The organism is Variovorax sp. GW460-12-1-14-LB1 (assembly GCF_059423605.1).
Genome location: NZ_JBWKYF010000002.1, coordinates 55,002 through 110,423 on the forward strand (window position 1 = coordinate 55,002; position 55,422 = coordinate 110,423).

Sequence of the window (55,422 nt, forward strand, 5' to 3'; positions counted from 1 at the left end):
TTGCCACCACGATCCTCGTGCCGGTGCTGCTGTTCGAGGAATGGGGCTGGGCCCCGCTCGCGGCGCTGGTCGCGCGGCTGGCGCGCCTGCCCTTCTGGGCGCGGCTCGAGAACCTGCTGCGCGCACTGCCGCCCTGGGGCGCGCTGCTGGCGTTCTTCGTGCCGATGCTGCTGCTCTTTCCGGTGAAGCTGCTGGCGCTGTTCCTGTTCGGCCGTGGCCACGCGTTCAGCGGCATGGCTGTGCTGCTGCTGGCCAAGCTCGCCGGCACGGCCGTGGTCGCGCGGATCTTCCAGTTGGTCGAGGGCTCGCTGATGCGCCTGGCCTGGTTCGCCCGCTGGTACCCGCGCTGGAAAGCATGGAAAGACAGCGTGCTGACGCGGGTGCGCGAAAGCCGCCCCTGGCGGATCGTGCGGGCGGTGCACCGGCGGGTGCTGCGCGGCTGGCACCGGCTGCGCGCCGAGTGAATCTATTTTTACCCGGGTGTATTGTGTTTTATATTTTGCCCGGGTAATATTTGGAGATGAATCCATCTCCTTCCACCCGACGTACCCTCGTCAAGCAATACAAGGACAGCGTGCGCCCCGCCGGCGTCTTCGTCATCCGCAACCTGATGGACAGCCGCGTCTACGTGGCCGGCAGCCTCGATGTCGAAGGCGCCATGAACCGCGCCCGCTTCGAGCTGAACCTGCGCTCGCACCGCAACAAGGCCTTGCAGCGCGACTGGGTGGCGCAGGGCGCGACGCACTTCGGCTTCGAGGTGATCGACCGGGTGAAGGAGCGCGACGACCCCGCCTTCGACCGCGCGGCGGAGCTGGAAAAGCTGCTGGAGCTCTGGCGCGAGGAACTCCAGTGCACCACTGACAAGGGCTACAACACGCCATGAGCACCGACGCACTGGGCTTTTGCCTCGACCTCGGCCGCGCCCACGCAAGCCTGAGCCTGAAACTCAACGAGGACCTGGGCGCCTTTCACGGGCTGGACTACGACGACTTCACCCTGCTCCACCTGTTGCTGCGGGCCGGCAACGACCGCATGCCGATGGCCGAACTGGCGCACACGCTGGGGTTGCCAATGTCGGCGCTGATCCGCAAGATGGTGCTGCTCGAAAAGACCGGCCTGGCCGAGCGCACGACGGGACCCGATGACGACCCCCGGCGCCATGCGATTATTCGCAGCGGCGGAAGGAAGTTGATGCAAGCCGCCATCACCACCGTCGAAGCGATCTGCGTCGATGCCGTGAAATCGCTGGACCCGCAACGCCTGCCAGACCTCCATGCCGCGCTGCGGGTGCTGTGCGATCACGACACGCCGCACGCCTGAACCGTCCTGCGGGTAGATTACGAACCTCGTTTCGTTCCGCCCGGATCGACAACCCAAAAAGAATTTGCATGTCACCCGACGAACTACCGACCACATTCACTGCGTTTGCCGGCTTCCAGCGCGTCGCCGCCGGCACCAAGGCCCAGGTGCTCACGCAACTGCGCGAGCGCGGCGACGCCGCCACCTGCCTCGTGTTCGACGACCAGACCGGCGAGCAGCTCGATGTCGATCTGCGCGACCCGAAGGCCATCGAGACCTCCGCGCTCGAAGCCGAGAAACACGAAGACGCACCGCGCGGCGTCGGCCGTCCGCGCCTGGGCGTGGTGGCGCGCGAAGTCACGCTGCTGCCGCGTCACTGGGACTGGCTCGGCCGCCAGCCGGGCGGCGCCTCGGTGGCGCTGCGCAAGCTGGTGGACGACGCACGCCACGTGCACGCCGACCGCGACACGGTGCGCGCCGCGCGCGAAGCCACCTACCGCTTCATGACCGCCATCGCGGGCAACCTGCCCGGCTTCGAGGAAGCCACGCGCGCGCTGTTCGCGGGCGAGCATCAGCGCTTCAGCGACCTCGTGGAACCCTGGCCCACCGACCTGCGCGTGCACCTGCACAAGCTGTCGGCCGGTGGCTGGGGTGCTGCATGAGCGCGGCGCCCGACAGCAGCACCACCTCCACCAGCCCCGGCAACCCGAGCGGACTGCGCGGCGTGCCCGTGGCGCCGGTGGGTGCGCCGCGTCCGCTGTGGAAGGTGTTCCTGTTCTTCCTGGCGCCGATGTTGCTCAGCAACATCCTGCAGTCGCTCTCCGGCACCATCAACAACGTCTACGTCGGGCAGATGCTCGGCGTGAGCGCGCTGGCGGCGGTGTCGAGCTTCTTCCCGGTGATGTTCTTCTTCATCGCCTTCATCATCGGGCTGGGCGCGGGCGCCTCGGTGCTCATCGGCCAGGCCTGGGGCGCACGCGACGCAGCCAAGGCCAAGGCGGTGGCGGGCACCACGCTCACGGTGGGCCTGCTGCTGGGCCTGGCGATCGCGGTGTTCGGGGGCCTGTTCACCACGCCGATGCTGGCCATGCTGGGCACGCCGCCTGACGTGCTGGCCGACTCCACGCGCTACGCCCGCATCATGCTGATCGCGATGCCCGGCGTGTTCCTGTTCCTGCTGGCCACCGCCATGCTGCGCGGCGTGGGCGACACCATCACGCCGCTGCTGACGCTCTTGATTTCCACGGCGATCGGCCTGGTCGTCACGCCCGCGCTCATCCGCGGCTGGGGCGGGTTGCCGCAACTGGGCGTGGCGGCGGGCGCGTGGGCCTCGGTGCTGTCGTTCGCGGTCGCGACCACATGGCTGGGCTTCCGGCTGCGCCAGAAGAAGAGCCCGCTCGCACCCGACGCGGAGTTCGTGCGCTGCCTGCGCATCCAGCCGCACCTGCTCAAGGCGGTGCTGAAGATCGGCGTGCCCACGGGCGTGCAGATGATCGTGGTGGCGCTGGCCGAAGTGGTGCTGCTGTCGATGGTCAACAGCTACGGCTCCAACGCCACGGCCGCCTACGGCGCGGTGAACCAAGTGGTGGCCTACGTGCAGTTCCCGGCCATCTCGATCGCCATCACCACGTCGATCCTCGGCGCGCAGGCCATCGGCGCGGGCCGCGCCAACCGCCTGGGTGCCATCGTGCAGACCGCGCTGGGCATGAACCTCGTGCTCACGGGCGGGCTGGTGCTGCTGGGCTATTTGTTCTCGCGTCCGCTGATGGGCTTCTTCATCACCAGCGCGCCGGTGATCGAGATCGCGCAGAACCTGCTGCACATCATGCTGTGGAGCCTGGTGCTGTTCGGCATGGCCTCGGCGATCTCGGGGATCATGCGCGCCAGCGGCTCGGTGCTGGTGCCGACACTGATCTCGATCGTCTGCATCCTGGGCGTCGAAGTGCCGGTGGCCTGGCTCATGAGCCGCCATTTCGGCATGGGCCTAGACGGGATCTGGGTCGCCTACCCGGTGACCTTCGGCGCGATGCTGCTGCTGCAGACCGCGTACTACCGGCTGGTGTGGCGCAAGAAGCCGATCGGCCGGCTGGTCTGATCGGCGCCTCGGCGGGGGTCACTCCCCGTCGAAGGCCTTCTTCACCGTGGCGATGTCGAGCTTGATCATCTTCATCATGGCCGCCATCGCGCGGGCCGCCTTGGCCGCGTCCTTGTCCTGGAACATGCGGATGAGCGGCATCGGCGTGACCTGCCACGACACGCCGAAGCGGTCGGTGAGCCAGCCGCACTGCACGGGCTGGCCGCCGCCCTCGAGCAGCTTGTCCCAGTAGTAGTCGACCTCCTCCTGCGTCTCGCAGGTCACGATGAGCGAGATGGCCGGCGTGATCTTGTACTCAGGCCCGCCGTTGAGCACCATGAACGACTGCCCGTCGAGCTCGAAGGTCGCGGTGAGCAGCTTGCCCTTCTTGGCGGGATTCACATCGCCCCAGAGCAGCGTGTCGGTGAGGCGCGACTTCGGAAAGATGGCGGTGTAGAAGTTGACCGCATCCTCTCCGTTGCCGTCGAACCAGAGGCAGGGAATGATCTTCTGCATGGAATCTCCTTGGGTTGAATGATGAACTGAAGGGTTCAGTATCAAAGCCGAAGCGGCGCCCTGTCAACCCGCGCCGAGGCTGTCAGTGAGAAGTTCGCAGGCTGGGCCGCGGGCCACAATGGGCCGGTCCTTCGCTTCGGAACTGCCATGTTCGCCCCTTCCAGAACCCGCCTTGGCGCCCCGGCTTTGCTGACCGCCGCGCTCGCCGCCTTCGCGGTGCCGGCCGGCGCGGCCGATGCCACCTACCCCGACGCTGCCGCCAGCGACCCCGCCCGGCTCGGCTGGATGACCGGCTCGCCGCCGCCGCCCGAGCGCACGCTGCGCTTCGAGGACGGCAGCTATTTCCAGTTTCCGGCGATGCGCTGGAGCGTGTCGAATTTCCGCCAGCTGATGCCGACCGTGAACGTGTCGCGCGGGCTCGGTGCGCCCACCGCCCTGCCCCAGGCCTTGCGCAAGGACATCGACACGCTCAGCTTCACGCCGCTCGACGCGAAGACGCACATGACCTGGGACGCCTCGCTGGCCGCCACCTACACCGACGGCATCCTCGTGCTGCACCGCGGGCGCGTGGTCTATGAGCGCTACTTCGGCGTGCTGAAAGACGACGGCCAGCACGGCGCCATGTCGGTCACCAAGTCGGTGGTCGGCACGCTGGGCGCGATGCTGGTGGCCGAAGGCACGCTCGATGCCAACAAGCCGGTGGCTCACTACGTGCCCGAACTGGCGACCTCGGCCTTCGGCAACGCCACCGTGCGCCAGGTGCTCGACATGACCACGGGCCTGAAGTTCAGCGAGGACTACGCCGACCCGAAGGCCGAGGTCTGGGCCCATGCGCAGGCCGGCAACCCGCTGCCCAAGCCGAAGGACTACACCGGCCCGCGCAGCTACTACGAGTTCCTGCAGACCGTGCAGCCCGAGGGAGGGCACGGCGAAGGCTTCGGCTACAAGACCGTCAACTCCGACGTGCTGGGCTGGGTGATCGCGCGCGCCACCGGCCGCACCGTGGCGCAGCTGCTGTCGGAGCGCATCTGGCGCCACCTGGGCGCCGAGCAGGACGCCTACTTCACCGTCGATTCCATCGGCACGCCCTTCGCGGGCGGCGGCCTGAACACCGGCCTGCGCGACCTCGCGCGCTTCGGCGAGATGCTGCGCAACGACGGCCGCGTGAAAGGCCGGCAGGTCGTGCCCAAGGCCGCCGTCGAAGACATCCGCCGCGGCGGCGACAAGGCCGCCTTCGTCAAGGGCGGCTACCCGCTGCTGCAGGGCTGGAGCTACCGCAACATGTGGTGGGTGACGCACAACGACCACGGCGCCTACATGGCGCGCGGCGTGCACGGCCAGCGCATCTACATCGACCCGAAGGCCGGGATGGTGATCGTGCGCTACGCCTCGCACCCGATCGCGGGCAACGCCGCGAACGACCCGGTCACGCTGCCGGCCTTCGAGGCGCTGGGGCGGCATTTGCTGCGCGCACCGCGCTGAAAGCAGCTACCAACGGTAGGTCGCCGTGGCCGTCGCCGTGCGCGGGTAGCCGTAGTAGCAGTTGCGGTAACCGCAGTTCGCGAAGTACGTCTTGTTGGTCAGGTTGCGCAGGTTCAGCGCCAGGCTCCAGCGGTCGATGTCGTAGCCGAGCATGGCATCGAGCACCGTCGAGGCCGGCACCTTGCTCGGCCACGCGGCCTCGCCGTCGCCGTAGTTCGAGCCCGTGTAGCGCGCGCCCAGGCCCACCTTCACGCCGCCGGCGAAGCGGTAGTCCGCCCACACTGACAGCCGGTGGCGCGGCACGGCCGTGGCCTGCTTGCCGATCTCGCTCGTGTTGCTGCTGGCCGTGACGATGGCCCGCGGCGTGTAGCTGTACGACGCCGTGAGGTTCAGGCGCGAGGCGATCTCGGCGGTGGCCTCGAGCTCAAGCCCGCGCACCGAAATCTCGCCCGTCTGCTTGGGCATGAACTCGCCGTCGTAGCTGATGTAGTTCTTGCGCCGCAGGTCGAAGATGGCGGCGCTGTACATCGCCTTGCTGCCCGTGGGCTGGTAGCGCACGCCGGCCTCGTATTGCTTGCCGCTTTCGGGCTTGAACGGGTCGCCCGACCCCGGGTCGATGGTGGCCGTGGGCGCGAACGACTCCGAGTAGCTCAGGTACGGTGCCCAGCCGCTCGGGTGCAGGTAGACCAGGCCGGCCCGGCTGGTGAACTTGTGGTCGCGCATGCGCTGGCGCGAGCCGTCGAGGCGGCTGTCCACGGTGCTGTCGGCGGTGTCGTAGCGCCCGCCCAGCGTCAGCGTCCAGCGCTCGCCCCACTTGATCTGGTCCTGCAGGTAGACGCCGGTCTGCGCAAGCCGCGTGATGCCGTCGAAATACGGCGCGGGCCGCTCGATCGGCCCGCCGTACACCGGCGCATAGATGTTCAGCGGCGAGGCGCTGCCGCCGCTGAAGGTGACTTGGTCGATGCGGGTGCGCTGGTAGTCCAGCCCGACCAGCACCTTGTGCTGCGTCTCGCCCAGGCGGAAATCGGCCTGAAGCTGGTTGTCGAGTGCCAGGGCGCCGATGTTCTCGCGGCTGCCGAACACGCTGCGCGACATCTGCTGGAAGTTGAGCGGGTCGTTCGGCACGTCGGGGTTCAGCGCCATGAAGCCCTTCAGCTGCGTGCCCGTGTAGTCGAGCTTCTGGTGCGCGTAGCGCGCGTTCTGCCGCACCGTGAAGGTGTCGTTGATGCGGTGCTCGAACTGGTAGCCGACCATCTGCTGGTCCTGGTCGAAGCGGTCGAAGCCGGGCTCGCCGACGAACAGCTTCGAGGGAATGGTGGTGCCGATGGCGGTCGGATCGAGCGAGCCGACCTGCGGCCGTGCGCGCGTGTAGACCCCGCCGCGCGTGCGCGAGAACTGCGACAGCAAGGTGAGCGTGGTGTCGCCCGACGGCTTCCAGGTGAGCGCGGGCGCGATGTACATGCGGTCGTCGGCCTCCTTGCCCGCCGGCAGTTGCGCGTCGCGCACGAGGCCGGTGATGCGGTACAGCAGCTTGCCGTCGGCGTCGAGCGCGCCCGAGAAATCGCCCGCCACCTGCTTGCGGGCATGGTCGCCCACCTGCAGCTGCAGCTCGCGCACGGGCTCCGCCGTCGGGCGCTTGCTGACCACATTCACCACCCCGCCGGGGCCGCTCATGCCGTACAGCACCGACGACGGGCCGCGCAGCAGCTCGATGCGCTCGGCGCCGTAGTTCTCGGTGCGCCACACACCCCAGGTGCTGTTGTTGCGCAGCGGCAGGCCGTCGAGATAGAAGCCCGGCGAATAGGCGTCGAAGCCGCGCAGCGAGATCCAGTCGTAGCGCGAATCGGCACCGTAGGTGGTGGTCGACACGCCCGGCGTGTAGCCCAGCGCGTCCTTGAGGTTGGTGGCACCGATCGCCTCGATGCGGTCGGCCGTGATCACCGAGATCGACTGCGGCGTCTCGATGATCGGCGTGTCGGTCTTGGTGGCGGTGGCGCTGCGTTTGGCGACATAGCCCTGCACGCGGCCCGTGGCGCTTTCCTCGCCGTCGGCCACGACGGTCACAGCCGGCAGCGTGGAGGTGTTGCCCGTGGCGGGCGCGGTCTTGATGACCGCCGCATTGCCTTCCATCGTGGCCGCCAGGCCGCTGCCGGCCAGCAGCCGGTCGAGCGCCTGCCGGGCCGTGAGGCTGCCCGAGATGGCGGGCGCGGTCTTGCCCGCGACCAGGCTCTGCTGCACGACCAGCTGGATGCGGGTCTGCCGCGCCCAGTCGTTCAGCGCCTCGGCCAGCGGCTGGGCCGCGATGTGGATCGGCTGGGGCGCGCCCTGCGCCCGGGCCATCAGGGGCGCGTTCGCCAGTACGGCCAATGCAACGGCCAGGGCCAGCGGCGCGGGTGTCATCTTTGTTCTCAAGCGCTTCGTCATCGAACGTCTTCCAGGTAGTGAATGCAAATGGTTCCTATCTGGGCTGACGCACGAGCCGGCGGAATCCCCGTAGTGCCGGCGAGAAATTCTTGATTCTTTTGTTTCAGGGGGCCGGCAGGATTTCCGCGACCGGGCCGGTTTCCTTCAGCCGCACCGGCAAGGCGCTGGCCAGGGCGCGCCGCAGCGTGCGCGCGTCCCGCGGGTCGAAGGTGCCGCTCAGTCGCAGGGCCGCCACGGCCGGGTCGTTCACCACCAGGCCGGTGCTGCCGTAACGCTCCAGCTCGGCCAGCGCGCGGGCCAGCGGCGTGTCGACGAAGCTCAGGCGGTGCTCGCGCCAGGGCGCGATGCCGTCGCGCGGCACGGCCGAAACGGCGGAGAACCGGCCCTGCGCATCGCTTTCCACCTGGCGCCCAGCGGTCAGGAAGACTTCGCTCGTCGCATCCGGCGCCCGGCGCAGCACGCGCACCTTGCCCTCTTCCACCGACACCCGCGTGCCGTCGGCGCCCGGCATGCCGGGGGTGTGGCGCACGGCAAAGCGCGTGCCGACCACCCGCACGCGCAGCGGCCCGGCCAGCACGTCGAACGGGCGTTTCGCATCGGACTGCACGGCGAACACCGCCTGCCCGTCGATCAGCGTCACCTCGCGGCGGTCGCGGAACAGGCGCACTTCGAGGCGGGTGGCGGTGTCCAGCCGCAGCCGGGAGCCATCGGGCAGCGGCGCCTCGAGCTGCTGCCCGCGTCGGGTGGCGAAGGCCTGTTCGAACACGGGCTGGGCTTGCAGGTGGCGCCAGCCGAGGTAGCCGGCGCCGACCGCCATGCCGGAAACGCCCAGCACGACCGCCGGTTTCAGGAAGCCGCGGCGCGTGGGTGCGGCGGGCGCGCGGCCTTCGAAGCCGCTGCGCCAGCCCGCGACCGTCTCGGGCGCGATCGCGTCGAAGGCGCGCCAGCGCGACTCCCATTCGCGAAACGCCTCGCCATGGCGCGCATCGGCACCGAGCCAGGCCTGGAACGCGCGCTCGTCGGACGCGCTCCAGTGCGTGCGCTGGCGGCGGACGAACCAGTCCAGCACGTCCTGTCGCAGGCGCAGGGCTTCTTCGGACGGAGGCGACGTGAGGGTCATGACGTGGGGATCGTTCTTAGGGGGGTAGACGCACAAGCGTGGTCAAACCCTGTAATGGGGCGTCTCATCTCACTCTGAACCACGGGTCCGCTCCAGGCACGCCCAGCACGCCTCCATCGCAATGCGCAACTGCATCTCGACCGTCCGCACCGAGATGCCCATGCGCGCAGCCACCTCGGCGTACGAGAGCCCATCGAACTTGTAGAGCACGAAGGCTTCGCGGCAGCGCGGAGGCAGCCGGTCGATGGTCTCGACCATGGCCGCCATGCCCTGGCTGGACGACAGGATGGCGTCGGGCTCGAAGGTGGGCGGGCCGATGCAGTCGTCGGCGTCGGGCGGTGCGTCATCGGGCGCCGCCGTGTCGCCGCCCGCGCGCACGCTGGTGCGGCGGTGGTGGTCGGTGACGAGGTTGCGGGCCGTGCGATACAGCAGCGCGCGCGGGTCGCGCACCACGCTGCCCGTGCGCTGCGCCTCGTACACCCGCACGTAGCTCTCCTGCGCCAGGTCGGCCGCGGTGGCGCGGTCGGGTACCTTGCGGGACAGAAAGCTCAGCAGCTCGCGGTAATAGCGTTCGAACACGGGCGCACCACAGCCGGGAAGGGTTGGTCGAAGTCCAGGGGCAGGTTGGCTTCGACACGGCGTGGCTACCTGAGAGATTCAGAACAAAAGAAAACGCGAGATTATGTGCGGGTTCAACCCGCCGATCGCCGAAGGGTAGGCATTTCGCCTGCCGCACACGGCATGCGCGCGGGCTACCCTCCCCTTCGGCGCTCTCCAGATTCGTCCGGCCTCAGTTGCCGCACGCAGGGTGCTTCTGCCCTTCGGTGGTGTTCGGCAGCCCCAGAAAGTCCAGGATGTGCGGCGTCGTGCCGTCCACCTGCGTCAATGCGGTACCCCCGAGGTTGCCCACGCAGTAGCTGGGCTTGAGCGGGTTCTGGTGGTTGTTGTTCAGGATCAGCAGCGTGCTGCGTTCCCCTGCCGTCTGCCCGCCGTGGCCACTGCCCGTGCCGCCGTGGTCGGAGGTGACGACGATCAGCCATTCCTCGTTGGCGTAGTTCGGCCGCGACGTGAGCGCCGTGAGCACCTGCTGGATCTGCTGATCTTCGCCGGCGATCTTGCCCTGGTAGTAGGCATTGAGCGGGTCGTAGCTCGGCGCGTGGACGTCGACGTTGTGCAGGTAGTAGAAGATCGCCGTCGGCGGGTGCTTCCAGTTCAGCCAGCCTTTCACGGCATCGGTGGCCTGCTGCGAATTCTTGGCTGCGTTGGCAACCACGAAGTCGGCCAGCGCCGGGCGCAGGTTGTGGGTGATGTTGAACCAGTCGCCCACCACCGCCGTCGTGGCCGTCGGCCAGGCCGCCTTGATCTGGTCGAACACGTGCGTCTTCTTCAGCGGCAAGGTGGTGGTGTTCGAGGTCACGCCGTGCTTGTCGGCCCAGAAGCCGGTGAACACCGACGACCAGCCGGGTCCGCTCACGGTCGCCTGCTTGGTGCCGCCCGCCAGCACGTTGCCGTGGAAGGCGCCGCCGGCAATCAGCGCCGACATCGCGGGCGTCTGCACGCAGCCCGCGCACTGGATGGCGTCGCCGCGCAGGCCGTCGATGCCGATCAGCAGGATGTGCTTGTTGCCGGGCACGGGGTTGGGAACGCCCTCGCCCGCGATCAGCGAGTAATGGTCGTAGGGGTTGCCGACGTAGTCGGTCTTCAGGCCGCCGATGTCGCTGGCGCGCTTGTCGCTCAGGTCGCAGCGCTGGTTGGTCTTGTGGTAGTCGAAGGACTTGCACCACGACGAGCGGCTCGCGTCGGTGCAGGCGTTGGCGCAGTCGGCGGGCGTCACGGCCTGCAGGGCCTCGGTGTTGTAGCCGCTGATGGCCGCATTGGGCGTGTGCGCGAAAGGCTTCAGCGAATCGGGCTTGAGGCTGTAGTGGTCATAGGGGTTGCCGGGGTAGTCGGTCTTCAGCCCGCCCACGTCGGCGGCGCGCTTGTCGCTCAGGTCGCAGCTCTGGCCGGCCTTGTTGTAGTCGAACGAGACGCACCAGGCGCCGCGTGGCGCGCCCAGGCAGGCCGACGCGCACATCTCGGGCGTCGACTGCGTCAGGTTCTCGATGTTGTTGCCGGAGATGGCGGCGTTCGGCGTGGCCGCGAAAGCGTCCAGCGAGGCAGCGCTTGCATGTCCTGCCAGCGCTGCGAACAGCAGGCCCGCCAGGGATGCACGGATCGATGACTTCATGAGGTCTCCTCATCACAGGGTCGTGGGGTGATTCCCGGGCACCGCCTCGCCGTTTTTTCAGTGCGAGTGCAACGCCGGGCGGAGTAAATCACCGCCGCCTGCCATCGATCCAATTCAAAAATCTTCGATGTTGTATTGAGCAGAGCTATACATCGCCGCGTCACGCAACGCGGTCAAGCCACGCGATTCGAGAACGCCATCACCCCGTCGTCCACGCGCCCGAGGCGCAGCAGGAGGATGTCGCGCAGGTAGTTCTGGTGCAGCTTCCACGGCGTGTGCGTGCCCTGCTTGGGAAACTTGTCGAGCGAGCGCTGCACGTAGCCCGAGCTGAAATCGATCCACGGTTCGGGCGACAGGTCGGGGCCCGCGTTGTGCGGCGTGCATTGCCGCCAGCCGTGCTTGTGCATGTGGTTCAGCAGCCGGCAGACGTAGGCGCAGGTCAGGTCGCACTTGAGCGTCCACGAGGCGTTGGTGTAGCCGAAGGACGAGGCCAGGTTGGGCACGTCGCTGTACATCATGCCCTTGTAGTTGAAGGTCGCTGCGGGGTCGACGCGGCGGCCGTCCACGCTCAGTTCGATGTCGCCGAGCACCTGCAGCTCGAGGCCGGTGGCGGTGACGACGATGTCGGCGTCCAGCACGCGGCCCGACTTCAGCCGCAGGCCCTCGGGCGTGAAGGTGTCGACGTGGTCCGTGACCATCGACGCGCGCCCGGCGTTGAGCGCCGCGAACAGGTCCCCGTCGGGCACGAGGCACAGGCGCTGGTCCCACGGGTTGTAGCGCGGCGTGAAGTGCGTGGCGATGTCGTAGCCGGGTCCGAGTGCGTGGCGCACGCCGCCCAGCAGCATGCGTTTCACGCGCGCCGGCTTGCGCCGCGCGAGCCGGAAGAACAGCATGCCGAGCGTCACGTTCTTCCAGCGCGTGAGGCGGTACGCGGCCATCGCCGGCAGCAGGCGCCGCAGGCGGTTGGCAATCGGGTCTTCGGCCGGGCGCGCCACCACATAGGTCGGCGAGCGCTGCAGCAGCGTGACGTGCGCGGCGGTCTTCGCCATCGCGGGCACCAGCGTCATCGCGGTGGCGCCGCTGCCGATCACGACCACGCGCCGGCCGCTGTGGTCCAGGTCGGCGGGCCAATGCTGCGGATGGACGATGCGCCCCTTGAAGTCGGCCATGCCGGCGAAGTCGGGCGTGTAGCCGGCCTCGTAGCGGTAGTAGCCGCTGCACAGGAACAGGAAGTTGCAGCGCCACTGCACGGGCCGCTTGTCGGGGCCCTGCGCCACGTCGACCGTCCAGCAGGCGTCGGCGCTCGACCAGGCGGCGCGCACCACGCGGTGCTGGTAGTGGATCTTGTCGTCGATGCCGTGCTGGCGCGCGGTGTCGCGCACGTACTGCAGGATCGACGGGCCGTCGGCGATCGCCTTGGCCTGTGTCCACGGGCGGAACACGTAGCCCAGCGTGTACATGTCGGAGTCGGAGCGTACGCCCGGGTAGCGGAACAGGTCCCAGGTGCCGCCGCTGCGTTCGCGCCCTTCGAGGAGCGCGTAGCTGCGGCCCGGGCACTGCGCCTGCAGGTGGCAGGCGGCGCCGATGCCGGACAGGCCGGCACCGACGATCAGGACATCGACATGCGGCGGCGCGACGGCCGGTTGTGCTGCTTCCATCGGTTCTTTGTCTCCTGTCTCATGGCTTGTTGTTGTCTGGCTTTTCCACGGGCGTGCGCCGGATCATCAGCCAGGCACTCACCGCACTCAGCACGGCCAGGCCGGCGCTCAGCAGCATCACCCAGCGAAAGCCTGCGACGAAGGATTCGGCCACCGCGCGCTTCACGGCGGCAACGGTGGCCGCGTCGGCCCCCGGCGGCGCGCCGGCCGCGGCCAGCCGGTCACGCTCGGCCGCAAGAAAAGCCCGCACCTCGTCCGACGCGCCCATCGCCTGCAGCCGCTCGGCCAGCGCCGCGTCGAAGGCCCAGGCCATGATGGCGCCGAACACCGCGATCGCCAGCACCGCCGCCGCGCGCGACACCGCGTTGTTCACGCCCGAGGCCACGCCCGCGAGGTCGGGCCCCACGGCGTTCATGACCGTGGTGGTGAGCGGCGCGACCGTCACCGTCATGCCGAAACCCAGCACCACCACGGCCGGCAGGAAGCCGCTCCAGTAGCTCGCACCCACGCCCGGCAGCGCGAACAGCGCAAAGCCCACGGCCGCGATGGCCGGCCCGATGACCAGCGGCACGCGCGGTCCGAAACGGTCGACCAGCTGCCCGGCCCAGCCCGAGAGCGCGAACATCAGGAAGATGAACGGCAGCAGCGCCGCGCCCGCCACCGTGGCCGAGTAGCCCTGCACCTGGATCAGGTTGAGCGGAAAGAAATACAGCCCGCCGCCCAGCGCCGCATACAGCAGCAGCGTCAGCAGGTTGGCGCCGCTGAAGTTGCCGATGCGCAGCAGCGACAGCGGCAGCATCGGTGTGCGCGCCCGGCGTTCGGCGACGACGAAGCCGATGCTGCCCGCAATACCGATCGTGAGCGCCGCGAGCACGGCCGGCGAACGCCAGCCCTGCGTCGGCGCTTCGATGAAGGCGTAGACGATGCCACCCAGCCCGGCAGTCGCCAGCAGCGCGCCCCACAAGTCGAGCCCGCCGCGCGCCGCGGCGCCTTTGCTCTCGGGCACGTGGCGGCGCACGATCCACAGCACCAGCAGCGCCATCGGTACGTTGATGAGGAAGGCCCAGATCCACGAGAAGTGATCGACCAGGAAGCCGCCGAGCACCGGCCCCACCGCCGCCGTGATGCCGCTGAAGCCCGACCAGGTGCCGATGGCCTTGCCGCGTTCCTTCTCGGGAAACGACGCGCTGATGAGCGCCAGGCTGCCCGGCACCAGCAGCGCGCCGCCGATCCCTTGAATCGCGCGCGCCGCGATGAGCTGTTGCACAGTGGCTGCCAGCGCGCAGCCCACCGACGACACGGCGAATACAACGACACCGATAGCAAAGATGCGCCGCCGTCCGTAGCGGTCGCCGAGCGCGCCGCCCACCAGCAGCAGCGCCGCGAGCAGCAAGGCGTACGACTCGACCACCCATTGCGCCTGGAAGGCCGTGGCGTGCAGATCGGCCTGGATGGCAGGCAAGGCAACGTTGACCACGGTGCCGTCGATGAAGGCCATGCTCGAGCCGACGATGGCCGCGGCGAGCACCCAGGGCTTGGAGGCTTCAGGGCAGGCGCCCTCTTCCGTGGGAGATGGAGACCCATGCAGGATCAGCGTGTCGTCGCAGGGCGCCTTGCCGATCTGTGCCATGGGGCCTCCGTTCTAGCGGATGGTGGCGTGGTGCCTTCCCCCATGGGGGAAAGGTGAAAACCTCAGGTCGCGCACGCCGTCGCACCCGGGTTCGTCCGCGCCGCGTTCACGCTGCGCGCCATGGCCGCCGCCGCCGCGGCCGTCACGCGCTGCGCGCCTTGCGCCAGCGCGTCCATGCCGCCGCCGGTGGCTTCGCCCGCGTCGAGCCGGCACACCAGCGTGCGCGCCTCGTCGGAGCGGCGCAGGGTCCAGGTGAAGCCGGCGTCCACGCGCCCGCCGTCCACCATCTCGAACTGGCGCACCTGCACCGCCACGCGCCACACGGGCTGCGAGGTCTGGCGGCCGCCCTGCGTGACGTCGAGCGCGCCGAGCCGGCTGGCAATGCCGCTGCCGAGTGCGTCGCGCAATTCGTTCTCGAAGGACGAGGCCCAGCGGTGCTGCTCGAGCACGTCGACCTGCACGCCGCCGGTCGGGCGGCGCACCACCATCTGCGGGCGCGCCAGCCGCTCGGGCACGGCCACGGGCGCGAGCTCGATGTACAGCGGCGCGGCGGCATCAGGAGTGCGCGGCGCGGCGTCGGTGAGCGCGGGCGGGCTGGCCAGCGTGTAGTAGCTGTCGGGCTTGCTCGCGCAGCCTGCCAGCACCAGCAACGCGGCGGCGCCCGCGAGCGCGAAGGTCGTCGTCGTCTTCATTTCTTGTCGTCCGGTTTGCCGCGCAGCAGCGATTCGGGATGGCGTTCGAGGTAGTCGGTCAGCACGCGCACCGAACCGGCGGCCCGCGTCAGTTCGCGCAGGGTCTGGCGCATGTCCTGCTGCAGCGGCGAGTCGTCGGCCAGCGTGCGTTCGGCCGAGTTGACGGTCTTGCGCACGTCCTTCATGGCGGCGGCCAGCTCGGGCGTCACATCGGTGTTGATGCGGCTGACGGTCTGCTCGGTGCTGGTGAGCGTCTTGTTGAGCGTGGCCAGCGTGGTGCGCAGGTCGGTGGCGATCTGCTCGTAGGGCACCTTGTTGAGCTTGGTGGCGATTTCCTGCACCTGCGACTGGATCTCGTCCAGGCCGTTGGCGATGGTCGGCAGCTCGATCGGGCTCTTCGACAGGTCGATCTTCGCGGGCGGCGCCTTCGGGAAGAAGTCGAGCGCCACGTAGACCTGGCCGGTCAGCAGGTTGCCGTTGCGCAGCTGGGCGCGCAGGCCCTTCTCGGCCAGGAAGCGCAGCCGTTCCTGCTGCGTCGCGCGCGACTCCGTGGCCTGCGCACCGGCACCACTTTCGCGGCGGCGCAGGCGGTCGGGGTAGATCTGCACCAGCACCGGCATGCGGAACTCGCGCTCGGCGCGGTCGAACTCGACGCCGATGGATTTCACCTCGCCCAGCACCACGCCGCGGAAATCGACCGGCGCGCCCGGCGTGAGGCCGCGCAGCGACTGGTTGAAGTACATCAGCAGCGTCTGCGAGGGGCCGTCGGGCTCCTTCATGGCGGCGCTTTCGTCCTGCGCCAGCACGAAGGCCGTGTTCTCCTTGGCCAGCGGGCCCATGGCGTCGTCGGGCGCCTGGAAGGCGATGCCGCCGAGCAGGATGGTGGCCAGCGATTGCGTGCGCAGCGTGAAGCCGCTGGCGCTGAGCTGCGCGTCGATGCCGCTGGCCTGCCAGAAGCGCGTGTTCATGCCGACGAACTTGTCGTACGGCGCGTTCACGAACACCCGCAGCGTGACGCCGCGGCCGTCGCCGTCGAGCTCGTAGGCCGCGACCTGCCCGACCTTGATGCGCCGGAAGTACACGGGCGAACCGACGTCGAGCGAGCCCACGTCGCGTGCGCGCAGCAAAAACTGCTGGCCCGAGTCGCCACGCGTGACGATGGGCGGCGCTTCGAGGCCGGTGAATTCGCCCGCGGTTTCCTTCTCGACACCCGCGTCGGCGCCGATGTAGGCGCCCGACAGCAGCGTGCCCAGGCCCGAGATGCCCGAGGTGTCCAGCCGCGGCCGCACCACCCAGAAGCGCGAGTCGGCCGAGGTGAAGCCCTCGGCGTCCTTGTTGAGCTGCACCAGCACGCGCACGTGCGAGCGGTCGCGCGCCAGCCGCAGGCTCTGCACCAGGCCGATCTGCACGTCCTTGTATTTCACGGCGGTCTTGCCGGCTTCGAGGCCCTCGGCCGTCTTGAAGGTGAGCACGATCTCGGGGCCGCGCTCCATGAGGATGCGGGCCACCAGCGTCACGCCGACCAGCGCGGCGACGATGGGAATCAGCCAGATCAGCGAGGGCAGCCATTCGCGGCGGCGCGCCACTTTCGGCTTCGGCAGCGCGGGCGGGGCCGACGCTGCCGGACGGTCTTGCGGTTGCGTGTCTTCTTCACTCATGCGATTTTTTCTTCCCTGCTTTCAATGTGTCGTTCGTCCGTGTCTGCTTGCGGCACCGGGCCGTCCCACGTCAGGCGCGGGTCGAAGCTCAGCGAGGCCAGCATGGTCAGCACCACCACCGCGCCGAAGGCCGCGATACCCACGCCGGCGGTGATGACCGCGAAGCCCTGGATCTGCACCAGCCCGGTCAGGAGCGACACCACGAACACGTCAAGCATCGACCAGCGCCCGATGATCTCGATGATGTGATACAGCTTGGCCCGCTCGCGCCGGCGCCAGTTGCTGCGCCGCTGCGCCAGCACCACAAGCAAGAGCAGTACCGCCAGCTTGAACAGCGGCACCAGGAAGCTCGCGATGAACACGATGGCCGCCAGCCCCCACGCGCCTGACACCCAGAAGTAGATGACGCCGCTGAGGATGGTGTCGTACTGCGCGCCGAACAGCGTGCGCGTGATCATCACCGGCAGCAGGTTGGCCGGGATGTACATGATGCAGGCCGCGATCAGGAAGGCCCAGGTGCGGTTCAGGCTCTGCGGCTTGCGTGTGTGCAGGTGCGTGCCGCAGCGGGCGCAGGCGTCGCCATCTTCGGCATCGCGCCAGACGGCGGTGCAGTGCGTGCAGACGTGCAGGCCGAGCCCGGCGGCCGTCGGCACCGGGTTCTCGTGGTCGTGCTCGTCGTCGGCCTGCGCCTCCCAAGGGCGTGCCGAGGCCAGGCGGGCGGGCAGCCCGCGCATGTTCATGCGCGCACCTCCGGCGGGTCTGCCTCTGCGTTGGCATCTTCTTCATCGGCCTGGCGGAAGGTCATCTCCCAGAACGCGCCGGGGTTGAACGACAGCACGGCCGTGAGCGTCACGGTGAGCGCCACGAAGGCCCACAGCGCGGGCCCCGGCACCACCGTCGCCATGCTCGACAGCTTGACGATCGCCACCAGCACGCCGAGCAGGAAGACCTCGATCATTCCCCAGGGCCGCAGCGACTGCATCATGCGCACCAGCACCGCGAAGCCCCAGGGCCGGTGCGCGCGAGCGAGCGGCACCAGCAGGTAGGCCAGGATGCACAGCTGCAGCAGCGGAAACAGGATGGTCGTGGCCAGCACCAGCAGCGCCACCGGCGACATGCCCTCGGCGCTCAGCACCACCACCGCGCCGGCCAGCGTGGTCTGGCTGCGCAGGCCCTGCAGTTCGATCTCGACGATGGGAAACAGGTTGGCGATGGCGAACATGATCAGGCTCGCGACCGTCAACGGCAGGATGCGCCGCTGCTGCGCGCCCGGGTGCCGGTCGAGCTCGGTGCCGCAGCGCGGGCACTCGGCCACGTCGCGCGGCGCCAGCGGCGTGCGGGCGTAGACCGCGTCGCAGCCCGGGCAGACCACGGTGTCAGGTACTTCCTTCATGAGGCCGTACCCTACCTTATTCAGGCATGCGGACTTGTCGTCTTCAGCCGCAGACTGCTGAAAACCGCCGCCACCGCCGCGCAACCCGCCGCCAGCACCAGCGCCACCACGGGGCCGTGCCCGCCATGCGGGCTCCAGACACTGAACACCGCCGCCAGCACCACGGCCCCGAGCGTCTGCCCGGTGAGCCGCGCCGTGCCCAGCATGCCGCTGGCCGCACCACTTCGGTGCGCGGGTGGCGAGCTCACGATGGTGTGGTTGTTGGGCGACTGGAACAGGCCGAAGCCCAGGCCGCACAGCGCCATGCGCCAGGCGATGTCGGCATTGCCCGGATGCGCCGGCAGCGCCGCCAGCAGCGCCAGGCCCGTCGCCAGCAGGCCCAGGCCGATGCCGCCCAGCAGCCCGTCGGGGTAGCGTCCGATGAGCCGCCCGGCGATGGGCGCCATCACCACGATGGCCAGCGGCCAGGCCGTGATCAGGAGGCCGGCCTCGATGTGGCTGCGACCGTATACGTCGAGCAGCAGGAACGGCAGCGCGATGTAGGCCAGCATCTGCGCGCAGAACGCCGCCACCGAGGTGCCCATCGACAGCGCGAACACGGGGATGCGCAGCAGGTCGATGGGAAAGAGCGGCACCGCCTGCGTGCGCTGTCGCCGCAGGTAGACGAAGCCCACCGCCAGCCCGGCCGCCAGCGTGGCCCAGGCCGACCACGGCGTGCCCGTGGCCTGCACCCCGCCCTCGCGCACGCCCAGCTGGTCCACGCCGAGGAAGACCAGCGAGAACATCAGCACGTTGAGCGTCACGTCGACCGGCGAGAAGCGCGCGCCCGCGGCCGGCGCCGCGCGGTTGAACGGCAGCGCCCGCAGGCCCAGCGCGAAGGTGACGATGCCCAGCGGCACGTTGATGGCAAAGAGCCAAGGCCACGACGCCACCGACAAGATCGCCGCCGCCACCGAAGGCCCGGCCACCGACGAGGTGGCGACCACCAGCGAATTGATGGCCATGCCCCGCCCCAGCTGCGCCGAGGGGAACGTGAGCCGCACCAGCGCCGCGTTGACGCTCATGATCCCCGCCGCGCCCAGCCCTTGCAGGGCGCGCGACGCGATCAGCGTGGCCAGCGAATTGGCGAAGGTCGCGGCCAGCGACGACACGGTGAACACCGCCATGCCCACGAGGTACACGCGCCGGTAGCCCACAAGGTCGCCCAACGAGGCCAGCGGCAGCAGCATCACCAGCGTGGCGATCTGGTAGGCGTTGACCACCCAGATGGCCTGCGCCGGCGTGGCCTGCAGCTCGCGCGCGATGCCGGGCAGCGCGAGGTTGACGATGGTGCCGTCGAGCACCGACACCGTGAGCCCGAGGATGATGACCAGCATCGCCCAGCCGCGCGCGGGCGCGGCCAGGCCGTCGAGCTGGGCCTGCGGGCCGTTGCCTGTCATGGCCACCGTCATGTCAGGCCTCCTGCGCCCTGCCCCCGGTTGGCTCCGAGCGCACACCGCCGAGCGTGAGCCAGGTCAGCACCAGTGCGATGAGCGCGCCGGCGGCCATGCCCGCCACCATCGGCAGCGGACGGCCGTTGGAGAACAGCCCCACCACCGCCATCGCCAGCGCGCCGGTCAGCATCTGCAGCGTGCCCAGCAGCGCCGAGGCCGTGCCGGCGATGGCGCCGTGCATCTCGAGCGCCAGCACGCCGGTGGTCGGGATCACGAGGCCCATGAAGCCCGAGGCGATGAAGTACAGGACGATCAGCACCCACAGGTTGTCGCCGCCCATCGCGAAGTACACGAACATGGCGACCATCGCCACGCCGCAGCAGGCCACGCCGAACTTGACGAGGTTGACCAGCCCGTAGCGCTCGCCCAGCGAACCCGTGAACTGCGAGGCCGCGATGAAGGCCGCCGCGTTCACGCCGAAGGCCACGCTGTACATCGCGGGCGACAGGCCGTAGTGGTCGATCATCACGAACGACGAGTTGGCCAGGTAGGTGAAGAAGCCCGCCATCGCGAAGCTGCCGATGAACACCAGCCCGAGGTAATGCCAGTCGCGCAGCAGCAGCCAGTAGGCCGACAGCGCGCTGCCCAGGCTGCTTTCGACACGCTCGGAGGCCGGGCGTGTTTCGTCGAGCAGCTTGACCATCATGGCCAGGCCCGCCACCGCGGCGATGGTGACGGCCCAGAACACGCCGCGCCAGCCGGTGAAGGCGATGACCAGGCTGCCCGCGAGCGGCGCCAGGATCGGCGACACGCTGAACACAAGCATCAGCAGCGACATCAGCCGCGCGGCGTCGGTGCCGGTGTGCAGGTCGCGCACCACGGCGCGCGGAATCGCCATGCCGGCGGCCGCGCCCAGGCCCTGCACGAAGCGCAGTGCGATGAGGGTCTGGATGTCGGTCGCCAACGCGCAGCCCACGCTGGCCAGCGCGAACAGCACCAGCCCGGCATACAGCGGCGGCTTGCGCCCGACCATGTCGGAGATCGGGCCGTAGAGCAATTGCCCCGCGCCGAGCGACAGGAAGAAGGCGGTGAGGCTCATCTGCACCGCGCCGATGTCCGCATGCAGGCTCTGCCCGATGGCGGGCAAAGCCGGGAGGTACATGTCGATCGCGAAAGGCCCGATGGCGGAGAGCAGGCCCAACAACAGGGCCATTTTGAAGAACGGAGAAGAACGCATTGGGTCGATTGTGGCGAAGGCTCGCAATCGGTGCAGGCGTGGGGTCGGCGTCTTTCGCCGCTAGTGCATTCGTTCTACCGGGCGGTACGCCGCGCCCGCTCAGTACAGCGTGGCCTGCTGGCGCGCGGGCAGTTCTCGGTCGTAGGTGACGCCGTCGAAGGCCGCATCGGTCAGCGCCGAAAGGATGGCACCTGGCGTCGGCACGGTGCGCGGCGCGTCCGGCGGCACCGGCGCCCAGAGCTTGGAACGCTGGATGGCGCGGGCGCACTGGAAGAACACGGTCTCGACGGCGACCTCGATCACGCACTGCGGCGCGCGCCCTTCCACCGCGAAGCGCGCCAGCAGCTCGGGTGCCACGCGGATGCGTGCGCGTCCGTTCACGCGCAGCGTCTCGCCCACGCCCGGAATCAGGAACAGCAGGGCCACGCGCGGGTCGGCCACGATGTTGCGCAGGCTGTCGATGCGGTTGTTGCCGCGCCGCTCGGGCAACAGCAAGGTCTTGTCGTCCTGCACCGCGACGAAGCCCGGGGCGTCGCCGCGCGGCGAGGCGTCGAGCCCGCCGGGGCCGGTGGTCGCGAGCACGGCGAACGGCGATGCGGCGATCAGCGCCTGGTAGCTCGGGTGCAGGTACGGCACTTCCTTCTTGAGCGAGGCTTCGCCCGGCTGGCCGAACAGGGCTTCGAGTTGGGCGACGGTGTCGATGGTGGTCATGGGGTGATGTTCTCCTGGATCGGGGTGGGTGGCGATGCGCGCCGGACACAGGCCAGCGCCGCGATCGCCAGCAGCAGCGCGGCGGTGCCGTAGATCCACGGCGGCGAGGCAATGGGCAGCAGCACGCCGGCCAGCAAGGGTCCGGCGCCCGCGCCGATGTCGCGCCAGACCGCGCGGGCCGCCAGCGCCCGCACGCGCTCCGGTCCGGGTGTGCGACGCGCCACGATGGGCGGCAGGAGCGGCAACTGCAGTGCGCGCAGCACCACGATCAGCGCCGCGCAGCTCCACAGCCAGCCCAGGCCAAAGCCCACGAGCGCGAGCGACGTCACCAGCGACAGGCTCACGAGCAGGCGCTCGGCGCCGAAGTGCTCCGCCATGCGCCCGCCCACCGGCCCGAGGAAGATTTCCGCGAGGTAGCGCAGCGCCATCAGCACGCCGGCCACGATCACCGCGCCGCCGGGCAGCAGGTCCTTGCCGAGGTACGACAGGCCCACGATGAACAGGCCGTCGAGCGCCAGCCCTTCCATGAACGACCAGCCGTCCAGCGCATTCGGCCGCGAGAAGCGCCGCGTCGGCGCGGCACTGTGGTGCGGCTTCGACGGCAGCCGCCGCGTGACGAACAACGCCAGCAACGACACCACCGCCAGCACGCCGAAGATCGCGCGCGGCCCGACCGTGTACGCCAGCAGCGCACCGAGCGGCAGCGCGAGCACCGGCCCGGTCGCGATGAAGGCGCGCGACCGCCCGCTGCGCCGCGCGGCACCGAGCGGGTCGGCCGTGGCCAGGGCCTGCGTCGACAGGTTGAGCGCCGCGAAGCACAGGCCCCAGGTCAGCCGCAGCGGCAGCAGCGCCCAGAACCCCGAGAGCGTGGCGTAGCCCAGCCCGCAGCATGCGGCGGCCACCACGGCCAGCGTGCAACTGGCCCGGTCGCCGTGGCGCGCATAGAAACGCGCGACCCAACCGTAGCCCGCGATGCGCACCAGCCGGTTGGCCGCCAGCAGCAGACCGACCTCGGCCAGCGAGACGCCGAACTGCGACGCGTACATGGGCAACAGCAGGTACAGCACCACGTCGGCCGGCAGCGAGAGGCCGAGCGCCATGGCGGCGTGGCGGGAATCCAGGTCGGTGGAACGGGCGGGAGCGGCGGGAGAAAGCGGTGGTGCAGCGGACATCGAGCCCGTATCGTGCCCGCTCGCGACGCCCGCCGACAAACGACATTCCCGCGCGGCATGCGTGAGAAAATCGCACGCATGCCGCTTCGCGAACCGCCCCTCCATGCCGTGCGTGCCTTCGTGGCGGCGGCCCGCCACCTGAGCTTCACGCGTGCCGCGGTCGAACTGCACGTGACGCACAGCGCGGTGAGCCGACAGATCAAGAGCCTCGAGGCCTGCCTGGGCGTGGCGCTGTTCGAACGCCGCATCCGGCAGGTCACGCTGACGCCCGAGGGCCAGCAGTTCTTCGCGGAAACCGAACCCGCGCTCGCGCAGATCCACGCGGCGGCCCGCGCGCTGCAGCTGCAGGGCCCGGCGCGCGCGGTGCGCATCAACGTGCGGCCCTCGTTCGCGGTGCGCTGGCTGATTCCCCGGCTGCCGTCCTTCGTGGAACGCCATCCCGATATCGAGCCGCAGGTCGTCACCAGCACCGTCATGCCCGAGCAGGCCACGGACAGCTTCGACATCGCCGTGCGCCGAGGCCTCGAAGGCTGGCCGTCGTCGATCCAGGTGCGGCCTTTCCTCGAAGACGAAGTGCTGGTGGTCGGCGCGCCCGCGCTGTTCAAGGCGCAGCCGCTGCCCGACCTGCGCGCCCTCGCCTCGCATGTGCTGCTGTCGGCGCGCACGCGCAAGGACGACTGGGACGACTGGAAGAAGCAGGTCGGCGCACCGCGCGCGCGGCCGGCCGGTCGGCTGCAGTTCGATCACCTGCACTTCGTGCTGCAAGCCGCGGTCGACGGGCTGGGCATCGCGCTCGCGCCGACCTCGCTGGTGGCGCACGACCTGGCCTCGGGGCGGCTGCAGTCGCCGTTGCCTGGGTTGCGGATGCCGCTGGAGCGCTACTACTACGGCCTCGCGCCCGATGCAGCGCCCGAGACGGTGTGCGTGGCCGAGTGGTTCGAGCAGATGAACGCGGGCTGAGGCTTCCACGTCCGTAAACGGCCAGCGGCAGACAGGCGCGGCCCCGAGGATGCGGTCTTTCTCTTCGTGTGCCGCCCCATGCCCTTGCCTCTTCCCCGTTCCTTCTCCCACCTCGCCTGGGCCAATCTTGCGGCGCAGTCCGCCGAACAACTGAGCCTCGCGGCCGTGCCGCTGGTGGCCGTGCTCGCGCTCGGCGCCGGGCCGGGCGAGATCGGCTTTCTCGCGGCGGTGCAGACGCTGCCCTTCCTGCTGGTCTCGCTGCCGATGGGCCTGCTCGCGGACCGCATGTCGCGCCGGCGCTTGATGGTGTGGGCCGAAGGCTTGCGCGCCGTGTCGCTGCTGGCACTGCTCGGCATGGTGCTGTCGTCGACGCTGGGCATCGGCGGGCTGGCTGTGCTCGGCTTCCTCGGCGCGGTCGGCACCGTGGGCTTCAGCGTCGCGGCGCCCGCGCTGGTGCCGGCCCTCGTGCCGCGCGACGCGCTGGCGCGCGCCAACGGGCGGCTGGAGCTGGCCCGCAGTGCCGCCTTCACGGCCGGGCCTGCGCTCGCGGGCGCGTTGGTCGCGTGGGCCGGCGCGTCGTCGGCCTTCGTGCTGGCGGCGGTGCTGTCGGTGGCGGCCGTGGGCCTGTTGCTGCGTTTGAACGAAGCGCCCCGCCCTGCAGCCCCGTCGCGCCATCCGCTGCGCGACGTGCACGATGGCGCGCGCTTCGTCTGGCAGCACGCTTTCTTGCGGCCGATGCTGATGACCGGCGCGGTCTTCAACATCTCGTGGTTCGTGCTGCAGGCGGGCTATGTGCCTTATGCCGTGCGCGTGCTGGGCCTCGGCGCGCAGGCCGTGGGCTTCACGCTCGCGATGTACGGCGCGGGCATGGTGGTCGGTGCGCTGCTGACCTCGCGCGTGACGGCGCGGCTGCCTTTCGGGCGGGCGATCCAGGTCGGGCCGGCGGTGGCGGTCGCCGCGGCCGCGACGATGGCGGCCACGCTCGTCGTGCCGACCGCCTCGCTGGCTGCGCTTTCGTTCTTCCTGTTCGGCGCGGGGCCGATGGTCTGGGTCATCACCTCGACCACGTTGCGCCAGAGCGTGACGGCCTCGGCGATGCTGGGCCGGGTGTCGGCGGTGTTCCTGACGGTGAACGCAGGTGCGCGCCCGGTCGGTGCAGCGCTCGGCGGCCTGGTCGGTGCGATGTGGGGCGAGCCGGCCTGCCTGCTGCTGGCGCTCGCGGGCTTCGTGCTGCAGGCCGCGATCATCTTCGGTTCGCGCATCGCGGGGCTGCAACAACTGCCCGTGCCGGCAGCCTGACCGTTCAAGCTCAGAACAGCGAGCGCGTCCCGCTCGGTGTGGCGCCTTCGATGTCGAGCATGCGCAGCTTGGTCAACGCGCCACCGCCCGCCGAGAAGCCGCCGGGCTTGTTGCCCGCGGCCAGCACGCGGTGGCAGGGCACGACCGGCGCGAAGGGGTTGTGGCCCATGGCCTGGCCGACCGCGCGCGACAGGCCCTTGTCGCCGAGTTCTTCGGCCACCTCGCCGTAGGTGCGCGTCTGCCCCGGCGGAATGCGCCGCGCGATCGCATAGACGCGTTGGTGGAACTCGGACACGCCGCGCATGTCGAGGTCGATGTCGCACAAGTCGTCGGTCGCGCCTTCGAGCAGCGCCTGCACGCCCGCGATGGCGTGCTGCGCGCGCGGCGACGGCGAGGCTTCCTCCAGATCAGGAAAGCGCCGATGCATGCGCGCACGCGTCGCGGCTTCGCCCCGCTCTTCAGGCAGTTGCACACCGACCAGCCCCTGCGGCCCCCAGGCCAGCGCGCAGACGCCGATGGCGGTCGGGAACAAGGCAAAGCCGGAATCGGAAGGAGATGCGGCAGTCATCGGAGCATTGTGATTCAAGGTTGAAAAACGACGCGCGGACATGGGCGCGAAGACCTCTTCCGCAGAAGAGCAAAAGTACCAGCCAAACACCCCGAAATATCGGACTTTCACTCGGCGCTTCGAGGCATTTCCGCTCATCCTTTCGAACGCACCGAATGTCGGCAAGCCGTTGTCGGACATGTGCATCGCCCCCTAGTCTCGCGCCCAGAAGTTGTCGGCTGAAATTCCAAAACAACAGGGAGACACATGCACATGAGGCCACGCGATTCTTCGCGGCCGGCGCGGCTGCGCGACCAGCGCGGACTGACGGCCATCGAGCTGATGGTCACGCTGGCGATCCTCGCGATCCTGATCGGCATCGCGGCGCCTTCGATGACGCGCTTCATCGTGCAATGGCGGCTGTCCAACGCCGTCAACGCCGTGACCAGCTCGCTGCGCATCGCGCGCACTGAAGCCATCGCCCGCGCAAGACCCGTCGTCGTCTGCCAGTTGCGCGCAGGCACCGCGGTCGAGTGCGAAACCGGCTCGGGCGGCAACGATTTCGCGGCCGGCTGGATCGTCTTCGCCAAGAACGACCGCGACGCCGACTTCGCCTATTCCGAGTCGACAGACGAGGTGCTGTTGCGGCAGGACGCACTGCCCGGCATCGCGAAGATCACCCTGGGCAAAGCCGGCCGTTTTGTCTTCCTGCCCAATGGTCTGGTGAGCTCGGGGAGCAACAGCATCACGGTCGATGCCCCCGGTTTCGAAACGGCCAGCACCACCCCATGGGCACGCAAGACGCTGTGCATCAGCAAGCCCGGGCGCATCCGCTACGCCGCGGATGGCGAAGACTGTTCGGGCAACGACGAATGAAGCGCCCGACACAACGCGGCGCCACCCTCATCGAGGTGCTGGTCGCCATCGTCATCCTGGCCATCGGCCTGTTCGGCATGGCGGGGCTCACGTCGGCGGCCCTCAAGTACAACCAGTTCTCGCGCATGCGCGCCACCGGCCTGAGCCTGGTGAACGACTACGCGGAACGCGCCCGCGCCAACCTCGCGGGCTTTGCCGGCTACACCCACGCCAAGGCCTACAACGCCAGCACACGCGAGGCGGCCTCCACGGACCCCACGCCGGCGCCAGCCGCCTGCGAGGTCGACACCTCCGTTCCCGACATGCCGGTCAACACCTGCGGCGCGGCCATTGCCGCCTACGACCTCGCGCAGTGGCTCACGAATGTCGGGAACCGGCTGCCCGGCGGCACGGCCTACGTCACCACGGAACTGGCCGACGCGTCCTCCGGCGTGAATGGCCTGCCGGCCACGCGCGTGCTGAACATCTGGCTGATCTGGCGCGCCATCGCGGAGGACACCGGCTTCGCGCTGCGCCAGGCCTGCCCCATCGCCGACGCCAACATCGCGGCCCCGGCAGAGGTGAACTGCATGTACTTCCGGATCACGCTGTGAGCACCGTCTTCACTGCACTCCCACGCACGCGCAACGCGGCCCGCGGCTTCACGCTGATCGAGCTGATGATCTCGCTGACGATCGGGCTGGTGATCCTGGCCGCCGCCCTGTCCACGTTCTCGACCTCCAGCCGCAGCAGCCAGTTGTCGCAGGCCGAGACGCAGTTGAACGAGGACGGCATCCTCGCGCTCAACCTGATCCAGCAGCAACTCAAGCAGGCCGGCTATTCGCAGCAGCTCATCCCGAGCAACGGCGCCACGGTGATGGGCAACTACGCCGGCCCCGCCGTGCGCGGATGCACCGGCGGATTCACCGATGCCGCAGCCGCCTTCGACAAGCTGTCGTGCACAGGCAAAGGCAGCGACGCCATCGCCATCCGCTACGAAGCCACCACCGACAACACCATGCCCACGGGCACCGACGCCAAGCTGGCGACGAACTGCCTGGGCAACGGCATCAACGCCCTCACGCCGACACAGGTGAACCCGCCGCCCACGCCGGCACCCGACGCGCCCCCACCCGCCAACTACGCACTGGCCGACAACCGCTATCTGGTGACAGACGCGAGCACGGCACCGATGCTGTCGTGCCGCGGGATGGAAAAGCGCGACGCCGTCAACGCCATCGGCGCCTCGCAGCCGTTGCTGGCCAACGTCGAGAGCATGCGCATTCTTTATGGCGTGGCCAGCCGTCCCAGCATCGAGCTGGCGGCCACCTACGACCCGCTGCGACACCAGATCGTCAAGTACCTCGATGCCGCGGGTGTCGATGCCCTGCCCGGCAGCGGCGTCCTTGCCGATCTCGCCGAAGACCGTTGGAGCCGCGTGCTGAGCGTGCGCGTGTGCCTGCAGATGCGCAGCGACCGGCCGGTGCGCGACGTGCCCGAGGGCGGCCTTGCCTACAAGCGATGCGACAACACCGACCGCACCGGCACCGACGGCTACCTGCGCAGGACCTTCACCACCACGGTGCTGCTGCGCAACCGCCTGATCACACCATGAACACGAAGCCACTCCCTCTTCCGCGCCGCATCGCCGGCCGTGCGTACGAACGCGGCGCCGTGCTGATCGTCACGCTGATCCTGGTCGTGATCCTGTCGCTGGTCGGCACCTTCGCGATCCGCAATGCCACGCAAAGCGAGCGCAGCGTGAACGGCATCCGTTCAACCGAGATCGCGCGCGAAGCCGCCGAGACCGCACTGCGTTTTTGCGAACAGGTGGCCATCTTCGATGGCGACGACAAGGACTACACCGAGTACGCCTCCGTCGGCATGCGCGCCCGGATCATCACGACCCCCATCGGCTCGGAGTTCGACGAAACCGCGGCATGGCGCAAGAAGGCCAGCTGGGCGGGCAACAGCGCGATCGTCGTTCCGAAGGCCTACGCCAACAAGAAGCCCACCGGCACCACGGTCGACGCGACGCCCCTGGAGATCGAACCGCGCTGCCTCATCCAGAAGATCGCCACCACTTCGACGCCCAGTCTGACCGGCTACCTGATCACCGCCCGGGGCTTTGCCAACAACGCCAGGTTCGAGAAGTCGACCGGCATCGCCACCCAGGGCGCCGAAGCGTGGCTGCAGTCCGTGCTGACGCGCGACAAATGACTTCATGACCTTCATCGCCATGCCACACCTGCCTTCCGCTTCCTCGCGCTCCCGCCGCGGCTTCACGCTGATCGAAGTCATGGTCGTCGTCGCGATCATCGCCATCCTGGCCGCCATCGCGCTGCCGAACTACCAGGAGCACGTGCAACGCTCCAAGCGCGCCGAAGCCCAGGGCATCCTGATGGAGGCCGCGCAGTTCATGCAGCGCTACTACTCGGCGAACGATCGCTACACCGCTGCCGCGGGTGATGCCGGCGAGGAGACCGAGCAGAAGAAAGGCACAGAGAGCCTGTTGCCCAGGGCCTTGCAGCAGTCGCCGAAGTCCGGCGCCGCCAACTACACCATCGCCGTCTTCGCGCGCGACAACCCGCCCAGCTACGTCCTCAAGGCCACCCGCACCGGCAGCATGACCGGCGACCGGTGCGGCACGCTGACCTTGAGCGGCCTGGGTGTGAAGGACATGGATGACGAGGTCACGGGACTACTGACGAAGGAGTGCTGGAGATGAATCTCGCACGCCTCATCAGGTCCCCACTTTCAACCGCAGGGAAAACCGCATGACCGCCACGCGCCCGTTTCTTGTTCAGGTACCCGCCAGGGCCGCACGCACGCTGCGAACCTTCGTCAGTCTCGCTGCCGCGTGGGGCGCGGCGCTTCTTCCCATCGGCGACGCGCTGGCTGCCACGACGCCAAGCCAGGCCCCGCTGTACAACGCCGTGCCGGGCGCCAAGCCCAATCTGATGTTCGTGCTGGACAACTCCGGGTCGATGGACGACGAGATGCAGGACGGGTATGCGGTCAACGACCAGTGCAAGGGAGAAGAGAAGGACTGCAGGGGCAAGTACGGGTGGTATTCGATGCGGTCCAGCAACGTCAACACCCAGTACTACAACCCGGCGATCACCTATGGCGCCAGAGTCGATGCAACCGGAAAGGAAAAGCCCAACCCGGTTTCTTTCGTCAACAACCAGTCGTCCACCGACAGAAGGCCTTTGCACGAAGCGGGGACGACGACAAGCACCAAGAAGTTCACCTACGTTCTGTGCAAGAACAACGACTGTTCCACCGAGGCCAATCGAACAGTCAGCGTCATCGGGGCGCTCGATGTCGGCGATGTCCCCTTGCCACCCGGACACAGGCGGACCGACTGCGGGAGCGCCAACGAATGCCCCGCGGCGCTGGAGCGCAAGAACATCGCGAACTGGTACACGTGGTACCGCAACCGCGCACTCGCTGTCAGCACCGCGCTGGGCCTGGCGATGCAGAGCTACGACAACAAGTTCAGGGTCGGGTACGTTCAATACAACCAAAGCGTGGCGGAAGTAGATCCGAGAAACCCGGCCAAACCCGCCGAGCACATCGTCAGCGGCGTCAACTACTTCAAGGACGAGTCCACCGCTTCGGGGCAGAAATGGAAGTCCAGGTTCTATAGCTGGATCTACGACATCGTCCCCAACGGAGGAACGCCGAGCCACAACGCCCTGAGACTCGCCGCCGACTATTACGCCGGAAAGGAGACCGCGACCTATGCGACCTCCTCGCTGACCAGCCCCTGGAAGAACGATCCCAACGACCTGACGAGCGGTGAATTGAGCTGCAGGCGCGCCTACGCCATCGTGCTGTCCGATGGCGCCTGGAACTCGGGTACGGCGCAAGACATCGACACTCGCTTCACAGCCACGACCGCCAGCACCAACTACGACGGCAAGCCTGCCGGAAGTGCAGCGAAGTTCAAATACGACCCCAAGGGCGCTCCCGCCCGCGACAGCCTGGACCTGCCCCAAAGGTTGAACGCCAGAAACCTCTACATCCCCTACAGCGATGGCGGCATCAGCAGCAACGGTTTTGCCGATCTCACGGCCCGCTACTTCTGGCACACGGATTTCTCCAGCACGCTGTCCAACGACGTGCCGCCCGTGGAGGGCCAGCACAACCCAACCTTCTGGCAGAACATGACCACGTACACCATCGGCTGGGGCCTCACGCCCTCGGGCGACTCGCCTCTCAAGAAGGGGCTGACGTGGGCGCAGATCGAGAAGTACAACAGCGACTGGCTCGCCGGCAATCCGGTGACGCCACCGCAGTGGGCGACCGGCGACCTGAGCCGCGACAGTTCGGACGCGGGCGACGCCCGGCGCGTCGATGACTTCATCCGTGCCGGCTTCACCGGCGGCGGCCGTGCCTACAGCGTGTACTCGGGCGAGGACGTGCGCCGCGCGCTCGACAACGCCTTGAGCAGCATGGTCGGCTCCGGCAACGACGCCGGCGTGGCCGTATCGGGCAACAGCAACGAGTTCCAGACGCTGCAGGGCCAGTACAAGTACACGACCGAGTACCAGACGGCCGACAACAGCGGCGACATCAAGGCCTTCGCGCTGAATGCCGACGGCGCCAACGCTGTCTTCGACGATGCCGGAAAGCCGAAGCCGGCCTGGTCCGCCAATGCCAGGATGCCGCCTCTGGACAAACGCACGATCCTTGCCCTCTCGAACTACGACCCCAACACCCCCGGGAACGCCCAGCGCACGGCGCTCACCTACGGCACCCGGCTGAGCGACCTGCCGAACGATCTCCAGGCCCTGCTGAACGCCGACAAGCAGCAGGCCACCGACGAACGCTTTGTCCGCTACTTGCTGGGCGAGGACCCGCAGAAGGATGCCGGCGGCACGGTCTACCGGCTGCGCAGGCAGCCCATCGGCGCCTCGGTCAACTCGCCGCCGGTGTTCGTGGGGGGACGCTTCGACATGGGCTACGGCACCTTCGGCTCGGTCGACGGCAAGGACACCTACCCCGATTACAAGGCACTCAAGACCACGCGCCCTCCCACCATCTTCGCGGCCACCAACAACGGCAAGGTCCATGTGCTGAATGCCGGCAGGAACGAGGCCGCAGGCAGCGAGCTGGCCGCGTTCATGCCCAAGGGCGCCATGGCCTCGCAGATCGACCTCGCCGGCACGAACTTCCGCTTTCGCTACACGCTCGACGGCCCGCTGGTCGAGCAGGACGTGTACGACAGGAACGGCCAGACCCCGGCTGGCGAAAAGAACACCTGGCGCCAGCTGGTGCTGGGCACGGGCGGACGCGCGGGCCCTTTCATCTACGGACTGGAATCGCCGCTGAACAACGCCGACCGGACCCCGGGCAAGGAACACTTCCTCTGGGAAGTGAACAACAAGCACAAGGACTATCCCCACCTGGGCCATGTGACCAACAACCCCGCCGCGGGCCAGCTGGACGACGGCACCTGGGTCATGCTGACCGGCAACGGCCACTACCCCGAAACGCAGAAGGTCGGGCTGTACGTGGTGGAGGCGCTCACCGGCAAGCTCAAGCAGTTCATTCAACTCCCCACGGGCTACGGCGGCGACGCCACCGGCGGCAACCGCGGGCTTGGCGGCGTGGTCGCGGTGCGGGACAGCACCCGCCGCATCGTTGCGGCCTACGCCGGCGACGCCAACGGCAACCTGTGGCGCTTCGACCTGCGGAGCGCGAAGCTCGCGGCCTCCGTTCCCAGGCGGCTGTTCACCACGCCACAGGGCAGAAAGCAGCCCATCTATGCCGCGCCGACCTGGCAGGTCCACCCGGGCGACGGAAGCACGTGCACCTACAGCGCCACCTCGCAGTGCGGCGCCATCGTGGTGATCGGCACGGGCATCCTGCTCGACGAAGACGACCTGGCCATGCCGGCCACGAAGCAGGCCCTCTACGGCCTCTGGGACCAGACCCCGATCGGAGGCGACGACAAGGCCGGCGCCGTCGCGCTCAGCACCTCGAACCTCGTGACGCAAACCATCATTCCTGTGGCGAAGACCGGCGCCGGCATCGAGGAGGGAAAGGACTTCTACCAGCTCAGCACGAATGCCGTCGATTGGAAAACCAAGAGGGGATGGCAACTGAACCTCGGCACCATCACCCACCCCGGCGCGATGGCCAACGGCGAGCGCGTGGTCGGCGACCTCGCCAACCTGGGCAGCAGCGTGATCGTCTCGTCCTTCCTGCCGGAGGACAAGAAACAGGGCATCGAATCCTGCACGGCCACGGGCAGCCTGCCCAACATCATCTACGTGCTCGACGCACTCACCGGCAAGAACAAGAACTCCTTCGACGTGGATGGCAACGGCAGCTTCGACGCGTACTCGGTCGTCTCGATCCCCGCCGGCGGCTTCACGCGCGGCAACGTGAACTCGCGGAACATGGTCGGCCAGCCCAACGAAGGCCAGCCGGACGGCAAGCCCAGGAGCAGTTGCACCAACGAAACCGGCTTTCTCACCGGCGTGGGTGGCACGCAGAAAGCCGGTGACGGCTGTCCGGACTCCCGCACCTGGCGCCGCAGCTGGCGCCAGGTGGTCTCGCCACCCTTCTGAGTGCCGAAAGAGAAAGCCGCAGCCGCCTCAGAGCATCATGTGCCGCGCCAGCAGCACCGCCACATGCACCGCCTCGCGCTGCGCGCCGTCGCCGATCTGGTGCCTGCAGCTCGTGCCGTCCGCCACCACGACCGCATCGGGCCTGGCGCGAATCGCGGGCAGCAGGCTCGCCTCGGCCATCTGCATCGACACCTCGAAGTGGCTCGCCTCGTAGCCGAAGCTGCCGGCCATGCCGCAGCATGAGCTCTCGATCAGCTCGGGCTCGGCGCCCGGAATCAGCTTCAGCACCTCCATGATCGGACTCACCGCACCGAAGGCCTTCTGGTGGCAGTGGCCGTGCAGCAGGATCGGCGCGGTGGCCGGCTTCAGCGCGAGTTCGAAGCGGCCGGCCTTGCGTTCGCGGGCGATGAACTCCTCGAACAGCAGCGCCTGCTTCGCGACGGCCTGCGCCTTGTCGCCGAAGCCCATCACCAGAGTCTCGTCGCGCAGCGTGAGCAGGCACGAGGGCTCGAGCCCGACGATGGGAACGCCCGCCTGCGCCAGCGGCAGCAGCGCGTCGATCAGCGCTCCGGCGCGAATCTTGGCCTCGTCCACCATGCCGCTGGCCAGGAAGGTCCGGCCGCAGCAGTGGTGCCCGCCGCCCTTCTCCACCGTGTGCAGCGCATAGCCTGCGGCGTGCAGCACGCGCGCGGCCGCAAAGACGTTCTCGCTTTCGAAGGTGCCGTTGAAGGTGTCGACGAACAGCACGGCGACCTTCTCGCCGCGCGCTGCTGCAGCCAGCACCGACGCTTGATCAGAAAACAGACCCGACGCCACCGTGTCCTTGGCACGCCAGAAGGTGTCGGTGCGCCATTCGGGCAATGAGCGCTTCGCCGAAAAGCCCAACATCTTCTCGCCCAGCCATGCCGCGCCCGGCACGCGGTTGCGCAGGTTCAGTAGCCACGGCATGCGGCTGGCGCGGTGTGCGTAGTCGGGCATGTAGGCGACCAGCTTGTCTTTCAGCGTGTGGCCGTGGCGCTTCTTGTAGTGGTCGAGAAACTCGACCTTCATCTTCGCCATGTCCACGCCGGTCGGGCAGTCGCGCTTGCAGCCCTTGCAGCCCACGCACAGGTCCATGGTCTCGTGCATGGCCTCGCTGGTGAAGGCGTCGGCGCCGAGCTGGCCCGACAGTGCCAGGCGCAGCGTGTTGGCGCGCCCGCGCGTCAGGTGCTGCTCGTCGCGCGTCACGCGGTAGCTGGGGCACATGGTGCCGGCGTCGAACTTGCGGCAGTGGCCGTTGTTGTTGCACATCTCCACGGCCTTGGCCAGGCCGCCGGTGCTGTCGCCGCCGGTGCCGGGCGCGGTGGTCACCTCGGTCACGGGGTCGGCGTTGACGTTCCAGCCCGACCAGTCGAGCACTGGCTTCAATTCGATGCGGCGGTAGGGCTTCGGCGCGGTGGGCGGCGCAAAGCGGAACAGCGCGCCGTCGTCCATGCGTGGCGGGTCGATGATCTTGCCGGGGTTGAACAGGCCGATCGGGTCGAGCTGCTGCTTGATCGCGCGAAAGGCCTCGTTGATCGCCGGACCGAACTGCCATTCGATCCATTCGCCGCGGCACAGCCCGTCGCCGTGCTCGCCGCTGAAGGCGCCCTTGTACTTGCGCACCAGCGCGCTGGCCTCTTCGGCAATGGCGCGCATCTTGGCCGCACCGTCGGCGCGCATGTCGAGAATGGGCCGCACATGCAGCGTGCCGACCGAGGCATGCGCGTACCAGGTGCCACGGCTGCCGTATTTGGCGAACACCTCGGTCAGCGCGTCGGTGTATTCGGCCAGGTGTTCGAGCGGCACCGCGCAGTCCTCGATGAAGCTCACGGGCTTGCCGTCGCCCTTGAGGCTCATCATGATGTTGAGGCCGGCCTTGCGCACCTCCCACAGGTTCTTCTGCCGGCCGTCGTCGGGCATCTCGACCACGCTGCCGGGCAGGCCCAGGTCGCCCATCAGCTCGACCAGCCGCTTCAACTGCGGCAGCAGCGCAGCCTTGTCGGCGCCCGAGAACTCGACCAGCAGGATGGCGGCGGGCTTGCCGATCAGCGCCGTTTCCACCGTCGGCTTGAACGCGGGGTTGGCCAGGCTCAGTTCGATCATCGTGCGGTCGACCAGCTCCACCGCTGTCGGCCCGAGCTTCACGATGTGCTGCGCCGCGTCCATGGCCGCATGGAAGGTCGGGAAGTTCACGATGCCCAGCACCTTGGCGCGCGGCAGCGGCGCCAGCTTGAGCTTCAGGCTGCGCGTGTAGGCCAGCGTGCCCTCGGCGCCGATCAGCAGGTGCGCCAGGTTCACGCTGCCGTCGGCCGTGTACGGCTTCTCGCTCTGGTTGTCGAAGATGTCGAGGTTGTAGCCCGCCACGCGGCGCATCACCTTGGGCCAGTGCTGCGCCATGGCGTCGCGGTGCTCTTGCGCCAGCCCGTGCACGAACTGCGCAATGCCCGCCGCGCGTGCGCCCAGCTGGCCCAGCGGCCCGAACTCGACCAGCTCGCCACTCGACAGCCACGCGCTCGCACCCAGAACGTTGTGCACCATGTTGCCGTAGGCGATGGAGCGTGAGCCGCAGGAGTTGTTGCCCGCCATGCCGCCCAGCGTGGCCTGCGCGCTGGTCGACACGTCGACCGGGTACCAGAGCCCGTACGGCTTGAGCTGCGCGTTCAGGTGGTCGAGCACCAGGCCCGGTTCGACCGTGGCGGTGCCCTCTTCCACATTCACCTCGAGCACCTTGCGAAAGTGCTTGCTGTTGTCGATCACCAGCGCCGCGCCCGTGGTCTGGCCGCACTGGCTGGTGCCGCCGCCGCGCGCCAGCACCGGCACCTTCAGGTCGCGCGCGATGTCGATGGCGGTGGCGATGTCGCGCTCGTTCGTCGGCACGAAGGCGCCGACCGGCGTGATCTGGTAGATCGACGCGTCGGTGGCGTAGCGCCCGCGCGAACCGTCGTCGAACAGCACCTCGCCCTGCGTGTCGGTGCGCAGCCGGCGCGCCAGCAGTTCGCAGGTGTCGTTGGGCGGAAGAACGGTTCCGGCTGGCTGCATGTGGCTGGCAGGGTCGATGCGCATGTGGGGGCTTAGCTCGCGTTGTTGCTCGTGGTCTTGCTCTTGCTCTTGGCAGTGGGGTAGATCTGCCCGGCGCGCAGCAGCTCCAGCACGGTGTCGCGCTTGCGCAGCACGTGCGCCGTGAGCACCTTGCGCATGGCCTGCGCGTCGCGCGCGGCCAGCGCCTGCACCATCTGCTCGTGCTCCTCGACCGCGTGCTTCCACTTGGTCTCGTCCTGGTTGGTGCGAAAGCGCAGCGACTGCACGCGGGCGTTGATCGAGCGGTAGGTGTTCGACAGCACCGGGTTCGCCGCCGCGTCGTTGATGGCCGTGTGGATGCGCGCGTTCAGGCGGTAGTAGCCCGACAGGTCGCGCCGCGCGAAGCAGGCCATCATTTCGTAGTGCAGCGCACGCACCTCGGCCAGTTCCTCGTCGGTGATGCGCTTGGCCGCCAGCTCGCCCGACATGCCCTCGAGCATCGCCAACACCTCGAAGGTGTTGAGCACGTCGGCCTCGGTGAGCTTCACCGCCACCGCGCCGCGGTTGGGCAGCAGGTCGACCAGCCCCTCGGCCGCCAGCAACTTGATGGCCTCGCGCAGCGGCGTGCGCGACACGTTCAGCTGCAGGCACAGCTCGCGTTCGTTGAGCTTGGCACCGGGCGCGATGCGCCCCTCCACCAGCATGGTGCGCAGGCGCGACGCCACCTGGTCATGCAAGGCCAGCCTGGAGATTTCGATGATTTCAGCGGTCATATGGGGTTCCCTTGTCTGCATTTTGAATGCAAAAAATAGCCGATACAACCAAGGTTGATAGGTATAAACCAGCATACATAAATGCATTTTGAATGCAAAACTGAGCGCACAAGGAGAGCCCATGTTGCAACTCGACATCCACCCCACCGGCCGTCACTTCCTCCAGATTCCCGGCCCCAGCCCGGTCCCCGACCGCATCCTGCGGGCCATGAGCCTGCCCACCATCGACCACCGCGGGCCCGAGTTCGGCACGCTGGGCCTGAAGGTGCTCGGCGGCATCAAGGAGATCTTCAAGACGAAGCACCCGGTCGCGATCTACCCCGCGTCGGGCACCGGTGCATGGGAAGCCGCACTCGCCAACACGCTCAGCCCCGGCGACCACGTGCTCATGTACGAGACCGGTCACTTCGCATCGCTGTGGCAGAAGATGGCCACGCGCCTGGGCCTGTCGACCGAGTTCCTGGCCTACACAGGCACCGACGCCCACCTGCCGAATGCGCCCAGCTGGCGCCGCGGCGTGCAGGCCGAGCTCATCGAGGCGCGCCTGCGCAAGGACACCGAGAAGAAGATCAAGGCCGTGTGCGTGGTGCACAACGAGACCTCCACCGGCGCCACCTCCGACATCGCCTCGGTGCGCAAGGCCATCGACGCGGCGGGCCACCCCGCGCTGCTCATGGTCGACAGCATCTCGGGCCTGGCCAGCGCCGACTACCGCCATGATGAATGGGGTGTCGACGTCTGCGTGAGCGGCTCGCAGAAGGGCCTGATGCTGCCGCCCGGCATCAGCTTCAACGCGCTCTCGCCGCGCGCGCTCGAAACCGCGAAGCACGCCAAGCTGCCCAAGGCCTTCTGGGCCTGGGACGAGATCGTCGAGATGAACAAGGACGGCTACTGGCCCTACACGCCCAACACCAACCTGCTGTATGGCCTCTCGGAATCGCTGGACATGATCCTGGGCGAAGGCCTGGACAACGTGTTCGCGCGCCACCAGCGCTGGGCCGCCGGCGTGCGCGCGGCGGTCAACACCTGGGGCCTGCCGATCCAGTGCGCCGACCCGTCCGTGTACTCGCCCGTGCTCACCGGCGTGATCACGCCCGAGGGCGTCGATGCCGACGCCGTGCGCCGCCTGATCCACCAGCGCTTCGACCTCTCGCTGGGCACGGGCCTGGGCAAGCTCAAGGGCCGCATGTTCCGCATGGGCCATCTGGGCGACAGCAACGACCTCACGCTCGTGGCCATGGTCGCGGGCGTCGAGATGGGCATGAAGCTCAGCGGCATCAAGCTGGCGGGCAGCGGCGTGCAGGCGGCCATGGACTACTTCGCGAGCCACCAGGCCGCGCCGGTCGGCCTGCAAAAAGCAGCCTGAGCCCGGCACACGCCAACCCACACGGACCGCAGCGCATCGCTCGAACGATGCGGCGGCCCACCACCACCCTGCCGGGCCCGCGCAAGCGGCTCCCGGCACGCATCGGATTCCCCAACCGACGGAGACAAAGAAGATGCAAAGACGTTCCCTGATCCAGGCCGCCGCCGGCGCGGCCGCCACGCTGGGTGTGCCCCGGCTGTTCGCGCAGGAGTGGCCCACGGGCCCGGTGCGTATCGTGGTGGGCTTTCCACCCGGCGGCGGCACCGACGCGCTCGCGCGCGTGGTCGCGCAGAAACTCACGACCATGTGGGGCCAGCAGGTCATCGTCGAGAACAAGGCCGGCGTCGCCGGCGTGCTCGCGGCCGACTACGTGGCGCAGCAGCCCAGCGACGGCAGCACCCTGCTCATGGCCCACATCAACAGCCACGCGCTCGCACCCAGCCTGCAGCCCAAGCTGCGCTACAGCGTCGAACGCGACTTCGTGCCGATCGTGCTCGTGGGCGTCACGCCCAACCTGCTCATCGCCAACCCGGGCCAGAAGGCCTTGAGCGCGAAAGACATCGTCGCCGCCTGCAAGGCCGCTCCCGGCACCGTGAGCTTCGGCTCCGCCGGCGCGGGTTCGGCCCAGCACCTGGCGCTGGAGATGTTCAAGCTGCAGGGCGGCGTCGATGCGCTGCATGTGCCCTACAAGGGCAGCGGCCCGCTGCTGGCCGACCTGATGGGCGGGCAAATTCAATACAGCTTCGAGACCATGACCGCTGCCACGCCGCACGTGAAGAACGGCCGCGTGCTCGCCGTGGCGCAGACGCGCACCAAGCGCGCCAAAGGCCACCCGAACGTGCCGACGATGCAGGAGCAAGGCTTTGCGGGCTTCGAAGCGACCACCTGGTACGGCCTGGCCGGCCCCGGCAAGCTGCCCCCGGCCATCGCACAGAAGGTGAACCGCGACGTCAACACCGTGCTCGCGATGCCCGATGTGCAGGAACGGCTCGACACCTACGGCGCGGAAGACGGCGGCGGTTCGCAGGACAAGTTCAAGCAGTTCATCAGCACCGAGATCGCCAAGTGGGCGAAGGTCGTCAAGGACGGCAAGGTGCAGGTCGAGACTTGACAGTTGTCGTTCAGGGCGACGCTCCCGCCGACGGGGAGCCTTGCTCCGCGAATGTCCCCCGGGGCTGCGCCCCTCCTCCTTGATTTCGCTGCGCAAGGCACCCCATCGGCGTGAGCGAGTTCAGAGCGGTTGTTGATCGGCCGCGCACCAGCAGCGCGTCCATGTGCCCAGGACACTGGGTGGTTCCCGCAGCGAAATCAAGGAGGAGGCCGCAGGCCGGGGGACATTCGCGGAGGGAAGTACCCGGTGGCCTGGGCACGCGCCCCGAACGAACGAACCCCAAAGAAACTGAGAAGATCCAAAAATGACGCCCGACCAAAAAGCCCTCACCGAAGCCCTCATCGCCGCACGCCAAGCCAATCGCACGCTCGACGCCACCCCGTGGACCGATGCCCTGCCAGACGCACCTCAAGCGTATGAAGTGCAAGACGCCGTAGCCGCAGCCCTCGGCTGGTTCAACGGCGTTCCGAAGACCTGGAAGTCCGGCGGCGGCTCCCGCAGCGCCACGCTCACGCACGCCCCGCTGCCCCCATCCGGCGTGCGCCAGAGTCCCGCCAACTTCAGCGACCTCACATTCCACACCCCCGGCATCGAGGCAGAAATTGCCTTGAGACTCGGCCAGGACGTCACCCCCGCCCAAGCCGCCGCACTCGACCACGACAACTCAGCAGCCCTCATCGACGCCATGGCCGTCTCCGTCGAAATCGTCGATGCCCGCTGGCAAGACCTGGCCGCCACACCCGCCCTGTTGCGCCTGGCCGATTCGCAGGTGCACGGCGCACTCGTGCTCGGCGAGTGGCAACCGTACGCCGCCGTCGACTGGGCCTCGCAGCGCTGCGAAACGAAGATCGGCGACGCAGAAACGGTGGTGCGCGAAGGCACGCATCCGCTGGCCGACCCGGCCTGGCTGCTGCCGATCTGGCTGCGCCACCTCACGCGCCACGGCCAGACCGTGCCCGCCGGCACCGTCGTCACCACCGGCTCGTGGGTCGGCGTGCTGCCCTGCCGCCGCGGCGATCAGGTGACGGCCGAATTCCCCGGCATCGGCGCCGTGCGCTTGAGCGTGTAACGCCCGCCGCCCACACCCGAGCACGCCACCAGGAAGTCGAGCACCGCCCGCACCCGCGCGGGCAGCGTGCCGGCCTTGCCGATGTACACCGCGTGGATCGGCTCGATCTCGCCCGGATTGAACTCCTCGAGCAGCGGCACCAGCCGGCCGGCATCGATGTCGTGCTGGATGTGATACAGCGACAACCGCGCCACACCCGCCCCCGCGATCGCCAGCTGCCGCAGCGTCTCGCCGTCGCCCGCGCGCACCGGCCCCGCCACCGGCAGCATCACCATGCGGCCGTCGACGCGCAGCGGCCAGTCGGGCGTGTTGCGCCGGTAGCTCCAGCCCAGCCGGTTGTGCGCCTCCAGCTCCTGCGGCGTGCGCGGCGTGCCGTACTTCGCCAGGTAGTCCGGCGCGGCCACGATGGCCTGGCTCGTTTCGCCCAGGCGCCGCGCCACCAGGTCGGACGACGGCAACTGGCCCCAGCGGATCGCGATGTCGGCGCGCTCGTCCATCAGGTCGACGATGCGGTCGGTCAGCGCAATGTCGAGTGTGATCTCCGGATGCATCTCAAGCAGGCGCGGCACCAGCGGCACCAGCTTGTGGTGCCCGAAGGACACGCTGGCGTTGATGCTCACCCGCCCGCGCGGCGCCGCACCGGCCGCGGCGCAACGCTCGGCCTCGTCCATGTCGGCCAGCACGCGCGTGCTGCGCTCGTAGAAATGCAGCCCCTCGGGCGTGAGCTGCAGCTTGCGCGTGGAACGGTGCACCAGCTGGATGCCCAGGCGCAGCTCGAGCCGCGCCACCAGCTTGCTGACGGCCGAGGGCGTCATGTCCAGCAGCCGCGCCGCCGCCGAGAAACCGCCCGCCTCCACCACCTGAACGAAGGCCTCCATTTCACCGGAGCGGTTGACGTCGATGCGCGGCATGGCCTTCCTTTTCTGTGACTTGAATTCACAAGTGCATGTACTGGCGGCATTCTAGTCATCGAGGCCGATCGTCCGCACAGTACAGGCATCATGCCCATCGCTCTTCTTGCCCTCACCGCCGGTGCCTTCGGAATAGGCACCACCGAATTCGTCATCATGGGCCTGCTCCTGCAGGTGTCGACGGATCTGCACGTCTCCATCACGGCCGCCGGCCTGCTGATCTCGGGCTACGCGCTCGGCGTCGCGGTCGGCGCGCCCGTGCTCACCATCGCCACCCGCAAGCTACCGCGCAAGACCGTGCTGCTCGCGCTGATGGCGATCTTCACGCTCGGCAACCTCGCCTGTGCGCTGGCGCCCAACTACGAAATGCTGATGACCGCGCGCGTCATCACCTCGCTGGCGCACGGCACCTTCTTCGGTGTCGGCTCGGTGGTCGCCACCGGCCTCGTGGCGCCCGAGCGCCGTGCCTCGGCCATCGCGATCATGTTCACCGGCCTCACCGCCGCCACGCTGCTGGGCGTGCCGGCCGGCGCATGGCTGGGCCTGCAGCTGGGCTGGCGCTCGACCTTCTGGGCGGTGACGCTGATCGGCGTGCTGGCCTTCGTGGTGCTCGCGGCCTTCGTGCCCCGCATGAAGGGCGAGGCCAAGCCCGCACCGCTGCGCGAAGAGATCGCCGTGCTCGCCCGCCCGCAGGTGCTGCTGGGCCTGGCGATGACGGTGCTCGGCTTTGCCGGCGTGTTCGTGGTCTACACCTACATCCAGCCGCTGCTGACGCAGGTCACCGGCCTGTCGGAATCGGCCGTGTCGCCGGTCCTGCTGGTGTTCGGCGGCGGCCTGGCCGTCGGCAACATCCTGGGCGGCAAGCTGGCCGACCGCGCGCCGATGGCCGCCGTGCTCGGCACGCTGGTGGCGCTGGCCGTGGTGCTCGGTGCGATGCAGTTCACCATCGGCACGCCGTTCACCGCTGTGGTCTTCGTCGGCCTGCTCGGCGTGGCCTCGTTCGCCACCGTGGCGCCGATGCAGCTGCGCGTGCTCGAGAAGGCTTCGGGCGCGGGCCAGAACCTCGCCTCGAGCCTGAACATCGCGGCCTTCAACCTCGGCAACGCGCTCGGTGCCTGGGTCGGCGGCGTGACGATCGACCATGGTCCGGGGCTGCGCGCGCTGGGCTGGGTGGCCGCGCTGCTCACGCTCGTGGGCCTGGCGATCGCGCTGTGGAGCCGTGCGCTCGACCGTCGTGCACAGAAGACCGGTCAGCTCCCGGCCGACGGCGCCTCGGCACGGGCCTGATCCTGCACCCCAAGGCGGCGCGCGAAGAACGAAAGGATCTCGTCGCGCGCCGCAATCGTCGGCTGGCCCGCCTCATCGATGAGGTGGGCCGTCACCACGCTGTGCGGGCTCGCCACCACCTGCGAGAAGAACGACGGCAGGTCGCGCGTGTTGGCCGCGCTATCGGGCAGCACGCGGGCCACGAAGCGATCGCCCAATGCGTCCGCATACGCCGCGAAACGCTGGGCCCGGCAGAAGCGGTCGCCCTCGAAGCGGTAGGCCATCACCGTCAGGTCGTCGCGCTCCAGGCGCTGGCGGACCTGGGCGATCTCTTCCGGCGAGATCTCGATGCCGCCGGGGTTGTCCAGCGGCAGCGACGGCTGCGACAGCACGGGCGCCAGCACCGCTGGCTCCAGCATCATGGTGAGCGCGAAGTTGCCGGTGAAGCACATGCCGATGGCGCCCACGCCCGGCCCGCCGCACTCCGCATGCGCCAGCCGCGCGAGCGCGCGCAGCCACTGCGTCACCGGGCTCGAGGCGTTGCCCGCGAAGGCGCGGAACTCGGCGCTCACGCAGGCGCGCTGGAACACGGCCTTGCCCTCCTCCGCATCCGGCACCGCGCCGTCGCGGCCGAACATCGACGGCATGTAGACCGTGAAGCCGGCGTCGCGCACCCAGCGGGCGAAACGCGCCACGTGCGGGCTGATGCCGGGCATCTCGGTCATCACGATCACGGCCGGGCCGGTGCCGGCCACGTAGACCGCCTTGGTGGCGCCGTCGAGCGTGATCTCGCGGCGGGTGAAGTCATCGAGCGGGTCGGTCATGGCAAGACCTTCCGGGCGTGCAGGTGGGCACCGTGAGGCGCAAGGGAAAGGATGTGGGACACGAAGGCACTTTCGGTGTTGCGACGATCCCCATTGCACCCGAGCACGCACTAGACTGCCAGTGTCCATTCAGACGCCTATCGGGCGTTTTCTGCCATGCACGATTTCACCGTTCTCGTCCTTCCGGGCAGCTTCGCCACCAGCACCGCCGTCACGCTCGACGTGCTGGCGGCCGCCGCCACGCTCGCGCCGCGCCACCAGATGCCCCGCCCCACCTGGCGCGTGGTGTCGCCCGACGGCGGCAGCGTGCCGCTGAGCAACGGGCTGCAGATCGACACCCTCGCCATGCCCCGCCGCGCGCGCGCCGACGGCTCGACGTGGATCGTGCCCGGCCTCGGCGTCGACAAGCCGGCCGACCTCGCACTGCGCCTGACCGACGACCACGCCCGCGCCGCCATCGATGCGGTGCGGCGCCATGCCGCACGCGGCGGCGCGGTCGCGGCCTCGTGCTCGGCCGTGTTCCTGCTGCAGGCAGCTGGCCTGCTGGCGCGGCGCCGCGTCACCACCTCATGGTGGCTGGCGCCCGAGCTGCGCCGGCTCGAACCGGCCTGCCATGTCGATGCCGACCGCATGGTCTGTGCCGACGGGCCGGTGAGCACCGCGGGCGCGGCCTTTGCGCAGTCGGACCTCATGCTGCACCTGCTGCGCACGCGCTTCGGCCCCGCGCTGGCCGAGGCGGTGAGCAAGGTGCTGCTGATCGACGGCCGCCAGGCGCAGGCCCCGTTCGTCGTGCCGTCGATGCTGTCCAACGGCAACGAACTGGTCGCGCGCCTCACGCGGCGCATCGAGGCCGCGCTGCCCGCGCCGCCCAGCGTGGCCGCGCTGGCCGAAGAGTTCGCGATGTCGCAGCGCACGCTGGCCCGCCGCGTGCGCGCCGCCACCGGGCTGGGGGCGCTGGCGCTGGTGCAGAGCGTGCGGCTGAACCGCGCGCGCCTGCTCATCGAGAGCAGCCGCATGACCATCGAGCAGGTCGCGGCGCAGGTCGGCTACGAGGACGCCACGGCGCTGCGGCGGTTGATGCGCAAGTCGGCCGGTGCGCCGCCGAGCCGGTTCCGGTCGGCGCTGCAGTCGGCGTGACGCGCTTGCCGCAGAATGCGCCGCACCATGAACCGTCCACCTGTCACCCTCCGCCCCGCCACCGCAGCCGACGCGCACACGCTTGCCGCGCTCGCGATCCAGGTCTGGCTCGACACCTACGCCACCGACGGCGTGAACGACGTGCTCGGGCGCTACGTGCTCTCGACCTTCACGCCGGCGGCGTTCGCCGCGTGGTCCGAGTCGCCCCAGGTCGCGCTACGCGTGGCGCAGGTCGGCGACCAGCTCGTGGGCTATGCGCTGCTGCAGTTCGGTGCCGCGCAGCCGCTGGTGCCGGGCTGCGACACGGAACTTCGCACGCTCTACGTGCAGTCACCTTTTCAGCGCAGCGGCGTCGGGTCAATGCTGCTGCGCGAAGCCCGCAGCGCCGCGCACGCACGCACGGGCAGCGACGGCCTGTGGCTCGCGGTGTACGCGAAGAACCCGCGCGCCGTCGCGTTCTACGAAACGCAGGGGCTGATGGCGATGGGACTCACGCAGTTCATGCTCGGCGGAAAGCCGCACGACAACCACGTGATGGCGACACCGCGCCGCTGATCAACCCAGCGGCAGCTCGATGCAGGCGGCCAGCGGCACCTCCGTGACGCGCTCGCTGCTCGCCACGACCACCGCCCGCCCCGGCTGCGCAACGCGCCGTTCGATCGCCTGCCACAGGCCGTGGATCGAACGCGCATCGAGCGCACCGACCGGATCGTCCAGCAGCACCACGGGCCGTCCCGATGCGAGTGCGGCGGCCAGCCCGACCTTGCGGCGTGAACCGGTCGACAGCATGAACATCTGCTTTTCCAGGTGCGGCACGAGAGAGAAGGCCTCGACCAGGCGCTGCCACTCGGCCTTGTCGAACCCCACATCGCCCTCGCCCAGCAAGGCCGTGCAGGCCTGCACGCTGAGCGCGTCGAAGGCTTCCGACGCCGGCTCGCAGAAGAAGACCTGGCGCCGGTAGGCCGTGGGCTCGGCGTCGAGCGCCACGCCGGCCGCGCGCAGTTGCCCGGCCGATGCGGGCTGCTGGCCCGCCAGCACGCGCAGCAAGGTCGACTTGCCGCTGCCGGTGTCGCCGTACAGCAGCGTGACGCCCTCGCCCACAGTGGCAGACCAGCCCTTGGCCAACGCAGGCTGGTCGGGGTACGCGAAGCGCAGATTCTGGATCTGCAGGAGGGAAGAAGTCGAGGAAGTTCGCATGAGAAGGGGGAACGAAACGGCGATGAACGCGATTGTGTCGCTGCCGTGATTCAGACCCTGCCGGCGTCCAGCGGCGACAGCCCCTTCACCCACTCGAACACCGCCGCCACGTTCGGATCGTCGCGTCGCGCCTGCGGGCACACCAGGTAGAACGGCGAGCCCTGCAGCACCGGCCCGAAGGGCTGCACCAGGTTGCCCGCGCGCAGCTCGTCCGCGATGAGCGCCAGGCCCATCAGCGCCACGCCCTGCCCCTGCAGCGCGGCCGAGACGGTGTGGGTCTCGTCGGAGAACACGGGGCCGGCCGACACGTCCAGGCCGGGCACCTGGGCCACCTGCTGCCACGCGGCCCAGGTGCCCGGCTGGGTCTTGCTGTTCGGCACCGCGAAATGCAGCAGCGTGTGCTTCACGAGGTCGGCCGGGCGGCGCAGCTTGAGTGCGGGACTGCAGGCCGGCGCGAAGACGGTGTCGAACAGCTTCTCGGCCACGAGGCCCGGCCACTGGCCCTTGCCGTAGCGGATGGCGACGTCGGCCGTGAGGCCGTCCAGCGGCACCGCGTCGTGCGAGGCGTGGATGCGCAGGTCGAGCCGGGGGTGCGCCGCGCGCAGCGCCCCCACGCGCGGCAGCAGCCAGCGCGCGGCGACGGCGGGCGTGGTCGACAGCGTGATGGCGCTGCGTTCGGGCGGCGCACGCAGGCGCGCCACCGCCTGGGCCATGGCGCTGAACGAATCGCTCAGCACCGCCTGCAGCTCGCGGCCCTGCGGCGTCAGCACGAGCTGGCGCGGCTGGCGCACGAACAGCGCCACGCCCAGCGACTCTTCGAGCTGTCGCACCTGGTGGCTGATGGCCGTGGGCGTGACCGACAGCTCGTTCGCCGCGAGCTTGGCGCTGCAATGGCGCGCGGCGGCCTCGAAGGCGCGCAGCGAGGCCAGCGGAGGCAGGGAATGCAGGAGGGCCATGGCGTGCTGATAGATGAATTGAATTTTCTGCAGCGAGAAAAATTCGTCGTTTGTCCGGCCATGGATGCTTCGATAGATTGGGAACCGTGTCAAGCAGACAGCTGAATTCCCTTCATCCAACCGAGGACCACGCCATGACCACCACCACCCTGCTCCACATCGATGCCAGCCCCCGTTCCGGCCGTTCGGGCGCCGTCGTCCACGGCTCGCATTCGCGCCGCCTGAGCCACCACTTCGTCAGCTCCTGGCAGGCGGCCCGCCCGCACGACGAGGTGATCTACCGCGACTTCGGCATCGCGCCGCCGCAGGCGGTCACCGGCGACTGGATCCACTGCGCCTACACGCCCGCCGAAGCGCGCGAACCCTGGATGCACGAGGTGCTGGCCGAGAGCGACACCTTCATTGCCGAACTGCGCCGCGCCGACGTGATCGTGATGGGCACGCCCATGTACAACTACAGCGCCCCGGCCACCGTGAAGGCGTGGATCGACAACATCGTGCGCGTCGGCGAGACCTTCGACATGGACCCGAGCCTGGACGACCCCTACGTGCCGCTGCTGGCCGAGCGCCCGCGCCGCACGGTGCTGCTCACCGCGCACGGCAGCAGCGGCTTCGGGCCCGGCGGGATGCAGGCGCATCTGAATTTCCTGGTGCCGGGCGTGAAGGCCGCGCTGGGCCTGGTCGGGCTGCGCGAGGTGCACGACATCGCGGTCGAGCATGCGGAAGACCGCGGCGACCTGCTGGAACGGTCGATGGCCGAGGCGTTGTCGGGCATCGAGCAATTGGTGCGCGACCTGCAGGCGAAGGTGCAGGCCGGCTGAAGGCGGCCCGCGAGGGGCCGCCTCAGGAAGGGATCAGGCTGAGCGCAGCTGCTCGCGCAGCTTCTGGCCGATCTCGGGGCGCTCCAGGAACGGGTCGGCCGGGTTGGTGATCGACACGATGTTCTCCATGCGGCTCTTCACGTTGCCCAGTGCCTTGGGGTGGCTGAACACGTAGAACTGGTTGTCGCTGATGGCTTCGAACACCTTGTGCGCCACCTCGGCGGCCGTGATCTTGCCGCTGCTCACCGCCTTGTTGCTCATGGCCTGGCCGATGAGCTGGCTCTTGGTGAGTTCGGTGTCCTTCGGTGCGTTCGGACGGTTGCGCTCGCTGCTCGTGATGCCGGTGGGCACGAAGTACGGGCACAGCAGGCTGGCGCCGATCTGGTCGGTGACCAGGTTCAGGTCCTGGTACATGGTTTCAGTCAGGCTCACGACGGCGGCCTTGGCCGCGTTGTAGATGCCCATGTTGGGCGGTGTGAGCAGGCCGGCCATGCTGGCGGTGTTGGTGATGTGGCCGCGGTAGCCCGGGTCCTTGGCAGCAGCCTCGAGCATCATCGGCGTGAACAGGCGCACGCCGTGGATCACGCCCCACAGGTCGACGCCCAGCACCCATTCCCAGTCGGCCACGGTGTTTTCCCACACCAGGCCGCCGGCGCCCACGCCGGCGTTGTTGAACACGAAGTGCGGCGCGCCGAAGCGTTCCTTGACGGCGGCGGCCAGCGCTTCCATCTGGGCCGCGTCGGACACGTCGACCTTGCGCGCCAGCACCTGGACGCCCAGGGCTTCCATCTCGGCCTTGGCCTTGTCGAGTGCGTCCTGCTGCACGTCGACCAGCACGAGGTTCATGCCGCGGGCGGCGCCGATGCGCGCGCATTCGAGGCCGAAGCCCGAGCCTGCGCCGGTGAGTACGGCGGTCTTGCCCTTGAAGTCCTGGATCATTTGCCGGTGTCCTTCTTGCTTTGAATGTGTCTGACGTTGAAGCGGAAGCCCCTATTGAAATACGGAACGCGCGCCGGCGCAGTCACGAAGGTGCCCGTCGCACGCGGATCTTTCGCTCATCAGGCCTCGGCTTTCTTCAACACATAGCCGATGCGCGGAAAGTGCACATGCACCGTGCCCGTGCGCTCGCTGCTGCGCTCCAGCGTGTAGTGCGTGCGCGTGGCGGCCACCAGCGTGCCCGCCGTCTCCTCGAGGCCGAAGCTCTCGGCGCGGATGGTGACGGCGCTGCCCAGCGCAATGCCATGGTCGTCCTGGAAGGTGCTGTCGGTCAGCAGCGTGTGCGGCGTGGCGGCCTTGGCGACGGCGATGGCCTCGTCGCTGGAGAACTTCGACGAGGTGCCGTGGCCGATGGCCGCCATGCGGTCCATCCAGTCGAGCACCGCGGGCGTCAGATCGAGGATGCCCTTCACCGCCTCGATGCGGCGCGTGTACCACAGCGGGTGGTAGGCCGAGAAGTCGGCGATGCACGGCACTTCGCCCAGCAGGAAGGGCTTGTCGTCAAGCATGTCCGACAGGCGGCGCAGGTACGACTTGTAGGCGCCGGTGGCGTCGGCCGGGCGCAGGCGCGTCATGTTGCCGGCGCTCATCTTGCCGCGGTCTTCGCCGAAGGCCTTGATGGCTTCGGGCGGCGCCTTGGCGAACACCTCGGCGGCGCCTTTGGGCTGCAGGCTCCAGGCCATCGCGGCCCAGAACAGCGAGGTGTCGGCCCACTGCGCGAGGATGCGCGACATGCCCTTCTCGGGCTGCGGGTAGAGCGTGGGCTCGGGCTGCAGGTGCTCCAGAACGTCGGCGATGAGCGCGCTGTCGCAGTACATGTCGGCGCCTATCTGCAGGAACGGCGTCTTGCGGTAGCCGCCCGTGAGCACTTCGACGTCGGGCTTGGGCATGATCGGCGGAATGAAGACCGACTTCCACGCCAGCTGCTTGGCGCCGAGGATCGTGCGCACCTTTTCCGAGAACGGCGAGGTGGTGTAGTGGTGAAGGATGAGGTCGGCCATGGCGTCTTTCGTGGAGGTGTTCTTGTGGGTGGTCAGCGCGGCTGTGCCCGCTGGATGATCGAATCGAAATCGGTGCCCGCGCCCAGCGTGCCGAAGGCCTGGCCCCAGTCGCCGCCCAGGCGCGAGGCGCAGAAGGCATCGGCCACGGCGGCGGGCGCGGTCTGCACCAGCAAGGCGGCCTGCACGGCCAGCGCCACGTCTTGTGCCAGGCGGCGCGCCTCGGTCTCGGAGGCCATGGCCTCGATGCGTGCGGGCAAGGCGTCGGCCAGGCGGTCGAGGGCGGCTTGCTGGCCGCGCGCCGGGGCCAGCTCGTGCGCCAGCGCGGCCACGGCGTCGCCCTTGCGCAGGCCGCGCAGCAGGTCGAGCGCCATGATGTTGCCGGCGCCCTCCCAGATGGAGTTGAGCGGCATCTCGCGGTAGATGCGCGCGACGATGCCCTCGCCGCCCTCTTCCACGTAGCCGTTGCCGCCCAGGCACTCCATGGCCTCCTGCGCGAAGTGGCTGCCGCGCTTGCAGATCCAGAACTTGGCGACCGGCGTGAGCAGGCGCGCCATCAGGTTTTCGTGCGCGTCGGCCTGGCGGTCGAAGGCCCGCGCAAGGCGGATCGCCAGGGCGGTGGCGGCTTCGCTTTCGAGCGCGAGGTCGGCCAGCACGTTCTTCATGAGCGGCTGTTCGACCAGCGGCTTGCCGAAGGCCTGGCGCTGCGCCGTGTGGTTCAGCGCGATGCCCAGTGCCTGGCGCATGAGGCCGCTGGTGCCGAGCGAGCAGTCGAGCCGCGTCATCGTGCCCATCTCGAGGATCTGCGGAATGCCGCGGCCCTCCTCGCCCACCAGCCAGGCGCTGGCGCCGTGGAACTCGACCTCGGAGCTGGCGTTGGCCTTGTTGCCGAGCTTGTCCTTCAGGCGCTGGATGTGGATGGCGTTGCGCGAACCATCGGGCAACACGCGCGGCAGGAAGAAGCACGACAACCCGGCCGGTGCCTGCGCGAGGATGAGGAAGGCGTCGCACATCGGCGCCGAGAAGAACCACTTGTGGCCCGTGATCGCGTAGCGCTCGCCCCAGGCGTCGCTGCCGTCGCGCACGGCCTGCGTGGTGTTGGCCCGCACGTCGGAGCCGCCCTGCTTCTCGGTCATGCCCATGCCCATGGTCACGCCGGGCTTGTCGTGCAGCGGCTTGAGCGCGGGGTCGTACCAGAGGCTGGCGAGCTTCGGGCCCCAGTCGGCATGCACGCCTGCGTTGCCGCGCAAGGCGGGCGTGACGGCGTAGGTCATCGAGATCGGGCACAGGATGGACGGCTCCAGCTCGGTGAAGAGCATGAAGCCCGCCGCGCGCAGCACGTGCGGCGAGGCGGATGTGCCGGTCCACGGCGTGCCGTGCAGGCCCGCGCCCACTGCGGTAGTCATCAGCGCGTGGTAGCTCGGATGGAACTCCACCTCGTCGACGCGACGGCCGAAGCGGTCGTGCGTATGGAGTTCGGGCGTGTGGATGTTGGCCAGCCGCGCATGCGCCTGCATGGCGGCCGAACCGAGGGTGGCGCCCAGCTCGTGCAGCTGCGTGGTCTGCAGCGCGGGCGCGTTGAACTTCAGCGCATCGCGCAGGGAGCGGTGGGTGTCGAAGAGGTTGTAGTCGACCAGCGGCGTGGGCTGGTTGAAGACCTCGTGCGTCGTGTCCATGACCGGCCTCCTTGCCGTGCGTTTCAGTGCATCAGATCAGCTTGACGAGTTGCTTGCCGAAATTCTTGCCCTTGAGCAAACCCAGGAAGGCTTCAGGGGCAGCTTCGATGCCCTGCGCCACCGACTCGCGCGGCTTGAGCTTGCCCGTGCCCACCAGCGTGCCGAGTTCGGTCAGCGCCTCGGGCCACACCTCCATGTGCTCGCTGACGATGAAGCCCTCGATCTTCAGGCGGTTGATGAGGATCAGCGCCGGGTTCGCCAGCGGCAGCGGCTGGCCGTCGTAGCCCGCGATCATTCCGCACAGCGCCACGCGCGCGAAAGCGTTGGTGCGCAGCAGCACGGCGTCGAAGATGTAGCCGCCGACGTTCTCGAAGTAGCCGTCGATGCCGTTCGGGCAGGCTTCCTTGAGCGCGGCGCTCATGGTCTTCACGTCGGGGTGCTGGCGGTAGTCGATGCAGGCGTCGAAGCCGAGCTCGTCGGTCACGTACTTGCACTTGTCGGGGCCGCCCGCAATGCCGACCACGCGGCAGCCGCGTGCCTTGGCCAGCGCGCCGAAGGCGCTGCCCACGGCGCCGCTGGCGGCCGTGATGACCACGGTTTCACCGGCCTTGGGCGCGATGATCTTCACGAGGCCGTACCAGGCCGTCACGCCGGGCATGCCCACGGCGCCGAGGTAATGCGACAGCGGCACGTGCGTGGTGTCGACCTTCTTCAGCGCGCCGGGCTGCGAGGCATCGACCACGCTGTATTCCTGCCAGCCGCCAAAGCCGACGACCTTGTCGCCCACGGCGAACTTGGGGTGCTTGCTCTCGACCACCTCGCCGACCGTGCCGCCCTGGAACACCTGGCCCACGGGTTGCGGCTGCGCGTAGCTCTTCGAGTCGTTCATGCGCCCACGCATGTACGGATCGAGGCTCATGTAGTGGTGGCGCACCAGCACCTGGTTGTCGGCGAGCGCGGGCGTCTCGACAGTCACCAGCTTGAAGTTGCTGGCCGTGGCTTCGCCCTCGGGGCGGTTGTCGAGGTGGATCTGCTTGTTGGTGGGCATGGAAGTCTCCGGGGAAATGGGATGTCAGTCGGTGGATGGCGGGCGCATCGCGTTCGCGCTCGCGGGGCCGGTCGGCAGCCGGCGCTTCACGTACTTGAAGGTGCCGGTGGCATGGGCGCACACGCGCTCCTGCTCGTCGTAGATCTTGGCTTCGGTGAAGGCCAGCGTCGCGGTGCGATGCAGCAGCGTGCCGCGCGCGTGCAGCGGGCCGACCGAGGGCTGCATGAAGCTGGTCTTCATCTCGATGGTGACCACGCCGGTCTCGGGCGCCACGCTGCGCGCGGCGGCTGCCATGGCGATGTCGAGCAGCGTCATGCAGGCGCCGCCGTGCGTCACGTCGAAGGTGTTCAGGTGCTCGGGCTTGGCGGTGTAGATGATCTCGGACTGGCCGTCCTCGAACTTCGTGAGCTCGAAGCCGAGGTGGCGCGCGAACGGAATCTGGCTCGTGTACGAGCGGATGTTGATGTCGCTGGACTTTTCAGGCGAATCGGACATGTCAGGCCGCACCCAGCACCACGCTCACGCCGCCATCGACCGCGACCCACTGGCCGGTGATGTGCTTGCCGGCATCGCTCGCGTACAGCAGCGTCAGGCCCTTCAGGTCTTCGTCGTCGCCCAGGCGGCCCAGCGGTGCCGAAGCGGCCATGTGCTCTTCGCCCAGGGTCTTGATCAGGCCGGCCGCCATCTTCGTCATGAAGAAGCCCGGGCAGATCGCGTTGACGTTGATGTTGTACTTGCCCCATTCGGCGGCCAGCGTCTTCGTGAAGCCGATCACCGCGGTCTTCGAGGTGTTGTAGGCCAGCGTCTGCATGCCGGGCGGGTTGCCGTTCAGGCCCGCGATCGAGGCGATGTTGATGATGCGCCCGCGCTTCTTCGGGATCATGTAGCCGTTGGCAACCTGCTGCGCCAGGATGAAGTAGCCGCGCACGTTGAGGTTCATCACCTTGTCCCAGGCTTCGACGGGGTGGCTCTCGGCCGGCGAACCCCAGCTGGCGCCGGCATTGTTGATGAGGATGTCGACGCCGCCCATGCGCTGCAGGGTCTCGTCGGCCAGGCGGCGGGTGTCTTCTTCCTTGGAGCAGTCGGCGGCGATCCAGCGCGCGTCGATGCCGGCGGCCTGCAGCTCGGCGGCGGCCTGCTCCAGGTCGTCGGCCTTGCGCGAGCTCAGCATGATCTTCGCGCCGGCTTCGCCCAAAGCATGGGCCATCTGCAAGCCCAGGCCGCGCGAGCCGCCGGTGATGAGCGCCGTTTGACCCGTGAGGTCGAACAGCTGTTGGGTGGTGCGGGGCTTCGTCATGTCGGTGTCTCCGGTGTGGATGATGAAAGAAGAGGGTTGCGTTGGCGGTGAAGGCGGTGGCTTCGGGCCGTCAGGACGCGGTGTCGTCCGCCTCGACGGCGGCGGCCTTGCCGGTGGCCACGGCTTTTTTCAGCCGGCGCCAGTCGGCCTGGTTCACGTCGGCATAGCCTTCGGCGAAATCGGCGAGCGCCGTGTTGAAGCTCCTGGAGCGCCCCAGGTAGCCGTCGATGGCCCAGGCGTCGCCGCCCTTGGCATGCGCGCGGGCCAGGCTGTAGCCGCAGGCCTCGGCGAACTCGAGCAGGTCGACCGGCTTGAAGTCCTCGAGCTTGTAGGAGGCCTTCATGTCGCGCAGCTGCCGCACGTAGAAGCCGCGCCCGCCCGGTCCCTGGGCCCAGCCCAGGAAGACGTCGCTGGCGGCCTGTGCCAGCCGCTGGCCCTGCACCACGCGCTGGCCCGGCGACGTCGTGCCAGGTGCCGCGCCCAGCGGGGCTTCGAGCACCGACTCGCCGGCCTCCTTGCACTGCAGGAACAGCGGGTGCGCGCGGTCAGCCACGAACAGCAGCAGGAAGCAGCGCCGGCCGACCGAGCCGACGCCGGGCGTGAGCACCGCGACGTCGTGCAGCTCGTAGCGGTCGAACAGCCGCTGGCGCTCGGGCGGCAGGCTGGCGCGGTACTGCGCCAGGAAGGCCGGCAGCCCGGCGCGGAAGCGCTTGATCTCCCGCGCCGTCGCACGGGCGTCGTGGTACACGAAAGGCGGCTGGTCGCGGATCATGAGGCGGCCGTCGACCGTCTCGGTCGCGCTGTCGGCGAACACGCGCGAGGTGCTGCGGCGCGCCTTCTTGATGACCGCGAGCTCGGTCGCGTCTTCGGCGCCGAGCTTCAGCAGGGTTTGCGACGTGAGCCGCGCGTACCAGGCCTCCAGCGTGTCCATGCGCGCGAAGGCCCGCATGCGGTCGCGGTAGGCCTCGGCCAGCTGCTGCACGGCCTCGCGCCCGATGCGCGGCTTGAAACCCCGGTCGCGCGCGGCCACCACGAACGAGGTGGCCAGCCGGCGCACGTCCCAGTCGAAGGGCCCTTGCAGGGTTTCGTCGAAATCATTGATGTCGAAGACCAGCGCCCGCTCGGGGCTGGCAAAGAAGCCGAAGTTTGCGAGGTGCGCATCGCCGCACAGCTGCGTCGCGATGCCGCTGTGCGGCAGCCTGGCGAGGTCGTTCGCCATCAGGCTGGCGGCCCCGCGGTAAAACGTGAAGGGGCTGACCAGCATGCGGCCGTGGCGCACCGGCACCAGCTCGGGCACGCGGCCGCGGTTGGAGGCCTTCAGCCAGCCGAGCGGATCGCGGTCGCCCGCGTCGGGCCGGGGCACCTGCGCCCACTGGCCGAGCCCACAGCGCTGGCGCTGCGCACGGCCGAACGCCCGCCGCTCGGCCGGTGAGGCCGTGGCGTCGGGCGCGTGGGGTTCAGAGCTCATAGTCCATGCACTGGCGGGCTTCGCGCACGGCGCCGATGAAGGGCTTGAGCGCCACGTGCTGGGGATGGTCCGCATAGGCCGCCAGCGCGGCGGCGTCGGTGAATTCCGAATTGAGGATCAGGTCGTAGGTGGCCTCGAGCCCGGGCTGGGCGATGACCACCTCGAAACGGTGCGTGCCGGGCGAGAGCGTCGCGCAGGCATCGAGCAGCGCCTTGGCCTTGAGCAGGTTGGTCGCCTTGTCGGCGCCCTCGGCGTGCTCCTTGAACTTCCACATCACGATGTGCTTGAGCATGGTCGGTCCTTGCCTTGTTTTTTTACTTGAGCCGCGAACGCACGTAGATGAGCACGACGCCCACCGCGGCGACCACGCCGCCGGGCACTGCCATCGACCAGCCCAGCGCGGGCTCGGTGCGGCCCGTGGCGATGCCCAGGATCACGAGGAACAGGCCGCCGTAGATCAGGATCCAGATCCACTTCTCGAGCCGCGCATGCGGCTTG

At 69.0% G+C, this 55,422-nt stretch carries 52 protein-coding genes (2 of these 52 running past the window's edge); 21 read left to right on the forward strand and 31 right to left on the reverse strand.

Translation table 11 applies throughout. The features are described 5' to 3' along the window. From AC07Y4_RS01590 to AC07Y4_RS01610, 5 genes are all read left to right on the forward strand, one after another. On the forward strand, positions 1-464 hold the 3' portion of the coding sequence (locus AC07Y4_RS01590; protein ID WP_070060632.1) for a hypothetical protein. It extends 46 nt beyond the left edge of the window; 464 of the gene's 510 nt are visible here — the last part of the coding sequence; its start codon lies off the left edge, out of view; the stop codon is at positions 462-464. A gap of 56 nt (positions 465-520) precedes the next feature. Continuing rightward, positions 521-883, forward strand: coding sequence for a GIY-YIG nuclease family protein (locus AC07Y4_RS01595; RefSeq protein WP_487846971.1), 363 nt, complete (start codon positions 521-523; stop codon positions 881-883). Further along, positions 880-1,320: a MarR family winged helix-turn-helix transcriptional regulator gene (locus AC07Y4_RS01600; RefSeq protein WP_487846970.1), complete on the forward strand. Its 441-nt coding sequence runs from the start codon at positions 880-882 to the stop codon at positions 1,318-1,320. The genes AC07Y4_RS01595 and AC07Y4_RS01600 overlap by 4 nt, the downstream gene beginning before the upstream one ends. Before the next feature lie 68 nt (positions 1,321-1,388). After that, complete coding sequence (locus tag AC07Y4_RS01605) at positions 1,389-1,961, forward strand: DUF2239 family protein (protein ID WP_070060635.1); 573 nt, start codon at positions 1,389-1,391, stop codon at positions 1,959-1,961. Then, positions 1,958-3,394: an MATE family efflux transporter gene (locus AC07Y4_RS01610; protein WP_487846969.1), complete on the forward strand. Its 1,437-nt coding sequence runs from the start codon at positions 1,958-1,960 to the stop codon at positions 3,392-3,394. The genes AC07Y4_RS01605 and AC07Y4_RS01610 overlap by 4 nt, the downstream gene beginning before the upstream one ends. A gap of 18 nt (positions 3,395-3,412) precedes the next feature. Here AC07Y4_RS01610 and AC07Y4_RS01615 read toward each other — a convergent pair whose 3' ends face one another. Continuing rightward, on the reverse strand, positions 3,413-3,889 hold the full coding sequence (locus AC07Y4_RS01615; RefSeq protein ID WP_095947618.1) for a VOC family protein: 477 nt from the start codon (positions 3,887-3,889) through the stop codon (positions 3,413-3,415). Positions 3,890-4,174: 285 nt separating this feature from the next. Here AC07Y4_RS01615 and AC07Y4_RS01620 point away from each other — a divergent pair, with 285 nt between their 5' ends. Next, positions 4,175-5,371, forward strand: coding sequence for a serine hydrolase domain-containing protein (locus AC07Y4_RS01620; RefSeq protein WP_487847335.1), 1,197 nt, complete (start codon positions 4,175-4,177; stop codon positions 5,369-5,371). 6 nt (positions 5,372-5,377) lie between these two features. Here AC07Y4_RS01620 and AC07Y4_RS01625 read toward each other — a convergent pair whose 3' ends face one another. The 14 genes from AC07Y4_RS01625 to AC07Y4_RS01690 all read right to left on the reverse strand — a co-directional run bounded on the left by AC07Y4_RS01625 (position 5,378) and on the right by AC07Y4_RS01690 (position 22,726). After that, positions 5,378-7,795 carry a TonB-dependent siderophore receptor gene (locus AC07Y4_RS01625; RefSeq protein WP_487846968.1) on the reverse strand — a complete coding sequence of 806 codons (2,418 nt, stop codon included), beginning with the start codon at positions 7,793-7,795 and terminating at the stop codon, positions 5,378-5,380. Positions 7,796-7,898: 103 nt separating this feature from the next. Further along, a complete protein-coding gene (locus tag AC07Y4_RS01630) occupies positions 7,899-8,915 on the reverse strand; it encodes a FecR family protein (RefSeq protein ID WP_487846967.1) in 1,017 nt (338 codons plus the stop codon). Between the two features lie 69 nt (positions 8,916-8,984). Continuing rightward, positions 8,985-9,494 carry an RNA polymerase sigma factor gene (locus AC07Y4_RS01635; protein WP_062480225.1) on the reverse strand — a complete coding sequence of 170 codons (510 nt, stop codon included), beginning with the start codon at positions 9,492-9,494 and terminating at the stop codon, positions 8,985-8,987. Positions 9,495-9,705: 211 nt separating this feature from the next. Beyond that, positions 9,706-11,142, reverse strand: coding sequence for a PAN domain-containing protein (locus AC07Y4_RS01640; RefSeq protein ID WP_487846966.1), 1,437 nt, complete (start codon positions 11,140-11,142; stop codon positions 9,706-9,708). 173 nt (positions 11,143-11,315) lie between these two features. Further along, positions 11,316-12,800 (reverse strand): flavin-containing monooxygenase, encoded by a 1,485-nt coding sequence (locus AC07Y4_RS01645; protein WP_487846965.1) that lies wholly within the window; start codon positions 12,798-12,800, stop codon positions 11,316-11,318. Positions 12,801-12,819: 19 nt separating this feature from the next. Next, positions 12,820-14,430 (reverse strand): MFS transporter, encoded by a 1,611-nt coding sequence (locus AC07Y4_RS01650; protein WP_487846964.1) that lies wholly within the window; start codon positions 14,428-14,430, stop codon positions 12,820-12,822. Between the two features lie 62 nt (positions 14,431-14,492). Next, positions 14,493-15,122 (reverse strand): PqiC family protein, encoded by a 630-nt coding sequence (locus tag AC07Y4_RS01655; protein WP_062480234.1) that lies wholly within the window; start codon positions 15,120-15,122, stop codon positions 14,493-14,495. After that, a complete protein-coding gene (locus AC07Y4_RS01660) occupies positions 15,119-16,780 on the reverse strand; it encodes a PqiB family protein (RefSeq protein ID WP_487846963.1) in 1,662 nt (553 codons plus the stop codon). The genes AC07Y4_RS01655 and AC07Y4_RS01660 overlap by 4 nt, the downstream gene beginning before the upstream one ends. Next, on the reverse strand, positions 16,777-17,514 hold the full coding sequence (locus tag AC07Y4_RS01665) for a paraquat-inducible protein A (protein WP_487847334.1): 738 nt from the start codon (positions 17,512-17,514) through the stop codon (positions 16,777-16,779). Before AC07Y4_RS01665 ends, AC07Y4_RS01660 begins: the two co-directional genes overlap by 4 nt. A 2-nt stretch (positions 17,515-17,516) precedes the next feature. Beyond that, a complete protein-coding gene (locus AC07Y4_RS01670) occupies positions 17,517-18,173 on the reverse strand; it encodes a paraquat-inducible protein A (RefSeq protein ID WP_487846962.1) in 657 nt (218 codons plus the stop codon). A gap of 20 nt (positions 18,174-18,193) precedes the next feature. Then, the gene (locus AC07Y4_RS01675) at positions 18,194-19,624 is read right to left on the reverse strand and encodes an MFS transporter (protein WP_487846961.1); all 1,431 of its coding nucleotides are present in this window, start codon (positions 19,622-19,624) and stop codon (positions 18,194-18,196) included. Position 19,625: 1 nt separating this feature from the next. Next, entirely contained in the window at positions 19,626-20,843 is a 1,218-nt protein-coding gene (locus AC07Y4_RS01680) for a multidrug effflux MFS transporter (protein ID WP_167395025.1), read from the reverse strand. Between the two features lie 99 nt (positions 20,844-20,942). Next, complete coding sequence (locus tag AC07Y4_RS01685) at positions 20,943-21,554, reverse strand: pyridoxamine 5'-phosphate oxidase family protein (protein ID WP_487846960.1); 612 nt, start codon at positions 21,552-21,554, stop codon at positions 20,943-20,945. Then, positions 21,551-22,726, reverse strand: a complete 1,176-nt coding sequence (locus AC07Y4_RS01690; protein ID WP_487846959.1) for an MFS transporter — start codon at positions 22,724-22,726, stop codon at positions 21,551-21,553. Before AC07Y4_RS01690 ends, AC07Y4_RS01685 begins: the two co-directional genes overlap by 4 nt. A 78-nt stretch (positions 22,727-22,804) precedes the next feature. Here AC07Y4_RS01690 and AC07Y4_RS01695 point away from each other — a divergent pair, with 78 nt between their 5' ends. Together AC07Y4_RS01695 and AC07Y4_RS01700 are read left to right on the forward strand one after the other, a co-directional pair. Further along, the gene (locus AC07Y4_RS01695; RefSeq protein WP_487846958.1) at positions 22,805-23,686 is read left to right on the forward strand and encodes a LysR substrate-binding domain-containing protein; all 882 of its coding nucleotides are present in this window, start codon (positions 22,805-22,807) and stop codon (positions 23,684-23,686) included. A gap of 78 nt (positions 23,687-23,764) precedes the next feature. Beyond that, positions 23,765-24,985 carry an MFS transporter gene (locus AC07Y4_RS01700; protein ID WP_487846957.1) on the forward strand — a complete coding sequence of 407 codons (1,221 nt, stop codon included), beginning with the start codon at positions 23,765-23,767 and terminating at the stop codon, positions 24,983-24,985. Positions 24,986-24,995: 10 nt separating this feature from the next. Here AC07Y4_RS01700 and AC07Y4_RS01705 read toward each other — a convergent pair whose 3' ends face one another. Next, positions 24,996-25,553 (reverse strand): methylated-DNA--[protein]-cysteine S-methyltransferase, encoded by a 558-nt coding sequence (locus AC07Y4_RS01705; protein ID WP_447744126.1) that lies wholly within the window; start codon positions 25,551-25,553, stop codon positions 24,996-24,998. 252 nt (positions 25,554-25,805) lie between these two features. On the opposite strand from AC07Y4_RS01705, the gene AC07Y4_RS01710 reads away from it, so the two are divergent. From AC07Y4_RS01710 to AC07Y4_RS01735, 6 genes are read left to right on the forward strand one after another with little or no spacing between them, the layout of a single operon-like run. Then, positions 25,806-26,408: a GspH/FimT family pseudopilin gene (locus tag AC07Y4_RS01710; RefSeq protein ID WP_487846956.1), complete on the forward strand. Its 603-nt coding sequence runs from the start codon at positions 25,806-25,808 to the stop codon at positions 26,406-26,408. Further along, on the forward strand, positions 26,405-27,001 hold the full coding sequence (gene pilV, locus AC07Y4_RS01715) for a type IV pilus modification protein PilV (RefSeq protein ID WP_487846955.1): 597 nt from the start codon (positions 26,405-26,407) through the stop codon (positions 26,999-27,001). Before AC07Y4_RS01710 ends, pilV begins: the two co-directional genes overlap by 4 nt. After that, a complete protein-coding gene (locus AC07Y4_RS01720; protein ID WP_487846954.1) occupies positions 26,998-28,002 on the forward strand; it encodes a PilW family protein in 1,005 nt (334 codons plus the stop codon). The genes pilV and AC07Y4_RS01720 overlap by 4 nt, the downstream gene beginning before the upstream one ends. Then, the gene (locus tag AC07Y4_RS01725) at positions 27,999-28,607 is read left to right on the forward strand and encodes a pilus assembly PilX family protein (protein WP_487846953.1); all 609 of its coding nucleotides are present in this window, start codon (positions 27,999-28,001) and stop codon (positions 28,605-28,607) included. Before AC07Y4_RS01720 ends, AC07Y4_RS01725 begins: the two co-directional genes overlap by 4 nt. 4 nt (positions 28,608-28,611) lie before the next feature. Continuing rightward, positions 28,612-29,115, forward strand: a complete 504-nt coding sequence (locus tag AC07Y4_RS01730; RefSeq protein ID WP_487846952.1) for a type IV pilin protein — start codon at positions 28,612-28,614, stop codon at positions 29,113-29,115. Between the two features lie 49 nt (positions 29,116-29,164). Continuing rightward, positions 29,165-32,971 carry a pilus assembly protein gene (locus tag AC07Y4_RS01735; protein ID WP_487846951.1) on the forward strand — a complete coding sequence of 1,269 codons (3,807 nt, stop codon included), beginning with the start codon at positions 29,165-29,167 and terminating at the stop codon, positions 32,969-32,971. 27 nt (positions 32,972-32,998) lie between these two features. Here the strand turns inward: AC07Y4_RS01735 and AC07Y4_RS01740 are convergent, their stop codons facing one another. Then, on the reverse strand, positions 32,999-36,055 hold the full coding sequence (locus AC07Y4_RS01740) for an FAD-binding and (Fe-S)-binding domain-containing protein (protein ID WP_487846950.1): 3,057 nt from the start codon (positions 36,053-36,055) through the stop codon (positions 32,999-33,001). Between the two features lie 8 nt (positions 36,056-36,063). After that, positions 36,064-36,783 carry a GntR family transcriptional regulator gene (locus AC07Y4_RS01745; RefSeq protein WP_487846949.1) on the reverse strand — a complete coding sequence of 240 codons (720 nt, stop codon included), beginning with the start codon at positions 36,781-36,783 and terminating at the stop codon, positions 36,064-36,066. A 121-nt stretch (positions 36,784-36,904) separates the two neighbouring features. Here AC07Y4_RS01745 and AC07Y4_RS01750 point away from each other — a divergent pair, with 121 nt between their 5' ends. From AC07Y4_RS01750 to AC07Y4_RS01760, 3 genes are all read left to right on the forward strand, one after another. Then, complete coding sequence (locus AC07Y4_RS01750) at positions 36,905-38,149, forward strand: pyridoxal-phosphate-dependent aminotransferase family protein (RefSeq protein ID WP_487846948.1); 1,245 nt, start codon at positions 36,905-36,907, stop codon at positions 38,147-38,149. A 133-nt stretch (positions 38,150-38,282) separates the two neighbouring features. Then, positions 38,283-39,260 carry a Bug family tripartite tricarboxylate transporter substrate binding protein gene (locus tag AC07Y4_RS01755; protein ID WP_487846947.1) on the forward strand — a complete coding sequence of 326 codons (978 nt, stop codon included), beginning with the start codon at positions 38,283-38,285 and terminating at the stop codon, positions 39,258-39,260. A 304-nt stretch (positions 39,261-39,564) separates the two neighbouring features. After that, positions 39,565-40,329, forward strand: a complete 765-nt coding sequence (locus tag AC07Y4_RS01760) for a fumarylacetoacetate hydrolase family protein (RefSeq protein ID WP_487846946.1) — start codon at positions 39,565-39,567, stop codon at positions 40,327-40,329. Here the strand turns inward: AC07Y4_RS01760 and AC07Y4_RS01765 are convergent. Beyond that, positions 40,278-41,240 (reverse strand): LysR family transcriptional regulator, encoded by a 963-nt coding sequence (locus tag AC07Y4_RS01765; RefSeq protein ID WP_487846945.1) that lies wholly within the window; start codon positions 41,238-41,240, stop codon positions 40,278-40,280. The two genes, AC07Y4_RS01760 and AC07Y4_RS01765, sit on opposite strands and share 52 nt — an antisense overlap. 90 nt (positions 41,241-41,330) lie before the next feature. Here AC07Y4_RS01765 and AC07Y4_RS01770 point away from each other — a divergent pair, with 90 nt between their 5' ends. Continuing rightward, positions 41,331-42,527 carry an MFS transporter gene (locus tag AC07Y4_RS01770; RefSeq protein ID WP_487846944.1) on the forward strand — a complete coding sequence of 399 codons (1,197 nt, stop codon included), beginning with the start codon at positions 41,331-41,333 and terminating at the stop codon, positions 42,525-42,527. On the opposite strand, the gene AC07Y4_RS01775 is transcribed toward AC07Y4_RS01770, so the two are convergent. Further along, positions 42,491-43,330 carry a dienelactone hydrolase family protein gene (locus AC07Y4_RS01775; protein WP_487846943.1) on the reverse strand — a complete coding sequence of 280 codons (840 nt, stop codon included), beginning with the start codon at positions 43,328-43,330 and terminating at the stop codon, positions 42,491-42,493. The genes AC07Y4_RS01770 and AC07Y4_RS01775 overlap by 37 nt on opposite strands. 156 nt (positions 43,331-43,486) lie before the next feature. On the opposite strand from AC07Y4_RS01775, the gene AC07Y4_RS01780 reads away from it, so the two are divergent. Both AC07Y4_RS01780 and AC07Y4_RS01785 read left to right on the forward strand, forming a co-directional pair. Continuing rightward, the gene (locus tag AC07Y4_RS01780) at positions 43,487-44,467 is read left to right on the forward strand and encodes a GlxA family transcriptional regulator (protein ID WP_487846942.1); all 981 of its coding nucleotides are present in this window, start codon (positions 43,487-43,489) and stop codon (positions 44,465-44,467) included. Positions 44,468-44,494: 27 nt separating this feature from the next. Further along, positions 44,495-45,022: a GNAT family N-acetyltransferase gene (locus tag AC07Y4_RS01785; RefSeq protein WP_487846941.1), complete on the forward strand. Its 528-nt coding sequence runs from the start codon at positions 44,495-44,497 to the stop codon at positions 45,020-45,022. On the opposite strand, the gene AC07Y4_RS01790 is transcribed toward AC07Y4_RS01785, so the two are convergent. Next, a complete protein-coding gene (locus tag AC07Y4_RS01790; RefSeq protein WP_487846940.1) occupies positions 45,023-45,664 on the reverse strand; it encodes an ABC transporter ATP-binding protein in 642 nt (213 codons plus the stop codon). Positions 45,665-45,714: 50 nt separating this feature from the next. Next, a complete protein-coding gene (gcvA, locus tag AC07Y4_RS01795; RefSeq protein ID WP_487846939.1) occupies positions 45,715-46,620 on the reverse strand; it encodes a transcriptional regulator GcvA in 906 nt (301 codons plus the stop codon). Between the two features lie 134 nt (positions 46,621-46,754). Here gcvA and AC07Y4_RS01800 point away from each other — a divergent pair, with 134 nt between their 5' ends. Beyond that, positions 46,755-47,441, forward strand: a complete 687-nt coding sequence (locus AC07Y4_RS01800; RefSeq protein ID WP_487846938.1) for an FMN-dependent NADH-azoreductase — start codon at positions 46,755-46,757, stop codon at positions 47,439-47,441. Between the two features lie 33 nt (positions 47,442-47,474). Here the strand turns inward: AC07Y4_RS01800 and AC07Y4_RS01805 are convergent, their stop codons facing one another. The 9 genes from AC07Y4_RS01805 to AC07Y4_RS01845 form a co-directional block, all read right to left on the reverse strand. Beyond that, a complete protein-coding gene (locus tag AC07Y4_RS01805) occupies positions 47,475-48,380 on the reverse strand; it encodes an SDR family oxidoreductase (protein WP_487846937.1) in 906 nt (301 codons plus the stop codon). A gap of 119 nt (positions 48,381-48,499) precedes the next feature. Then, positions 48,500-49,438 (reverse strand): glutathione S-transferase family protein, encoded by a 939-nt coding sequence (locus AC07Y4_RS01810; protein ID WP_487846936.1) that lies wholly within the window; start codon positions 49,436-49,438, stop codon positions 48,500-48,502. Between the two features lie 32 nt (positions 49,439-49,470). Continuing rightward, positions 49,471-51,111, reverse strand: coding sequence for an isovaleryl-CoA dehydrogenase (locus AC07Y4_RS01815; protein WP_487846935.1), 1,641 nt, complete (start codon positions 51,109-51,111; stop codon positions 49,471-49,473). A 31-nt stretch (positions 51,112-51,142) separates the two neighbouring features. Continuing rightward, complete coding sequence (locus tag AC07Y4_RS01820; RefSeq protein WP_487846934.1) at positions 51,143-52,159, reverse strand: NADP-dependent oxidoreductase; 1,017 nt, start codon at positions 52,157-52,159, stop codon at positions 51,143-51,145. 24 nt (positions 52,160-52,183) lie between these two features. Further along, complete coding sequence (locus tag AC07Y4_RS01825) at positions 52,184-52,654, reverse strand: PaaI family thioesterase (RefSeq protein ID WP_082817985.1); 471 nt, start codon at positions 52,652-52,654, stop codon at positions 52,184-52,186. Position 52,655: 1 nt separating this feature from the next. Beyond that, positions 52,656-53,456, reverse strand: coding sequence for an SDR family oxidoreductase (locus tag AC07Y4_RS01830; RefSeq protein WP_095745325.1), 801 nt, complete (start codon positions 53,454-53,456; stop codon positions 52,656-52,658). 70 nt (positions 53,457-53,526) lie between these two features. After that, positions 53,527-54,924, reverse strand: a complete 1,398-nt coding sequence (locus tag AC07Y4_RS01835; RefSeq protein ID WP_487846933.1) for a DUF2252 domain-containing protein — start codon at positions 54,922-54,924, stop codon at positions 53,527-53,529. Beyond that, entirely contained in the window at positions 54,914-55,216 is a 303-nt protein-coding gene (locus AC07Y4_RS01840; protein WP_062471343.1) for a Dabb family protein, read from the reverse strand. Before AC07Y4_RS01840 ends, AC07Y4_RS01835 begins: the two co-directional genes overlap by 11 nt. Before the next feature lie 22 nt (positions 55,217-55,238). Continuing rightward, positions 55,239-55,422: the 3' portion of a hypothetical protein gene (locus tag AC07Y4_RS01845; RefSeq protein WP_487846932.1), read on the reverse strand. It continues 56 nt past the right edge of the window; 184 of the gene's 240 nt are visible here — the last part of the coding sequence; its start codon lies off the right edge, out of view — the gene reads right to left on this strand; it ends in the stop codon at positions 55,239-55,241.

Bases quoted from the DNA above. Each gene is read 5' to 3' on its own strand.
- AC07Y4_RS01805 (WP_487846937.1), bottom strand. From the start codon at position 48,380: ATGATCCAGGACTTCAAGGGCAAGACCGCCGTACTCACCGGCGCAGGC.
- AC07Y4_RS01710 (WP_487846956.1), top strand. From the start codon at position 25,806: ATGAGGCCACGCGATTCTTCGCGGCCGGCGCGGCTGCGCGACCAGCGC.
- AC07Y4_RS01825 (WP_082817985.1), bottom strand. From the start codon at position 52,654: ATGTCCGATTCGCCTGAAAAGTCCAGCGACATCAACATCCGCTCGTAC.
- AC07Y4_RS01820 (WP_487846934.1), bottom strand. From the start codon at position 52,159: ATGCCCACCAACAAGCAGATCCACCTCGACAACCGCCCCGAGGGCGAA.
- AC07Y4_RS01700 (WP_487846957.1), top strand. From the start codon at position 23,765: ATGCCCTTGCCTCTTCCCCGTTCCTTCTCCCACCTCGCCTGGGCCAAT.
- AC07Y4_RS01675 (WP_487846961.1), bottom strand. From the start codon at position 19,624: ATGACGGTGGCCATGACAGGCAACGGCCCGCAGGCCCAGCTCGACGGC.
- AC07Y4_RS01790 (WP_487846940.1), bottom strand. From the start codon at position 45,664: ATGCGAACTTCCTCGACTTCTTCCCTCCTGCAGATCCAGAATCTGCGC.
- AC07Y4_RS01685 (WP_487846960.1), bottom strand. From the start codon at position 21,554: ATGACCACCATCGACACCGTCGCCCAACTCGAAGCCCTGTTCGGCCAG.
- gcvA (WP_487846939.1), bottom strand. From the start codon at position 46,620: ATGGCCCTCCTGCATTCCCTGCCTCCGCTGGCCTCGCTGCGCGCCTTC.
- AC07Y4_RS01620 (WP_487847335.1), top strand. From the start codon at position 4,175: ATGACCGGCTCGCCGCCGCCGCCCGAGCGCACGCTGCGCTTCGAGGAC.
- AC07Y4_RS01650 (WP_487846964.1), bottom strand. From the start codon at position 14,430: ATGGCACAGATCGGCAAGGCGCCCTGCGACGACACGCTGATCCTGCAT.
- AC07Y4_RS01810 (WP_487846936.1), bottom strand. From the start codon at position 49,438: ATGGCCGACCTCATCCTTCACCACTACACCACCTCGCCGTTCTCGGAA.
- AC07Y4_RS01800 (WP_487846938.1), top strand. From the start codon at position 46,755: ATGACCACCACCACCCTGCTCCACATCGATGCCAGCCCCCGTTCCGGC.
- AC07Y4_RS01670 (WP_487846962.1), bottom strand. From the start codon at position 18,173: ATGAAGGAAGTACCTGACACCGTGGTCTGCCCGGGCTGCGACGCGGTC.
- AC07Y4_RS01595 (WP_487846971.1), top strand. From the start codon at position 521: ATGAATCCATCTCCTTCCACCCGACGTACCCTCGTCAAGCAATACAAG.
- AC07Y4_RS01745 (WP_487846949.1), bottom strand. From the start codon at position 36,783: ATGACCGCTGAAATCATCGAAATCTCCAGGCTGGCCTTGCATGACCAG.
- AC07Y4_RS01775 (WP_487846943.1), bottom strand. From the start codon at position 43,330: ATGACCGACCCGCTCGATGACTTCACCCGCCGCGAGATCACGCTCGAC.
- AC07Y4_RS01605 (WP_070060635.1), top strand. From the start codon at position 1,389: ATGTCACCCGACGAACTACCGACCACATTCACTGCGTTTGCCGGCTTC.
- AC07Y4_RS01770 (WP_487846944.1), top strand. From the start codon at position 41,331: ATGCCCATCGCTCTTCTTGCCCTCACCGCCGGTGCCTTCGGAATAGGC.
- AC07Y4_RS01840 (WP_062471343.1), bottom strand. From the start codon at position 55,216: ATGCTCAAGCACATCGTGATGTGGAAGTTCAAGGAGCACGCCGAGGGC.
- AC07Y4_RS01755 (WP_487846947.1), top strand. From the start codon at position 38,283: ATGCAAAGACGTTCCCTGATCCAGGCCGCCGCCGGCGCGGCCGCCACG.
- AC07Y4_RS01725 (WP_487846953.1), top strand. From the start codon at position 27,999: ATGAACACGAAGCCACTCCCTCTTCCGCGCCGCATCGCCGGCCGTGCG.
- AC07Y4_RS01610 (WP_487846969.1), top strand. From the start codon at position 1,958: ATGAGCGCGGCGCCCGACAGCAGCACCACCTCCACCAGCCCCGGCAAC.
- AC07Y4_RS01760 (WP_487846946.1), top strand. From the start codon at position 39,565: ATGACGCCCGACCAAAAAGCCCTCACCGAAGCCCTCATCGCCGCACGC.
- AC07Y4_RS01625 (WP_487846968.1), bottom strand. From the start codon at position 7,795: ATGACGAAGCGCTTGAGAACAAAGATGACACCCGCGCCGCTGGCCCTG.
- AC07Y4_RS01655 (WP_062480234.1), bottom strand. From the start codon at position 15,122: ATGAAGACGACGACGACCTTCGCGCTCGCGGGCGCCGCCGCGTTGCTG.
- AC07Y4_RS01630 (WP_487846967.1), bottom strand. From the start codon at position 8,915: ATGACCCTCACGTCGCCTCCGTCCGAAGAAGCCCTGCGCCTGCGACAG.
- AC07Y4_RS01680 (WP_167395025.1), bottom strand. From the start codon at position 20,843: ATGCGTTCTTCTCCGTTCTTCAAAATGGCCCTGTTGTTGGGCCTGCTC.
- AC07Y4_RS01665 (WP_487847334.1), bottom strand. From the start codon at position 17,514: ATGCGCGGGCTGCCCGCCCGCCTGGCCTCGGCACGCCCTTGGGAGGCG.
- AC07Y4_RS01645 (WP_487846965.1), bottom strand. From the start codon at position 12,800: ATGGAAGCAGCACAACCGGCCGTCGCGCCGCCGCATGTCGATGTCCTG.
- AC07Y4_RS01765 (WP_487846945.1), bottom strand. From the start codon at position 41,240: ATGCCGCGCATCGACGTCAACCGCTCCGGTGAAATGGAGGCCTTCGTT.
- pilV (WP_487846955.1), top strand. From the start codon at position 26,405: ATGAAGCGCCCGACACAACGCGGCGCCACCCTCATCGAGGTGCTGGTC.
- AC07Y4_RS01815 (WP_487846935.1), bottom strand. From the start codon at position 51,111: ATGGACACGACGCACGAGGTCTTCAACCAGCCCACGCCGCTGGTCGAC.
- AC07Y4_RS01785 (WP_487846941.1), top strand. From the start codon at position 44,495: ATGAACCGTCCACCTGTCACCCTCCGCCCCGCCACCGCAGCCGACGCG.
- AC07Y4_RS01730 (WP_487846952.1), top strand. From the start codon at position 28,612: ATGACCTTCATCGCCATGCCACACCTGCCTTCCGCTTCCTCGCGCTCC.
- AC07Y4_RS01830 (WP_095745325.1), bottom strand. From the start codon at position 53,456: ATGACGAAGCCCCGCACCACCCAACAGCTGTTCGACCTCACGGGTCAA.
- AC07Y4_RS01695 (WP_487846958.1), top strand. From the start codon at position 22,805: ATGCCGCTTCGCGAACCGCCCCTCCATGCCGTGCGTGCCTTCGTGGCG.
- AC07Y4_RS01615 (WP_095947618.1), bottom strand. From the start codon at position 3,889: ATGCAGAAGATCATTCCCTGCCTCTGGTTCGACGGCAACGGAGAGGAT.
- AC07Y4_RS01600 (WP_487846970.1), top strand. From the start codon at position 880: ATGAGCACCGACGCACTGGGCTTTTGCCTCGACCTCGGCCGCGCCCAC.
- AC07Y4_RS01690 (WP_487846959.1), bottom strand. From the start codon at position 22,726: ATGTCCGCTGCACCACCGCTTTCTCCCGCCGCTCCCGCCCGTTCCACC.
- AC07Y4_RS01735 (WP_487846951.1), top strand. From the start codon at position 29,165: ATGACCGCCACGCGCCCGTTTCTTGTTCAGGTACCCGCCAGGGCCGCA.
- AC07Y4_RS01750 (WP_487846948.1), top strand. From the start codon at position 36,905: ATGTTGCAACTCGACATCCACCCCACCGGCCGTCACTTCCTCCAGATT.
- AC07Y4_RS01835 (WP_487846933.1), bottom strand. From the start codon at position 54,924: ATGAGCTCTGAACCCCACGCGCCCGACGCCACGGCCTCACCGGCCGAG.
- AC07Y4_RS01740 (WP_487846950.1), bottom strand. From the start codon at position 36,055: ATGCGCATCGACCCTGCCAGCCACATGCAGCCAGCCGGAACCGTTCTT.
- AC07Y4_RS01660 (WP_487846963.1), bottom strand. From the start codon at position 16,780: ATGAGTGAAGAAGACACGCAACCGCAAGACCGTCCGGCAGCGTCGGCC.
- AC07Y4_RS01780 (WP_487846942.1), top strand. From the start codon at position 43,487: ATGCACGATTTCACCGTTCTCGTCCTTCCGGGCAGCTTCGCCACCAGC.
- AC07Y4_RS01640 (WP_487846966.1), bottom strand. From the start codon at position 11,142: ATGAAGTCATCGATCCGTGCATCCCTGGCGGGCCTGCTGTTCGCAGCG.
- AC07Y4_RS01705 (WP_447744126.1), bottom strand. From the start codon at position 25,553: ATGACTGCCGCATCTCCTTCCGATTCCGGCTTTGCCTTGTTCCCGACC.